51 protein-coding genes and 2 tRNA genes (1 of these 53 running past the window's edge) are annotated in these 55631 nt (G+C 66.3%); 32 read left to right on the top strand and 21 right to left on the bottom strand.

Annotated elements, in window-relative coordinates:
* From DBV10_RS13960 to DBV10_RS13950, 3 genes are all read left to right on the top strand, one after another.
* Positions 1–411, top strand: partial view of an ABC transporter ATP-binding protein gene (locus tag DBV10_RS13960; protein ID WP_124514222.1) — the 3' portion only. The gene continues 303 nt to the left of window position 1, outside the view; the window shows 411 of its 714 coding nt (coding positions 304–714); the start codon falls outside the window, past its left edge; it ends in the stop codon at positions 409–411.
* 112 nt (positions 412–523) lie between these two features.
* The gene (rlmB, locus tag DBV10_RS13955) at positions 524–1270 is read left to right on the top strand and encodes a 23S rRNA (guanosine(2251)-2'-O)-methyltransferase RlmB (RefSeq protein WP_124514221.1); all 747 of its coding nucleotides are present in this window, start codon (positions 524–526) and stop codon (positions 1268–1270) included.
* 177 nt (positions 1271–1447) lie between these two features.
* Positions 1448–2614, top strand: a complete 1167-nt coding sequence (locus DBV10_RS13950; protein WP_124514220.1) for an ABC transporter substrate-binding protein — start codon at positions 1448–1450, stop codon at positions 2612–2614.
* A gap of 21 nt (positions 2615–2635) precedes the next feature.
* On the opposite strand, the gene DBV10_RS13945 is transcribed toward DBV10_RS13950, so the two are convergent.
* Both DBV10_RS13945 and DBV10_RS13940 read right to left on the bottom strand, forming a co-directional pair.
* A complete protein-coding gene (locus DBV10_RS13945; protein WP_124514219.1) occupies positions 2636–3232 on the bottom strand; it encodes a chromate transporter in 597 nt (198 codons plus the stop codon).
* Positions 3229–3828, bottom strand: coding sequence for a chromate transporter (locus tag DBV10_RS13940; protein ID WP_124514218.1), 600 nt, complete (start codon positions 3826–3828; stop codon positions 3229–3231). Before DBV10_RS13940 ends, DBV10_RS13945 begins: the two co-directional genes overlap by 4 nt.
* 316 nt (positions 3829–4144) lie before the next feature.
* On the opposite strand from DBV10_RS13940, the gene DBV10_RS13935 reads away from it, so the two are divergent.
* Entirely contained in the window at positions 4145–4990 is an 846-nt protein-coding gene (locus DBV10_RS13935) for a fumarylacetoacetate hydrolase family protein (RefSeq protein ID WP_124514217.1), read from the top strand.
* A gap of 6 nt (positions 4991–4996) precedes the next feature.
* Here the strand turns inward: DBV10_RS13935 and DBV10_RS13930 are convergent, their stop codons facing one another.
* The 3 genes from DBV10_RS13930 to DBV10_RS13920 form a co-directional block, all read right to left on the bottom strand.
* Complete coding sequence (locus tag DBV10_RS13930) at positions 4997–5281, bottom strand: DUF6150 family protein (RefSeq protein WP_124514216.1); 285 nt, start codon at positions 5279–5281, stop codon at positions 4997–4999.
* Positions 5282–5478: 197 nt separating this feature from the next.
* Positions 5479–6099, bottom strand: a complete 621-nt coding sequence (locus tag DBV10_RS13925) for a hypothetical protein (RefSeq protein ID WP_124514215.1) — start codon at positions 6097–6099, stop codon at positions 5479–5481.
* A gap of 97 nt (positions 6100–6196) precedes the next feature.
* Positions 6197–7237 (bottom strand): aldo/keto reductase, encoded by a 1041-nt coding sequence (locus tag DBV10_RS13920; RefSeq protein WP_124514214.1) that lies wholly within the window; start codon positions 7235–7237, stop codon positions 6197–6199.
* Positions 7238–7404: 167 nt separating this feature from the next.
* Here DBV10_RS13920 and DBV10_RS13915 point away from each other — a divergent pair, with 167 nt between their 5' ends.
* Positions 7405–8307 (top strand): LysR family transcriptional regulator, encoded by a 903-nt coding sequence (locus DBV10_RS13915; RefSeq protein ID WP_124514213.1) that lies wholly within the window; start codon positions 7405–7407, stop codon positions 8305–8307.
* Here the strand turns inward: DBV10_RS13915 and DBV10_RS13910 are convergent.
* Positions 8258–9310 carry a LysR substrate-binding domain-containing protein gene (locus DBV10_RS13910; RefSeq protein ID WP_233589922.1) on the bottom strand — a complete coding sequence of 351 codons (1053 nt, stop codon included), beginning with the start codon at positions 9308–9310 and terminating at the stop codon, positions 8258–8260. The two genes, DBV10_RS13915 and DBV10_RS13910, sit on opposite strands and share 50 nt — an antisense overlap.
* 93 nt (positions 9311–9403) lie before the next feature.
* Between DBV10_RS13910 and DBV10_RS13905 the strand changes: the two genes are divergently transcribed.
* The 4 genes from DBV10_RS13905 to DBV10_RS13890 are packed head-to-tail and all read left to right on the top strand — an operon-like array spanning position 9404 to position 14545.
* On the top strand, positions 9404–10756 hold the full coding sequence (locus DBV10_RS13905) for a D-serine ammonia-lyase (protein ID WP_124514212.1): 1353 nt from the start codon (positions 9404–9406) through the stop codon (positions 10754–10756).
* Between the two features lie 46 nt (positions 10757–10802).
* A complete protein-coding gene (locus DBV10_RS13900) occupies positions 10803–11789 on the top strand; it encodes a tripartite tricarboxylate transporter substrate binding protein (protein ID WP_124514211.1) in 987 nt (328 codons plus the stop codon).
* A 37-nt stretch (positions 11790–11826) separates the two neighbouring features.
* Complete coding sequence (locus DBV10_RS13895; RefSeq protein WP_124514210.1) at positions 11827–13386, top strand: amidase; 1560 nt, start codon at positions 11827–11829, stop codon at positions 13384–13386.
* A 13-nt stretch (positions 13387–13399) separates the two neighbouring features.
* Complete coding sequence (locus DBV10_RS13890) at positions 13400–14545, top strand: FAD-binding oxidoreductase (RefSeq protein ID WP_124514209.1); 1146 nt, start codon at positions 13400–13402, stop codon at positions 14543–14545.
* A 32-nt stretch (positions 14546–14577) separates the two neighbouring features.
* Here DBV10_RS13890 and DBV10_RS13885 read toward each other — a convergent pair whose 3' ends face one another.
* Both DBV10_RS13885 and DBV10_RS13880 read right to left on the bottom strand, forming a co-directional pair.
* Complete coding sequence (locus DBV10_RS13885) at positions 14578–14793, bottom strand: YjfB family protein (protein ID WP_124514208.1); 216 nt, start codon at positions 14791–14793, stop codon at positions 14578–14580.
* A gap of 88 nt (positions 14794–14881) precedes the next feature.
* Positions 14882–15475, bottom strand: a complete 594-nt coding sequence (locus DBV10_RS13880) for a YigZ family protein (RefSeq protein WP_124514207.1) — start codon at positions 15473–15475, stop codon at positions 14882–14884.
* A 198-nt stretch (positions 15476–15673) separates the two neighbouring features.
* Between DBV10_RS13880 and DBV10_RS13875 the strand changes: the two genes are divergently transcribed.
* Entirely contained in the window at positions 15674–15865 is a 192-nt protein-coding gene (locus DBV10_RS13875) for a hypothetical protein (RefSeq protein ID WP_124514206.1), read from the top strand.
* A gap of 83 nt (positions 15866–15948) precedes the next feature.
* On the opposite strand, the gene DBV10_RS13870 is transcribed toward DBV10_RS13875, so the two are convergent.
* A complete protein-coding gene (locus DBV10_RS13870) occupies positions 15949–16494 on the bottom strand; it encodes a GNAT family N-acetyltransferase (protein ID WP_124514205.1) in 546 nt (181 codons plus the stop codon).
* Positions 16495–16541: 47 nt separating this feature from the next.
* Entirely contained in the window at positions 16542–17504 is a 963-nt protein-coding gene (locus tag DBV10_RS13865) for a helix-turn-helix domain-containing GNAT family N-acetyltransferase (protein ID WP_124514204.1), read from the bottom strand.
* Between the two features lie 191 nt (positions 17505–17695).
* On the opposite strand from DBV10_RS13865, the gene DBV10_RS13860 reads away from it, so the two are divergent.
* Positions 17696–20101, top strand: a complete 2406-nt coding sequence (locus DBV10_RS13860; protein ID WP_124514203.1) for a YgiQ family radical SAM protein — start codon at positions 17696–17698, stop codon at positions 20099–20101.
* A 30-nt stretch (positions 20102–20131) separates the two neighbouring features.
* Here DBV10_RS13860 and DBV10_RS13855 read toward each other — a convergent pair whose 3' ends face one another.
* The 3 genes from DBV10_RS13855 to DBV10_RS13845 form a co-directional block, all read right to left on the bottom strand.
* The gene (locus DBV10_RS13855) at positions 20132–22645 is read right to left on the bottom strand and encodes a bifunctional diguanylate cyclase/phosphodiesterase (protein WP_233589921.1); all 2514 of its coding nucleotides are present in this window, start codon (positions 22643–22645) and stop codon (positions 20132–20134) included.
* A 267-nt stretch (positions 22646–22912) separates the two neighbouring features.
* Positions 22913–23326 carry a DUF1294 domain-containing protein gene (locus tag DBV10_RS13850; RefSeq protein ID WP_233589920.1) on the bottom strand — a complete coding sequence of 138 codons (414 nt, stop codon included), beginning with the start codon at positions 23324–23326 and terminating at the stop codon, positions 22913–22915.
* A gap of 7 nt (positions 23327–23333) precedes the next feature.
* Complete coding sequence (locus DBV10_RS13845; RefSeq protein ID WP_124514201.1) at positions 23334–24224, bottom strand: CoA transferase; 891 nt, start codon at positions 24222–24224, stop codon at positions 23334–23336.
* Between the two features lie 178 nt (positions 24225–24402).
* Here DBV10_RS13845 and ygiD point away from each other — a divergent pair, with 178 nt between their 5' ends.
* On the top strand, positions 24403–25263 hold the full coding sequence (ygiD, locus tag DBV10_RS13840) for a 4,5-DOPA dioxygenase extradiol (RefSeq protein ID WP_233589919.1): 861 nt from the start codon (positions 24403–24405) through the stop codon (positions 25261–25263).
* Positions 25264–25312: 49 nt separating this feature from the next.
* On the opposite strand, the gene DBV10_RS13835 is transcribed toward ygiD, so the two are convergent.
* Complete coding sequence (locus tag DBV10_RS13835) at positions 25313–25927, bottom strand: nucleotidyltransferase family protein (RefSeq protein ID WP_233589918.1); 615 nt, start codon at positions 25925–25927, stop codon at positions 25313–25315.
* A 34-nt stretch (positions 25928–25961) separates the two neighbouring features.
* A complete protein-coding gene (locus DBV10_RS13830) occupies positions 25962–27158 on the bottom strand; it encodes an amino acid aminotransferase (protein WP_124514199.1) in 1197 nt (398 codons plus the stop codon).
* Positions 27159–27264: 106 nt separating this feature from the next.
* Here DBV10_RS13830 and uvrB point away from each other — a divergent pair, with 106 nt between their 5' ends.
* The 16 genes from uvrB to DBV10_RS13750 all read left to right on the top strand — a co-directional run bounded on the left by uvrB (position 27265) and on the right by DBV10_RS13750 (position 39797).
* Positions 27265–29355 (top strand): excinuclease ABC subunit UvrB, encoded by a 2091-nt coding sequence (gene uvrB, locus DBV10_RS13825; protein ID WP_124514198.1) that lies wholly within the window; start codon positions 27265–27267, stop codon positions 29353–29355.
* Positions 29356–29604: 249 nt separating this feature from the next.
* Positions 29605–30141, top strand: coding sequence for a Fe-S cluster assembly transcriptional regulator IscR (gene iscR / locus DBV10_RS13820; protein ID WP_015013980.1), 537 nt, complete (start codon positions 29605–29607; stop codon positions 30139–30141).
* 109 nt (positions 30142–30250) lie between these two features.
* On the top strand, positions 30251–31471 hold the full coding sequence (locus tag DBV10_RS13815) for an IscS subfamily cysteine desulfurase (protein ID WP_124514197.1): 1221 nt from the start codon (positions 30251–30253) through the stop codon (positions 31469–31471).
* Positions 31472–31510: 39 nt separating this feature from the next.
* Positions 31511–31915: a Fe-S cluster assembly scaffold IscU gene (iscU, locus tag DBV10_RS13810; RefSeq protein ID WP_124514196.1), complete on the top strand. Its 405-nt coding sequence runs from the start codon at positions 31511–31513 to the stop codon at positions 31913–31915.
* A 15-nt stretch (positions 31916–31930) separates the two neighbouring features.
* Entirely contained in the window at positions 31931–32254 is a 324-nt protein-coding gene (gene iscA, locus DBV10_RS13805) for an iron-sulfur cluster assembly protein IscA (protein WP_063459049.1), read from the top strand.
* An 87-nt stretch (positions 32255–32341) separates the two neighbouring features.
* Entirely contained in the window at positions 32342–32860 is a 519-nt protein-coding gene (gene hscB, locus DBV10_RS13800; protein WP_124514195.1) for a Fe-S protein assembly co-chaperone HscB, read from the top strand.
* Positions 32861–32941: 81 nt separating this feature from the next.
* Complete coding sequence (gene hscA, locus DBV10_RS13795; RefSeq protein ID WP_124514194.1) at positions 32942–34813, top strand: Fe-S protein assembly chaperone HscA; 1872 nt, start codon at positions 32942–32944, stop codon at positions 34811–34813.
* A gap of 41 nt (positions 34814–34854) precedes the next feature.
* A complete protein-coding gene (gene fdx, locus DBV10_RS13790) occupies positions 34855–35193 on the top strand; it encodes an ISC system 2Fe-2S type ferredoxin (protein WP_124514193.1) in 339 nt (112 codons plus the stop codon).
* Between the two features lie 86 nt (positions 35194–35279).
* Positions 35280–35993 (top strand): DNA polymerase III subunit epsilon, encoded by a 714-nt coding sequence (gene dnaQ, locus DBV10_RS13785; protein WP_124514192.1) that lies wholly within the window; start codon positions 35280–35282, stop codon positions 35991–35993.
* A gap of 38 nt (positions 35994–36031) precedes the next feature.
* Positions 36032–36106: transfer RNA gene (locus DBV10_RS13780), tRNA-Val, on the top strand.
* 50 nt (positions 36107–36156) lie between these two features.
* Positions 36157–36231 (top strand) — tRNA-Val (locus tag DBV10_RS13775).
* A gap of 171 nt (positions 36232–36402) precedes the next feature.
* A complete protein-coding gene (locus tag DBV10_RS13770; RefSeq protein ID WP_124514191.1) occupies positions 36403–37443 on the top strand; it encodes a histone deacetylase family protein in 1041 nt (346 codons plus the stop codon).
* Between the two features lie 60 nt (positions 37444–37503).
* Entirely contained in the window at positions 37504–38601 is a 1098-nt protein-coding gene (locus DBV10_RS13765) for an NAD(P)/FAD-dependent oxidoreductase (RefSeq protein ID WP_124514190.1), read from the top strand.
* Positions 38602–38748: 147 nt separating this feature from the next.
* Positions 38749–39048 (top strand): DUF883 domain-containing protein, encoded by a 300-nt coding sequence (locus DBV10_RS13760; protein ID WP_124514189.1) that lies wholly within the window; start codon positions 38749–38751, stop codon positions 39046–39048.
* A 12-nt stretch (positions 39049–39060) separates the two neighbouring features.
* Positions 39061–39456 (top strand): phage holin family protein, encoded by a 396-nt coding sequence (locus DBV10_RS13755; RefSeq protein ID WP_124514188.1) that lies wholly within the window; start codon positions 39061–39063, stop codon positions 39454–39456.
* A complete protein-coding gene (locus DBV10_RS13750) occupies positions 39453–39797 on the top strand; it encodes a hypothetical protein (protein ID WP_233589917.1) in 345 nt (114 codons plus the stop codon). The genes DBV10_RS13755 and DBV10_RS13750 overlap by 4 nt, the downstream gene beginning before the upstream one ends.
* A gap of 120 nt (positions 39798–39917) precedes the next feature.
* Here DBV10_RS13750 and DBV10_RS13745 read toward each other — a convergent pair whose 3' ends face one another.
* Positions 39918–40970 carry a quinone-dependent dihydroorotate dehydrogenase gene (locus tag DBV10_RS13745; protein WP_124514187.1) on the bottom strand — a complete coding sequence of 351 codons (1053 nt, stop codon included), beginning with the start codon at positions 40968–40970 and terminating at the stop codon, positions 39918–39920.
* 36 nt (positions 40971–41006) lie between these two features.
* Here DBV10_RS13745 and rpiA point away from each other — a divergent pair, with 36 nt between their 5' ends.
* Positions 41007–41702, top strand: coding sequence for a ribose-5-phosphate isomerase RpiA (gene rpiA / locus DBV10_RS13740; RefSeq protein ID WP_124514186.1), 696 nt, complete (start codon positions 41007–41009; stop codon positions 41700–41702).
* Positions 41703–41850: 148 nt separating this feature from the next.
* Here rpiA and DBV10_RS13735 read toward each other — a convergent pair whose 3' ends face one another.
* The 5 genes from DBV10_RS13735 to DBV10_RS13715 form a co-directional block, all read right to left on the bottom strand.
* Positions 41851–42507 carry a glutaredoxin family protein gene (locus DBV10_RS13735; RefSeq protein ID WP_124514185.1) on the bottom strand — a complete coding sequence of 219 codons (657 nt, stop codon included), beginning with the start codon at positions 42505–42507 and terminating at the stop codon, positions 41851–41853.
* A gap of 74 nt (positions 42508–42581) precedes the next feature.
* Positions 42582–44627 carry a M3 family metallopeptidase gene (locus DBV10_RS13730; RefSeq protein WP_124514184.1) on the bottom strand — a complete coding sequence of 682 codons (2046 nt, stop codon included), beginning with the start codon at positions 44625–44627 and terminating at the stop codon, positions 42582–42584.
* Between the two features lie 205 nt (positions 44628–44832).
* Positions 44833–45681, bottom strand: a complete 849-nt coding sequence (folD, locus tag DBV10_RS13725; protein ID WP_124514183.1) for a bifunctional methylenetetrahydrofolate dehydrogenase/methenyltetrahydrofolate cyclohydrolase FolD — start codon at positions 45679–45681, stop codon at positions 44833–44835.
* Between the two features lie 75 nt (positions 45682–45756).
* Positions 45757–46383, bottom strand: coding sequence for a response regulator transcription factor (locus DBV10_RS13720; RefSeq protein WP_015013997.1), 627 nt, complete (start codon positions 46381–46383; stop codon positions 45757–45759).
* The gene (locus DBV10_RS13715) at positions 46380–48941 is read right to left on the bottom strand and encodes a PAS domain S-box protein (protein WP_124514182.1); all 2562 of its coding nucleotides are present in this window, start codon (positions 48939–48941) and stop codon (positions 46380–46382) included. The genes DBV10_RS13720 and DBV10_RS13715 overlap by 4 nt, the downstream gene beginning before the upstream one ends.
* A gap of 168 nt (positions 48942–49109) precedes the next feature.
* Here DBV10_RS13715 and aceE point away from each other — a divergent pair, with 168 nt between their 5' ends.
* The 3 genes from aceE to lpdA are packed head-to-tail and all read left to right on the top strand — an operon-like array spanning position 49110 to position 55372.
* Positions 49110–51842 carry a pyruvate dehydrogenase (acetyl-transferring), homodimeric type gene (aceE, locus tag DBV10_RS13710; protein ID WP_124514181.1) on the top strand — a complete coding sequence of 911 codons (2733 nt, stop codon included), beginning with the start codon at positions 49110–49112 and terminating at the stop codon, positions 51840–51842.
* A gap of 19 nt (positions 51843–51861) precedes the next feature.
* Entirely contained in the window at positions 51862–53520 is a 1659-nt protein-coding gene (aceF, locus tag DBV10_RS13705) for a dihydrolipoyllysine-residue acetyltransferase (protein ID WP_124514180.1), read from the top strand.
* Positions 53521–53539: 19 nt separating this feature from the next.
* Entirely contained in the window at positions 53540–55372 is a 1833-nt protein-coding gene (gene lpdA / locus DBV10_RS13700; RefSeq protein WP_124514179.1) for a dihydrolipoyl dehydrogenase, read from the top strand.
* Positions 55373–55631: the final 259 nt, after the last annotated feature.

Raw genomic sequence — 55631 nt, 5'->3', positions numbered from 1 at the left:
TTTGTGTTCCAGAGCTTCCAGCTCATGGGCAACCTCACGGCGCTGGAGAACGTGATGCTGCCGCTGGAGCTGGCCAACCGTCCCGAGGTTCGCAAAAACGCGCGCAAGGCCGCCACCGAAATGCTGGCCCGTGTGGGTCTGGGCCAGCGCCTGTCGCATTACCCCAAGGTGCTGTCGGGCGGCGAGCAGCAGCGCGTGGCCCTGGCGCGGGCTTTTGTGGTGCAGCCTGCCGTGCTGCTGGCCGACGAGCCCACGGGCAGCCTGGACTTTGCAACGGGCGAGACCATCATGCGGCTCATGTTCGAACTGAACCGCGAGCAGGGCACGACCCTGGTGCTCGTCACGCACGACCGGGCCATTGCCGCGCAGTGCGAGCACCGCATCACCATCGACGCGGGGCGTGTCGTTTGAGCTGAATTTATTGGTGTTTTTTGGGCTGCTACGGCGCAACCGTATTGCCTTGATAGCTATTAAATCCATAGTGCGATGATGGGCAGCCCCATGGCCAGCGGATAATCCCCCCATGTCCAGCCCCAAAGTTCTCTTCGGCTTTCACGCCGTGGGCGTGCGTCTGAAGACCGCGCCAAAGTCCATCATCGAGATTTACTACGAAGCCACGCGGCGCGATGCGCGCATGCGCCAGTTTCTCGACCGCGCCCGCGAGGCCGGAGCCCGCCTCATCGAAGCCGACAGCGTGCGCATTGCCAAGCTGGCAGGCAGCCACGGCCACCAGGGCGTGGCTGCGCGGGTCGAGCCGGTGAAGGTTGCCACCTCGCTGGATGAGCTGCTGGAAGACCTGGAAGCCGCAGGCATCGAGCAGCCCCTGCTGCTGGTGCTGGACGGCGTGACCGACCCGCACAACCTGGGCGCCTGCCTGCGTGTGGCCGATGGTGCGGGCGCGCATGCCGTCATCGCCCCCAAGGACCACGCCGTGGGCATCAACGCCACCGTGGCCAAAGTGGCCAGCGGCGCGGCCGAGACCATGCCGTATTTCATGGTCACCAACCTCTCGCGCACCCTGAACGAACTCAAGGAGCGCAACATCTGGTGCATCGGCACCAGCGACGATGCGCCCAAGACCATCTACCAGGTGGACCTGAAAGGCCCTGTGGCCCTGGTGCTGGGCGCCGAGGGCGACGGCATGCGCCAGCTCACGCGCAAGACCTGCGATGAGCTGGTCAGCATCCCCATGAAGGGCGCCGTCGAGAGTTTGAATGTCTCGGTGGCCAGCGGCGTGTGCCTGTACGAGGCGCTGCGCCAGAGGACTTGAGGGGCGCGGCGGATGTGGTGGGCCTTCACAACCCCGTGCGGGCCGTGGCGCCCACCGTTCACTCGGTGAAAACCCCCGGTTTCAGGTCTCCACGGCGGCTTTTGTCGCGCAACGGACAGCTGGGGTGCACAGCGGCCGGTAGCCTGCGCCACCTTTGTTCTATCCGCCCTGCACACCATGAGCCGTCGTCAATTTCTGCTGCGCGCCACCCAGGCTGTCGCTGCCACTGGCCTGCCCGCCTGGGCCCACCACGCCCAGGCCGCTGAAGAGGCGCTGACCGCCCGCGCCATCACCCTGGGCTGTTCGATTGCGCTCACCGGCCCGCTGGGCCAGGCCGGCATCGAGCAGCTGGCCGGCATGAAGGCCGCGTTTGCCGAGGTGAATGCCGCAGGCGGCGTGCATGGCCGCGAGATCCGCGTGGAGGCCAAGGACGACGGCTATGTGGCCACGCGCACGCTCAAGAACGTGACCGAGATGGTCGAGGCGCAGTCGGTGTTTGCGCTGATCTCGCCACTGGGCACGGCCAACACCGCGGCCATCCTGCCGTTGGTGGAGTCCAAGGGCATTCCCACGGTGGGCCCCGTCACGGGCGCCACCTCGCTGCGAGCACCCGGCAACAAGCATGTGTTCTTCCTGCGCCCCACCTACCGCGAGGAAACCCAGCGCCTGGTCAAGCAGATCGTGGACATGGGTCTCAAGCGCATTGCCGTGGTGTACCTGGACAACGCCTTTGGCAAGGAAGTGCTCAAGGACATGTCCGCGGCGCTGGACGAGATCAAGGTCGAGCGGGCGGGCGAGTTCGCCCTGGCCGTGGACGGCAAGAACGGCACCGAGCTGGCCGACCACGTGGCCGCCGAGCGCCCTGGCGCCGTGCTGCTCGCCACCACGGGCACGGCCAACACCGCCTTTGTGCAGGCTTTCCGGGCCAAGGCCCAGGGCGTGCCGCTGGCGGGCCTGTCGGTCACGGTGATTGCCTCGGAACTGCCCAAGCTCGCGGCATCGACGCGTGGCCTGGCGCTGGTGCAGGTGTTCCCCGATGCCAATTCGCAGAAATCGGTGGCGGTGCGCAAGTTCCAGACCACGATGAAGGCCATGGGCGCGGAGGCCGCCTACCTCAACAGCGGCAGTGCGCTCGAAGGTTGGCTCAACGCCCAGATCATGATCGAAGGCCTGAAGAACGCGGGCAAGGAGCCCACGCGCGAACGCCTGCGGGCCGGCCTGGCCAGCATCCGGGCGCTGTCGTTTGGCGACTTCAACGTGGGCTTTGGCAACAAGGCGCCCTATATCGGCTCGGACGCGATCTACCTGGCCGTGTACGCCGAGAACGGCCGCCGGATCAGCTGAGCTGGCGGGGCTTTTTGCCGGCTACACCCAGCCGAAAGCCCCCAGCACTGCGCCCGCACCCAGCATCCACAGCAGGTGCAGCTTGGTGCGCCACACCAGCAGCACGGTGGCGGCGCTCAGCAGCCACAGGGGCCAGGCCGTGGCCGAGCTGCCGTGGGCGCGGGCCAGCACCCACGAGGTGGCCAGCAGCAGGCCGATCACCACTGGCGCCATGCCCTGCTTGAACGCGCGCACGCCCCGGCGTTCGCGGTTGCGGTGGCCCCAGCGCGTGGCCAGCCAGGTGAGCAGGCTGCTGGGCAGCATAACGCCCAGCATGCACACCGCCATGCCCAAAGTGCCCAGCAGCCAGCCGCCCATGCCAGGGCCGCCTGCGTTGATGCCCACGTTCCAGCCCAGCAGGGCGATGAACAGCACGTTGGGGCCGGGCGCGGCCTGGGCGATGGCGATGGAGGCGTTGAACTGCGGGTCGGTGAGCCAGGCCTGTCGCTCGACCAGAAAGCGGTGCATGTCGGGCGCGGTGGCAATGGCGCCGCCCACGGCCAGCAGCGACAGCGACATGTAGTAGAGGAACAGGTTCAGCCAGTCCATTGGGCTGAGCGCGAGGGCAATGCTGTTCATGGTGCGAGCTTCCTCCAGGTCAGCAGGCAGGCTGCGCCGCCGATCACCGGCAGGATCCACCAGAGCGGCCAGTGCAGCACCACCATGGCCACGATGGTCAGCGCCAGGAATGCCACGCACAGCGGGCGGCCCAGCGGGTGGCTTTTGATGGAGGTGAACAGTTTGATGGCCACCCCGGCGATCAGCCCCGCCGCCACCGCGCCCATGCCGCGCAGCGCGCCGGCCACGGCCGGGTGGCTGGAGAATTCGGCATAGACCACGGCCAGCGCCAGCACCAGGACCAGCGGAAAGGTCAGCATGCCCGCCAGCGCCGCGAACGCGCCGCGCAGGCCGAAGTAGCGGTCGCCGATCATGATGCTGAGGTTGACCACGTTCGGACCCGGCATGATCTGCGCCACGGCCCAGTCCTCGACGAACTCCTCGTTGGTCATCCAGCGCTTTTTCTCGACCAGCTCGCGCTGCACCACGGCCAGCACGCCGCCAAAACCCTGCAGGGCCAGCCAGGTGAAGGACCAGAACAGATCGGCCGGGCTGCGGGGCTGGGGCCTTGGGAGGGACTCGGGGGGCGGGGAGGGCAGATCGGCAGCGGCGGCCATGAAAATTTTGGTAAAAATGGCCGCTACCGCGCTTCTGTATTGCGGTGGCAGCTATTAAATCAGGAGTGGTGGGTGGAGCGGCCATGGACATGGCGCCCCGTGCGCCATGTTACGCGCGCTGCGCGGCGGGCGAGGGCTGCACGTGGGGCGCAGGCGTCGCGTTGTGGCAAGGCTGGGGCGGTGATTTGCGTCCGCGCACGGGCCCGCATGGGCCTGCGGGCCGCTATGCTGCGTGGTGGTCGCAGCTTGCAGCCAGCAGCCTGCTGGGTTCTTGCTGCCGCTGCGGCCCCCAATCGATCCACAAGGACTCCCCGCCATGAAACTCATCCGCTACGGCCAGCCCGGCGCCGAGCGCCCCGGTCTGCTGGACGCCACCGGCACGCTGCGCGACCTGTCGATGCTGCTGCCCGACATCGGCCCCGCCCAGCTCAGCCCGCGCACTCTGTCGGCCCTGGCCGCCATCGACGCCAGCCGCCTGCCGCCCGTCTATGGCACGCCACGCCTGGGCAGCCCGGTGGGGGGCGTGGGCAAGATCGTGTGCGTGGGGCTCAACTACGCCGACCACGCCCGCGAGGCAGGCCTGCAGCCGCCCGCCGAGCCCGTGCTCTTCATGAAGGCCGTGACGGCGCTGAGCGGCCCCCACGACGATGTGCGCATCCCCGCCGGTGCGGTCAAGACCGACTGGGAGGTGGAGCTGGGCATCGTCATCGGCACCCGCGCGTGCCGCGTGAGCCAGGCGCAGGCGCTGGAACATGTGGCGGGCTATGTGCTGGCCAACGATGTGTCCGAACGCGCCTGGCAGATGGAGCGCGGCGGCCAGTGGGACAAGGGCAAGAGCCACGACACCTTCGCCCCCATCGGCCCCTGGCTGGTGACGGCCGACGAGGTGGGCAACCCGCATGCCATCGACCTGTGGCTGGAAGTGAACGGCCAACGCGTGCAAAACGGCAGCACCCGCAATTTCATCTTTGATGTGCCCACGGTGGTGTCGTACATCAGCGAGTTCATGACGCTGGAGCCGGGCGACGTGATCCTGACCGGAACCCCGGCCGGCGTGGGCCTGGGCCAGAAACCCGCGCCCTGGTTCCTCAAGCCCGGCGATGTAATGCGCCTGGGCGCGACCGGCCTGGGCGAGCAGGTCCAGAAATGTGTGGGCGGCTGATACAGCCTAGCCCAGCTTGCCGCGCAGCAGATGGTCCTTGGTGCGCCAGCCGGCTTCCTCGGGCGTCGCTACCTTGAAGAGCTTGAGGTCGGCCTGGCTGGCGTGCTTGACGCGGTAGACCTTGAAACTGGCCTGGTTCGCATAGGCCACCATGAACCAGATTGCGTCCCCGCTGGCCTGCGTGGGGTAGTCCACCTGGTGCCAGCACAGGTCGGCCAGGCTTTTCTGGGCCACCTCGCACACGCGTGCGTCGGCCTGGTGCTCGTACTTCACTTCCAGGATCTTGGCCATGGCGTCCTCTCGCTGGGGTCGTTGTGCTGCAGTATCCAGGCTCGGCGGCCACGGCGGGGCTCTGACCGTACAGGCTGGTAGGGAATGCCAAAAAGTCCGGCAAAGCGCGCTATGGTGGTGCGCTGATTGCTATTGATCTGGAAGCACCTTGGGGGGATTGGCGTCGGCATCGGCGTTGGCATCCATGTCGGTCCGGCTCAGTCTTCAGTCTGCAGCGACTCCACAAACACCAGCTCGCAGGAGTTGGCGCCCGAATCCGTGCGGGTGAGCGAACTGGTCCAGCGCCAGCCGCTCGCGTGGCTCACCTCCACCAGCTTGCCGGTGATGCGCACCAACTGGCCCTGGCGGACCTTGGCCAGGGCGCGCTCCACCGCCGCGTCGGCCGCAATCATGTGCATGTTGGCCGACGACTCGATGATCTCCTGCACGGGGATGGGTGGCTGGTCGCGCCAGGAATAGCGGTACCAGCGGCCGCCCTGGGTGATGTTGAGCGGCCCGTACACCGCCGGGTCGGCCATGCGCTTCCAGCCCAGCGCCAGGTCGGTGCGCGACAGATCGGCCTCCCTGCCCAGCGAATAGTCCTCGCGCGACAGCACCCGCGCCCGCACCGCAAAGTTCGCCAGCGGCTTGATCTCATACCCCTGCCGCACAAACGGCGCATCGCGCGTGGCCGTTTGCACGGGGCTTTCGGCAAACGGCGGCTGCACAGCCACCGGGCCCTGCAGCTGCTGGCCCGCACGGTGCAGCCGCAGCTTCTCGACGGCAAAAAACGCGATCAACAGCGCGATGGCGATCTTGAAGACGGTGGAGAGGCTCATGGTGCGGCGGGCCGGGCAAAGGCGCGTGGTGGCACGATTGTGCACAGAAGCGGTGGGTGGGCCAATCCATCGCCAAAGGCGCACCATGAATGGGCCCTCAGGCCGTGGCAGAGGCCTCGATCCCCACCCAGCCCGCCTCCGTGTAGCGGGCACCTGCCACCTGGCCAGGCGCAAACAGGGCGTCAAGCGCATCCATCACCTCGGCGGGCAGCGTGGCCTGGGCTGCTGCCAGGTTCTGCTGCAGGTGCTGGCTGCGCCGGGTGCCGGGGATGGGCAGCACATGCGGATGGCGGTGGAGCATCCAGGCCAGCGCCAGCGTGGTCACCGGCAGGCCTGCGGATTGCGCCAGCCGCGCCAGGCCTTGCTGCAGGCTGCGGTTGGCCTGGCCCTCGGCACCATTGAAGCGCGGCAACGCCCGCCGGAAGTCGTCCTGTGTCAGCGCCTCCACCACGGGCGGCTGATCGGTGAGGAAGGCCCGGCCCAGCGGGCTGTAGGCCACAAACGCAATGCCCAGCGCCTGGGCGGTGGGCAGCACGGCCTGCTCGGCGCCGCGCTCCCACAGCGAATATTCGCTTTGCACAGCCGCCACCGGGTGCAGTGCGTGGGCGGCGCGCAGGCTCTCTGCACTCACCTCCGACAGGCCCACGGCCGCAATCTTGCCGGCGCGCACGAGGTCCCCCAGGGTGCCCATCAAGTCCTCCAGGGGTACGGCTGGGTCGCGGCGGTGGCAGTAGCACAGGTCGATGCGCTCCACCCCCAGGCGCTGCAGCGAGGCGTCGCAGGCCAGGCGAATGTAGGCGGGCGAGTTGTCGATGCGCCGCTCGTAGCGGCCAGGCTCGCGCACGATGCCGAACTTGGTGGCCACCGTGACCTGATTGCGCTGGCTGGGGGAGAGTTCGTGCAGAAAGCGACCCAGCAGGGATTCGTTGTGGCCAAACCCATAGGCGTCGGCAGTGTCGAAATGGTTCACGCCCAGGCCGTGCGCCATGTGCAGCGTGGCCAGCGATTGCGCATCGTCGGTCTGCCCGTAGAACTCGCTCATGCCCATGCAGCCCAGCCCCAGGGGGTGGACCTGGCGCTGCCCCAGCGGGCGCGGCAACGGGAGGATATTGTTGGAGGGATTGTTCGGTTCATCCATATGATTCCTTTGGGTAGTGGCAGGTACCTGCAGCAAAGAGGTGGATGTTCTGCCTGCGAGCATCCTCCCGCAAGCGCTTCTGGTCTGAATGCACTGTCCGGCCAGGCCGCACAATGGCCGCGCCATCCCGCCCTTTGCAGGCCGGTGGGTGTGGAACAATCCGCCCCATGCCCGCACCCCCCGACCTCCAGCACCTGCGTGCCTTCATGGCCGTGGCCGAGTGGCGCAGCTTTCGGCGCGCGGCCCGGGCGTTGAACCTGTCGCCATCGTCGGTAAGCCAGGCCGTGCGCACGCTGGAAGAGCGGCTGGGCGTGCCCCTGCTGCAGCGCAGCACGCGCAGCGTGTCCATGACCCAGGCGGGCACCCAGCTGCGGGCCCAGCTCATGCCGGTGATGCAGGGGCTGGACGGCGCGCTGGCCGAGGCGGCCCAGTGGGGCCAGGAGGTGCGTGGGCATCTGCGGCTCAATGTGCCGCGCAGCGCCGCCGACCTGCTGCTCGGCCCTTTGCTGGGCGGATTTTTGAAGGCCCACCCCGGCGTGGCGCTGGAGGTGTGCACCCAGGACGGGCTGGTGGACATCGTGCGTGAGGGGTTTGATGCGGGCGTCCGCTTCCCCGAAGCCCTGCCGCAGGACATGGTGGCCGTGCCCATCGGGCCACCACAGCGGTTTGCCGTGGTAGCCGCCCCCACATTGGCCACCGCCCTGGGCGTGCCCGAAACCCCGCACGACCTGCTGCAGCGGCCCTGCGTGCGCCAGCGCTTCCCCAGCGGGGCGCTGTACCGCTGGCAATTTGTGCCCCCGGGTGAAGGCGCCCAGGCCTTTGACCTGGCCGTGGAAGGCCCGCTCACCGTGGACGACCAGCGCCTGGCCCTGCGTGCCGCGCTGGGGGGCGCAGGCTGGGCCTATGTGTACGAAGCGATGGCTCTACCGCACCTGCGCGCGGGCCAATTGGTGCAGGCCCTGGCCGACTGGTGCCCGGCCGAGCCCGGCTTTGCGCTGTATTACCCCGGGCGCAAGCAGGTCAGCCCGGCGCTGCGCGCCTTGATCGACTGGCTGCGGGGGCAGGCGTAGGGGTTGAGAGCTGGGCTGCGCCGGGCTCCATCGAGCGGCTTGTCCCCAGAGGCCGGGGCAGGGGCAGAATCTGCGCCCGCTCTTCGCAAAATCGCCGCGCCTCTTCCATTAGCCAGTCCCGCACCGTTTGCATGGCGGGGCTGGGGTGGCTGGTGGTCACAAACGAATACGCCGCGCGCGATGGCACGCTGCGCCCCAGCAGCGGCACCAGGCGCCCGGCTTTCATGTCCTGCAGCACCAGCGCCGCGCGGCCCATGGCAATGCCCTGGCCGGCCAGCGCGGCGCCCAAGGCCAGTTGCGACAGGTTGAACTGCTGGCCACCGGTCCAGGGCGGTGGCGTGGCGCCCATCTGCGCAAACCAGTGTTGCCATTCCTCGTACGTGTCTGCGCCATCCCAGGCGCTGCCGTCGTGCAGCAGCCAGTCGCCGTGCAGGTCTTGCGTGGTGGTAATGGGCGGGTGGCGGGCCAGGAACTCGGGGCTGGCCACGGGGATGAGCCATTCGTCGAGGAACACGGTGGCGTTCAGGTCGCGGTAGCCGCCCAGGTCAAAACGCACGGCGGCTTCCACGCCGTCGCGCACCATGCGGGTGCGGTCCAGGGTGTGGAACTCGCCAAACACGCGCAGCCCGGTGTGGGGGTGCTGGCGAAAGAAGTCGCCCAGCCGGGGGGTGAGCCAGCTCATGGCAAACGAGGGCGAGCAGCTCAGCGTGGCGGTGGCGGCCTCTGCTGGCTGGCGCATCTGGGCCAGGGTGCTTTCGATGGCGTCAAAGCTCTCGCGCAGCACCACGGCCAGCCATTTGCCCTCGGGCGTAGGCACCAGGGCGCGTGGCGTGCGCAAGAACAGCGGGCGGCGCAGCCAGTCTTCGAGCTGCTTGACCTGCTGGCTCACGGCGCCCTGGGTGATGCACAGCTCGGCCGCCGCCTTGGTAAAGCTGCCGTGGCGGGCGGCTGCATCAAAACTGCGCAGCCAGGCCAGCAGGGAGGGGGAGAGGCGAATATCCATTATTAATACTAATGCTGCGCTCAATATAAATGGTTTGTGACGGGGGCGTGACCGGCGAAGAATGGGGGCAAGACTTTTCGAGATGAACGCGCCATGACGATTGCCGAATCCCAACCTCTCATCGATGCCCTGCTGGCCACCCGCCTGCGCAACGCCCAGCCTGCGTTGTGGACCAATGTAGCCCGGCAGGCACAACCCGCCGCCGCGCTGCCTGCACTGGGCAGAACCATTAGTCTGGATGATACGCACGCAGCGGCTGCCCGCCTGGCCCGTTTTGCCGGGCTGCTGGCGCAGGTGTTCCCCGAGCTCGCCGCCACCGGAGGCGTGGTGGAGTCGCCCCTGCTGCCTGCTGCGGCGCTGGCGCCTGCACTGGGCATGGCCGACGCGCAAGGCCGCCTGTTCATCAAGGCCGACCACAGCCTGCCCGTGGCGGGCTCCATCAAGGCCCGGGGCGGCATGCACGAGGTGCTGGAGTTTGCCGAGGGGCTGGCGCTGCAGCATGGGCTGGTGCAGCCCGGGGGCGACTACCGAGCGCTGGCGACGCCGCAGGCGCGCGAGGTGCTGGGCCGCTACCAGGTGGCGGTGGGCTCCACCGGCAACCTGGGCATGGGCATTGGTGTGGTGGCATCGGCCCTGGGCTTTCAGGCCACGGTGCACATGTCGGCCGATGCCAAGGAATGGAAAAAAGACCGCTTGCGCCAGCGTGGTGTGCAGGTGGTGGAGCACACGGGCGACTACGAACGCGCCGTGGCCGCAGGCCGTGCCGAGGCGGCCAGCAACCCGCTGTGCCACTTTGTGGACGACGAGCAATCGTTCTCGCTGCTGCTGGGCTACAGCGCAGCCGCGCTGCACCTCCAAAAGCAGCTGGCCGAGCAGGGCGTGGCGGTGGATGCCGAGCACCCCCTCATCGTTTACCTGCCCTGCGGTGTGGGCGGTGCGCCGGCGGGCATCACCTTTGGCCTGCGGCAGGTGCTGGGGCCGCATGTGCACTGCTTTTTTGCCGAGCCGGTGCAGTCGCCGTGCTTCATGGTGCAAATGATGGCCGGGCAGGGGGAGCACCCCTCGGTCTACGACTGGGGCCTGACCAACCGCACCGAGGCCGACGGCCTGGCCGTGCCGCGGGCCTCGCTGCTGGCGGCCGAGCTGATGCGGCCGCTGCTGTCGGGTGTGTTCACGGTGGCCGACGACACCTTGTTTGCGCAGCTGGTGCAGGTGCTCGATGCCCTGGGCGAGCGCATTGAGCCTTCGGCCGCTGCAGGCTTCAGCGGCCCGACCCTGCTGACGGGCACCACGGCCGGGCAGGCCTGGCTGCGCAACTCGGGCATCGACGCCGTGCTGCACAACGCCACCCACCTGGTGTGGACCACGGGCGGCCTGCTGGTGCCCGATGCGCAATACCAGGGCTTTGTGCAGCGCGGGCGGGCCGTGCTTGCGGCGCAAGGCTGACCCGTTCCCGGCTTCATCAACCTTTGTGACCTTTGGAGAGAACCCCATGAACCGCAAGCAACTGCTTTTGTCTGCCGCCCTCTTTGCCGCCCTGGGGACCACCGCGTGGGCGCCTGCCATGGCACAGGAGGCGGCCTTTCCCACCAAGCCGATCACGCTGGTGATCCCGTTCCCGCCGGGTGGCGCCACCGATGTGCTGGGCCGCCTGATCGGCAAGAAGCTGGGCGACAAGCTGGGCCAGAGCGTGGTGATCGACAACCGCGCGGGGGCGGGCACGGTGATTGGTGCCACCTCGGTGGCGCGGGCGGCGCCCGATGGCTACACGCTGCTCATGAGTTCGGGCACCACCTTCACCGTGAACCCGGCGGTGCGCGCCAAGCTGCCGTATGACCCGGTCAAGAGCTTTGAGCCCATTGGCATTGCCGGGCGCACGGGCCTGATCCTGCTGGCCAACAAGGATGTGCCCGTGGCCGATGTGAAGCAGTTCGTGGCCCTGGTGAAGGCCGGGCCGGACAAATATTCGTATGGCTCGTTTGGTGCGGGCACCACCTCGCAGTTTGCGGGCGAGATGTTCTTTCATGCCGCGGGCCTCAAGATCCAGCATGTGCCCTACAAGGGCAGCGCACCTGCGATGACCGACCTGCTGGGCGGGCAGATTCCGTTCACCGTCGATACCGTGTCGGCCGCGCTGCCGCAGCTCAAGGACGGCAAGATCAAGGCCATTGCGGTGACATCCGGCAAACGCTCGGCCCTGTTGCCCAAGGTGCCCACGCTGGCCGAAAGCGGCTACCCGGGCCTGGAGATGGACACCTGGCTGGCCATGGTGGCGCCGCGTGGTTTGCCACCGGCCGTGAAGGCGCGGTTGGAGCTGGCGCTGGCCCAGGTGGTGGCCGACCCGGAAACGCGTGACAAGCTCATCGCCACGGGGTTTGAACCCGCCTATGCTTCGTCCAAAGCCGTGACCGAGCTGATCGACAAGGAACTGCCCCTGATGCGCGCCATTGCCCAGCGGGCGGGCATCACGGCCGACTGAATGCATGAACCCACGCGAACAAGGAGACAAGCCCGAGATGACAGCAAGCCCCCAAGCCCTGGTCGAGCTGACGGCCAACGAACTGCGCCACCGCATCGGCACGCGCGAGATTTCCCCGGTGGAGCTGCTTGACGCCTGCATCGCGCGCATCGAGGCGGTGAACCCGCATGTGAATGCCGTCACGGCCACTTGCTATGACCGCGCCCGCACCGAGGCCAAAGCGGCCGAGCAGGCCGTGTTGCGTGGCGAGCCGCTGGGCCTGCTGCATGGCCTGCCCATGGGCGTGAAGGATCTGGAGGCCACAGCGGGGCTGCTGACCACCTATGGTTCGCAGATTTACCGCAGCAACATCCCCGCCGAGGACAACGTGCTGGTGGCGCGCCTGCGTGCGGCGGGCGCCATCGTGGCGGGCAAGACCAACATCCCCGAAATGGGGGCGGGTGCCAATTCGCGCAACACGGTATGGGGCGCCACGGGCAACCCGTTCAACCCCAACCTGAACGCCGGGGGCTCGTCGGGCGGCTCGGCCGCTGCGCTGGCCTGCGACATGCTGCCGGTGTGCACTGGGTCGGACACGGGCGGGTCGCTGCGCATCCCGGCGTCCATCTGCGGCGTGGTGGGCTTCCGGCCCTCGCCCGGTGTGGTGCCCAGCTCGCGCAAGCTGCTGGGCTGGACGCCGATCTCGGTGGTGGGCCCCATGGGCCGCACGGTGGAAGAAGCCTGCCTGCAGCTGGCGGCCTCGGCGGGCATGTCGGCGGGCGACCCGCTGAGTTACCCGCTGGACCCGACGAGCTTCCTTTTGCCCGAAACCGTGGACCTGAGCCGCCTGCGCGTGGCCTACACCGAAGACTTTGGCGCCTGCGCGGTGGACAACGGCATCCGCGCCGTGTTCCGCAACAAGGTGCAGGCCATGAAGCACCTGTTTGCGCGTTGCGACGCCATCGACATCGACCTGGGCGATGTGCACCGCTGCTTCGACGTGCTGCGCGCCGAGGCCTTCGTGGCCAGCACGCGCGAGGCCTATGAGCGCGACCCCGCCAGCCTGGGCCCCAACACCCGCGCCAACTACGAAATGGGCGCCGCCATGACGCTGCTGGACAGCGCCTGGGCCCAGGCCGAGCAGACGCGCATCCTGGCGCGGTTCCAGAAGCTGTACGAGGAGTACGACGTGATCCTGGCGCCCACCACGCCCGTGTCGCCCTTTGCGTGGACCGAGCTGTTTGCCAGCCACATCAACGGCGAGCCGCAGGCCAACTACTACCGCTGGCTGGCGCTGACCTATGTGAGCACGCTCACCACCCATCCGGCGCTGAGCCTGCCTTGTGGGTTGGACGATGCAGGGATGCCGTTTGGCCTGCAGATCGTGGGGCGCTTCCGAGCCGATCGCCACACGCTGGGCGTGGGGCATGCGCTGGAGCAGGCGTTCAAGGGCATTGCGGGGCTGGCGCGGCCCCGGCCGGACATTGCCAAGCTGATGCAAACGCGGGCCGAGCCCGCGCTGACCTCCATCGTGACCGGCGCCCCCGACCCCCGCGATGCCCGCAGCCTGCCGCGCGACGACCGTGCGGCATCGGCCGCTCAGGTATCCGCTGTTTGAGCAGGAGACGTAGATGCAATCCGTGGACACCATCGTGATCGGCGCAGGCATTGCTGGCGCCTCTGTGGCGTGGCAACTGGTGCAGGAAAGCGGCGCAGCCCAGTCGGCCAGTGTGTTGCTGCTGGAACGCGAATCGCAGCCCGGCTACCACACCACCGGCCGCTCGGCCGCGCTGTACATGGCCACCTATGGCACGCCCAACATCCAGGCGCTGACCCGGGCCAGCCGCGCGTTTTACGATGCGCCGCCGCCTGAGTTTGGCGCCGACCCCATCCTCTCGCCCCGGGGCGTGGTCTATGTGGCGGGGGCGGACCAGCTGGATCTGCTCAAGCAGACCTACGACGAAGCGCATGCCACTTCGCCCAATGTGCAGTGGGTGGACAAGGCCGAGCTGCTGGCAATGTTGCCTTGCCTCAAACCCGAGGCCGTGGCTGCAGGCATGAGCGAGCCCGAGGCGGCGGACATTGATGTGAATGCCCTGCACCAGGGCTACCTGCGCGGCCTGCGCCAGCGCGGTGGCCAGGTGCTGACGAACGCCGAGGTCACGGCCCTGCAGCGCCAGGGCGATGGCTGGTTGGTGACCTTGGCCGATGGCCGGGTGCTGCAGGCCAAATCAATAGTCAACGCAGCCGGTGCCTGGGCCGACGTGGTGGCAGGCCTGGCGGGCGTTCCGCCCGTTGGCCTGGAGCCGCGCCGGCGCACCGCCTTCACCTTTGCCGTGCCCGAGGGCATGGACGCGACCCACTGGCCTGCGGTGATCGGGGTTGACGAGAGCTTTTACTTCAAGCCCGATGCGGGCCAGTTGCTGGGCTCACCCGCCAACGCCGACCCGACGCACCCGCACGACGTGGTGCCCGAAGAGCTGGACGTGGCTACGGGCATCTATCACATCGAGGAAATGACTCGGTTCCAGATCCGCCGCCCGTCACACACCTGGGCGGGGCTGCGCTCGTTTGTGCCGGATGGCGACATGGTGATTGGCTGGGACAACCACGTGCCCGGCTTTTTCTGGCTCGCCGGGCAGGGCGGGTATGGGATTCAGAGCGCGGCGGGTGCCTCGTTGCTGGCGCGGCAGCTGTTGCGGGGCGAGCCGCTGGCCGAAGAACTGGTGCGCGAGGGCGTGGGGGTGGAAGGGCTGTCGCCTGCGCGGTTGCGCTGACCAGCCAGCGCAAACGGAGGGGGCTCAAGCTCTCAGGCGAAGGTATTGACGTTGGTGCCCAGCGTGCCGCTGGTGGCCAGCTGGGGCTGGGGCATGGACTGCTGCATGGCGTCGATCATGGTGGCGGCCGACACGGCCTGCATGTCCAGCGCCTTTTTCAGCACCACCATGTTCAGCGCGTCCGATGTCTTGGCACTGGCCAGGTTGGTGGCGGTGCTGACGATGCTGTTGGCGAGGGCGACGTCCATGGCGATTCCTTGCGGTAATGGCGGTTTATCGGCATCCCGGCGGCGGGCTTGAGGGGTGTTACATCTGCCGCAGGGGGTGGGCCTGGGGTCAGGGCCGGTTGTCTGTCCAGCCCACCCGGCCCTGGCCGCCATCGTTGATGCGCTGCACAAAAGCGCCCGCTTGCGCCTCGGGCAGGCGGATCTGCAACTGCACCAGCGTGCCATGCTGCACCGCCACCAGCTCGGCACCGGCCGATTCGACCTCGCGCCGCACAAAGCCCTCCAGCGCATAGGGCACCTGGCACTGCAGCGTGGCCATGCGCTGCAGCGTGACCTTGGGGGCGGTGAGCAAAGCCTGGGCAATGGTGTCGGTGTAGGCGCGCACCAGGCCGCCCGCCCCCAGCTTCACACCACCAAAGTAGCGCACCACGGTGGCCAGCACGCCTTCCAGGTCCTGGTGGCGCAGCACATCCAGCATGGGGCGCCCGGCCGTGCCGCCGGGCTCGCCGTCATCCACCGCTGCCGACTGCCCGCCTGCCAGCAGCGCCCAGCAAATGTGGGCGGCCCCGGGGTGCTGCTTCCACAAGGCATCGACAGCGGCCTGGGCGCTGGCGCGGTCGGCCATGGGCTGCACGCAGCCGATAAAGCGGCTTTTCTTGATGATGAGTTCGCTGTGGGTGGGCGCGGCCAGGGTGTGGGGCATGGGGCAGCGAGTGTACGGCGTGTGATGAATGTCACGCCGGGCGCACTGATCAGATAGTGGGAGTGGCTTGGCGGCCTGGAATGTGCGTTCTGTCACACGCCAGAGCGGCATGCATTCCTACACTGCCCAGCGGTTGTGGTGGCCTACGCTGGCGCTGCGTTTTTGAAAGCACCAGGCCCACCGAAAAAAGGAACTGCCATGTTTGCCGCCCCGTTCTCTGCCCCCGTGCCCTCCAGCGATGCCAGCCAGGTGTTTGGCCGGTTCGTGTCCCGGTCTGCCCCGGCCGCCACCCACAAGCCCACGGTGGCACCCATGGTGAGCGACCTGATGGAGGAAGAGGACGACCTGCCCGACCTGGCCCAGCGCGTGCGGGAAGTCGGTGAGTGGTAAGCGGTGCGGGGCCCGATCCCGGCTTTGCCACCGATGGCCCTCTTGGGGCCATTGTCGTTTTGGAGCGAGGTTTGTCCGAGCCGTCAGCAGCCCGTGCTGCCACCGCCCGGCATGTCTTCCAGGCTGCGCGCCATGAGCACGCTGGCGTAGTTGGTCAGTGGCCGCCAGTCGCACTCACCCACCACCCGGTAGCCCCAGGATGCGTACATCGCAATCAAGGCCGCCGCAGGCTGGGCCGTGTCCAGCGCCAGGGTCCGGGCACCTGCCTGTCGGGCAAACGCGGTGGCATGGGCGTGCAGTTCTTTGCCGTAGCCCCGGCCCTTGGCCTGGGGGGAGATGCAGAACTGGCACAGCGACCAGACCGTGGGGTCGCGGTACAGCGGCACGGGGGAATCCGGCTGGGGTGGCCGCAAGGTGGCCGTGCCCACATAGTCGCCTGCATCCACCATCACCAGGCCGGTGCCCGACGCAAAGCGCTTGGCTGTGTCTTCCACCGACTGGTGGGTGCCCCAGTAGCGCAGGCCCAGGCGGGCGTGGGGCGCGTAGGCCGCATGGATGAGCGCCGTGAGGCGCGCCAGGTCGTCCTCGGGCGTGACCTGGCGGATCGTGGGGCGGGGGCTGTCGGTCATGGTGGTGGCCTTGTATGGCGTGCGGTGCCAGCAGGTGTTTGTTGCAGCTACAGCTTCAGCTCCCAGGTCTCTCCTACCAGCTGCTGGCCAAAGCCGTCATAGGGCTCCGACTTGGTCAGGCGAAAGCCGCGCTGGGCATAAATGCCCCGGGCGGCGGCCAGGCAGCTGTTGGTCCACAGCACCATCTTCTTGTAGCCCTTGGCGCGCGCAAAGGCAAGGCATTCGTCGGTCAGCCGCGCGCCCAGGCCCAGCCCGCGCGCCTTGGGGGCCAGGATCAGCATGCGCAACTGGGCCGTGTTGGGGGATTTGCGCACCACAAACACCGCGCCCACCCGCTCGCCGTCCAGCTCGGCGATCCAGGCCTTTTCCCCGTCGGGCTGGAACTTGCGCAAAAACTGCGCGGCAATGTCGGCCACCAGGGCCTCGAAGCGGCTGTCCCAGCCATATTCGCGCCAATAGATCTCGCCATGCTGCTGCACCACCCAGCCCATGTCGCCGGGCACGGGGTCGCGCAGCACGGCCATGCGGGGGGCGGCATTGGTGCCTGGGGCCGGGTCCAGCAGGGTTTCGATGCGTTTCATGGCATCCACCACCTCTTGCTGGCGTGCCGGGGGCAGGGGGGCGAGCAGGGCGGTGGCCTCGTCGCGCGAGCGCTGCTGCAGCGGCTCGAACACCGCGCGCCCGGCCGCAGTCAGGGCCAGCACGCTTTGCCGGGCGTCCAGCGTGCTAGTGCTGCGGCTGATCCAGCCCGCCTGCTCGAAGCGGCGCAGGATGCGGCTAATGTAGCCACCGTCCAGGCCCAGCTCCCGCGCCAGTTCACTGGCCACGGGGTCTTCGCGGTGGGCCAGCTCATAGAGCACGCGCACGTCGGTGAGTGACAGGTCGCTGCCCAGGTACGGGTCCAGCACGCCAATGCGGCGGGTGAAGAAGCGGTTGAAGTGGCGCACCGCCTTCACGGCGCCTGGAGAGACGGGGGTGGTGGCTGTGGGGGCTGCCGTGGTGCTGCTCATAAATGCCTTTGTCAGTTAATTAATTGACAAAAGCAAGTATATGCTTGATGGTCATCAAGCCTGCAACGGTGAGGGGCAAGCACGCCCAAGGCGACAAAAACCGCCTGCCAACGTAAAATCGCGGGTTATCCACCACAGACGCGCCCCACGAAGGCCCCCATCGCCCAGGGGGCGGCCGCGACCCCCTTTGCATGAACGCCCCCGTTGACGTCTCCTTTTTTGCGCGCGCCGCAAAGCCTTTGACCAGTTACCGTCCGTACTGGGCCAAGCGCTTTGGCACGGCCCCGTTCCTGCCGATGAGCCGCGCCGAGATGGAGAAACTGGGCTGGGACAGCTGCGACATCGTCCTGGTGACGGGTGACGCGTATGTGGACCACCCGAGCTTCGGCATGGCTGTGATCGGCCGCACGCTGGAGGCCCAGGGTTTCCGCGTGGGCATCATCGCCCAGCCCGACTGGCAAAGCGCCGAGCCCTTCAAGGCGCTGGGCAAGCCCAACCTGTTCTGGGGCGTGACAGCGGGCAACATGGACTCGATGATCAACCGGTACACCGCCGACCGCAAGATCCGCAGCGACGACGCCTACACCCCCGGCGACATCGGCGGCAAGCGCCCCGACCGCGCGGCCATCGTCTACAGCCAGCGCTGCCGCGAGGCCTACAAGGACGTGCCCATCATCCTGGGCGGCATCGAAGGCAGCCTGCGCCGCATCGCGCACTACGACTACTGGAGCGACAAGGTGCGCCGCTCCATCGTGGTGGATGCCAAGTGCGACCTGCTGCTGTACGGCAACGCCGAGCGCGCCCTGGTCGAGGTGGCGCACCGCATTGCGGCGCGCGAGCCGGTCGAAAAGATTACCGACGTGCGCGGCACCGCCTTTGTGCGCCGTCCTGACGACGAAAGCGGCAAGGGCTGGTTCGAGATCGACTCTTCCAGCGTGGACGAGCCCGGCCGTGTGGACGCACACATCAACCCCTACCTGACCACCAGCGAGCAGGCCGCCGCGCAAGGCAGCACCTGCAGCAAAGAGGACGGTGCTCCCGAATCAGGAGCGGCAAGCGCTTGTGGGACGGGCGCTAGCAGCCAAAACAATCCAAACCCCGCCATTGCACCCATCCAGTTCGTGGCCAACCCAGCGGTCAAGCTCAAGGCGCCCCCGCGCGACAGGAGCGTGATCCGCCTGCCCAGCTACGAGCAGGTGAAAAGCGACCCCGTGCTGTATGCCCACGCCAACCGCGTGCTGCACCTGGAGACCAACCCCGGCAATGCACGTGCGCTGGTGCAGGCGCACGGTGAGGGCGTGACCGCGCGCGACGTGTGGATCAACCCGCCCCCCATCCCGCTCACCACGGCCGAGATGGACCATGTGTTCGACCTGACCTACGCTCGTGGCCCGCACCCGAGCTACGCCGACGAGAGCGGCGGCCACGACGGCGCGACCAAGATCCCCGCGTGGGAGATGATCCGCTTTTCGATCAACATCATGCGCGGCTGTTTTGGCGGCTGCACCTTCTGCTCCATCACCGAGCACGAAGGCCGCATCATCCAGAGCCGCTCCGAGGATTCCATCATCCAGGAGATCGAGGACATCCGCGACAAGGTGAAAGGCTTCACCGGCACCATCAGCGACCTGGGCGGCCCCACGGCCAACATGTACCGCCTGGGCTGCCGGAGCCCCGAGATCGAGGCCGCCTGCCGCAAACCGAGCTGCGTGTACCCCGGCATCTGCCAGAACCTCACCACCGACCACGGCCCGCTGATCAAGATCTACCGCCGTGGCCGCGCGCTCAAGGGCATCAAGAAGATCCTGATCGGCTCGGGCCTGCGCTACGACCTGGCCGTGAAGTCGCCCGAGTACGTGAAGGAGCTGGTGCAGCACCACGTGGGCGGCTACCTCAAGATCGCGCCCGAGCACACCGAGCAAGGGCCGCTGACCAAGATGATGAAGCCGGGCATCGGCAGCTATGACCGCTTCAAGCAGATGTTCGAGAAGTTCAGCGAAGAGGCGGGCAAGAAGCAGTTCCTGATCCCGTACTTCATCGCCGCGCACCCGGGCACCAGCGACGAGGATATGATGAACCTCGCCATCTGGCTCAAGAAGAACGGTTTCCGCGCCGACCAGGTGCAGACCTTCTACCCCAGCCCCATGGCCACCGCCACGGCCATGTACCACTCGGGCCGCAACACGCTCACCAAGGTGCGGCGCCAGATGCGCGACGTGGACGAAGAGTCGGTGGACATCGTGCGCGGCGAAAAGCGCCGCCGCCTGCACAAGGCCTTTTTGCGCTACCACGACCCGAACAACTGGCCGTTGCTGCGCGACGCGCTCAAGGCCATGGGCCGCGCGGACCTGATCGGCAACGGCAAGCACCACCTGATCCCCACCTTCCAGCCGCTGACCGACGGCGGCTACCAGAGCGCGCGGCGCAAGAACTCGACCCCGGTGGGCAAGCCCGCTGCGGGTGTGCAGCCCAAGCCCAGCCAGCCGCAGAAGGGCCGCATGCTGACGCAGCACACGGGCCTGCCGCCCCGGGTGACGGGCGCTGCCGCGGCTCCCAAGCCCGCGGGTGGCGGCAAGGGTTTCAAGAAAGCGCGCTGACGGCGCGTGCCGCAGGCCAGGCCGGGCTCGTCAGGCCTGGCGCTGCTGGGGGAATGGTGAGGTCGGCGGCAGTGGTGCATGTCCCTGCGCCGGGCCTGCGCTCCATGCGGGCACTGGTTTGGCGGCGCTGCCGAGGGCAAGATAGTCCTGCAGCGGCACTGGCCGCGCCAGCGCATAGCCCTGTGCGTAGTCCACGCCAATGCCCCGCAAGGCCTCCACGATGGCTGGCGATTCGGCAAATTCTGCAATCGTCTGCTTACCCATCACATGGCCGATGTGGTGGATCATCTCCACCATCGCCCGGTTGCCTGGGTCGTGCAGCATGTCTTTGACGAAGCTGCCATCGATCTTGAGGTAATCGACCGGCAGGTGCTTGAGGTAGTTGAAGGACGACATCCCCGCGCCAAAGTCGTCGAGCGCAAAGCGGCAGCCCAGTTGCTGCAGCTCTTTCATCAGCCGCACGGCGTTGGGCAGGTGCGATATGGCGCTGGTTTCCGTGATCTCGAAGCACAGCATGTGCGGGTCCACCCCCGACTCGGCCAGTGCGCTGCGGATGAGCTTGAGCAGGCCGTCGTCTCCCAGGCTGGTGCCCGAGAGGTTGATGGCACAGGTGTGCACCGGCGGCAGGCCCGGCAGGTGCTGGCGCCGGGCCAGAAGCTCCAGCGTGTGGCGGATGACCCACCGGTCGATGGAAGTCATCATGCCGTAGTGCTCGGCCGCAGGGATGAAGCAGCCGGGCGCAATCAGCTGGCCGTCGTTTTCGCGCAGGCGCAGCAGCACCTCCATGTGCAGGCCGGTTTCGCCGCTGGGCTGCAGCGGGGCAATGGCCTGGGCGTGCAGCTGGAACTGGTTGTGCTCCAGCGCCAGGCGCAGCCGCCGCACCCAGTCCATCTCGCCTTCGCGGCGGCTCATTTCGATGTCTTCCGTCTGGTAGATGAAGACGCGGTTGCGCCCGCCTTCCTTGGCACGGTAGCAGGCCATGTCGGCCACACGCATGGCCTCCTGGATGGAGGTGAGCGCGGGGATGAGCTGCACCATGCCGATGGACAGGCCGGTGCGCAGCTGCTGGCCACCCCAGGTCAGCCGCAGCTCCTGTCCGGCCTGGCGCAACTGCTCGGCGATGCGGGCCGAGGGGCCGGCTGGGCAGTCCTTGAGCAGGATGCCAAACTCGTCGCCACCCAGGCGGGCCAGGGTGTCGCCCTCGCGCAGGTGGCTTTGCAGCATGCGGCAGACCTCGCGCAGCATCTCGTCGCCCGCCTGGTGGCCGCAGGTGTCGTTGATGAGCTTGAACTGGTCCATGTCCACGTACAGCAGCGAGCCCTCGCGCCCCACGGGGCGGGGCTGGGCCAGCAGGGCTTCGAGCCGGTGCTCGAACTCGCGCCGGTTGACCAGGCCCGTCAGCGCATCGTGGCTGGCCTGCCAGGACAGCTGCTCCACATAGTGCTGCTCGCGGGTCACGTCGTGCAGCACCAGCACGGCCCCGGTGAGCAGGCCCCGGTGGCGGATGGGTGAGCCCACCAGCTTGACCGGCACGATGGTCTGGTCCGGTCGCACCAGGGTGGTGTGGATGTTGCTCAAGGCCGTGCCGTCGCTGCGCAGGATGTTCTGCACCAGGCTGTCTGCCGACAAGGAGGGGGTTTCGCCATCAAACACCAGCAGCTGCGCCAGCGGCAGGCCCGTGGCCGGGCCGGCTGCGCGGGCCAGCAGTGCCTCGGCGGCGGGGTTCATGTACAGGACCTCGCCCAGGGTGTTGGTCGTGACCACGCCATCACCAATGGCGGTCAGGGTGGTGTGCGCCTGTTCGCGTTCGGCCTCCAGGGCCTGCTCGGCGTTGCGGCGCTGCACCAGCAGGCCATGGGTGTGCCACAGGGTCAGCAGGATCAGCACCACGGCCATGCCTAGGTTGGTCCACATCAGCAGCAGCACGATCTGGCGCGAGCTTTCGCCCAGGGACTCGCTGAAGTTGCGGGCGGCGGGGGTCACGCCGGCATTGATCTCGCGGATGCTGTCTTGCCACTGCTGCCGCGTGGGGGCGTCTGCCGTCCCATCGGTGTTGCGCTGGTGGATTTCGTGCGACAGCTCGCGCAGCGCGTCGATGTATTCGTCGCCGATGAGCCAATGGCTCACGGGTTTTTTCACCAGGTCCAGGTGGTCGAAGTGGCGCAGCAGCCAGATCAGGCCGGCGATGTCATCCGGGTGGTTGCCGCCGCGCAGAAAACCGTCACGCGCCACATCGGTCTGCACCTGGCCGGGCTGCAGGGCCAGGCGCGCAGCCCGGTCGCCCAGGGGAATCTCCATGGCGCGGGTGAACCCGTCAAACGCCTGGGGCGAGCCATGGAGGGCGTATTGGTTGAGGAAGTAGATGGCGTCCTTCTGGCCCTTGGTCCACAGGCTTTCGCCCGCCACAAAGGCGCGCACGCTGGACAAGACCTGCAGGCTGGCCGTGGCGCAGGCGGCCAGCAGCAGCACCATCACGATGAAAGGCCAGGTCACCCGCAGCGTCAACGGCACCGGTTTTCGCTCGACTGGCTGCAACACATCCATGGATTGGTCCCCCGCCTCATGCCAAGCTGTCCGACGCCGGTGATGCCTGGTGGCCTCGCCCAGCGCGCCCTCATTGCCCATTGGTGTGCCCGCGCCTTGTTGGTGTGAGGGCCCCGTCCTTGGGGGCTTCTGGAATCGGAGGCCGATTCGGCGGTGCGGTGCGCCCGGCCCACTATATAGCGATCAATTCGCGCATGCATGCAAAGTTTGGCAGCCCCCGGTGCCATAGGGGCTTGGCGGGCCCGGGCGCGTCAGCATTCCATTCCTTCATGCCAAGGCCAGCCAGGCCGCAAGCGCGGCGCAGTGCAGCAGCGCGGTGAGCCAGTACACCCAGCGGAATGTGCGCTTGCTGGATTTGTGCCGCAGGGTGCGCTGGGCCCACCAGGCGGCAGGCCAGCCGCCGGCCAGGCTCAGCAGGTGCAGGTGGCTCTCCGGCGTGCGCCAGCGGCCCTGGATGGCGGCGTTCTTGTCAGCCGCATAGGCCCAGAAGGTGAGCAGGTTGACCAGCACGGCGGCGGACAGCGTCCAGCCCGGTGGCCATTGCCGCATCCAGATGCCCCAGCCCAGCAGGCCGGCCCAGCCCGTGGTGAGCAGCAGGGCCCCGTAGGCAGAGGCGGGTGGGCTACCGCCGTGCGGGCGGCGCACGCGCCGCGTGGCAGGGCGCTTGGGCGGTGATGTCACTCCGCCATCAGGCCAGGGTGTGCAGGGGGATGTCCTGGGCAATGGCCAGCGCATCCAACTGCGCGCGGGTCTGCGTGCGCACAAAGGCCTCCACGGCCTGGTGTGTGGCAGGGGCGCGCAGCTGGGCGGCATCACCCGTGGCGGGCAGGCCTGCGGCGGCACACAGGCGGGCGGCAAAGTGGGGTTCCAGCGCGGCCACGGCCACGCGGCCGTCGGCGCAGGGGTAGATGCGGTAGCCCGCGTGGTGGCCGCCCACGTCGCCTTCGGGCGTGGTCAGGCCCCAGTCGCGCGGCTGGGCCAGCCAGGCGGCAGCGTCGGCCAGCGCCACTTCGATGCATACGCCGCTGCCCGTGCGGGCGCGCTCCAGCAGGGCCTGCAGCACGGCTTCGCTGGCCATCAGCGCGCCGCCCATGTCGGCGTACAGCGTGGGGGGCATCTCAGTGCCGGTCACCAGGCCTGCGTCGGCCAGGTAGGTGAGGTCGTGGCCGGGCTCTTCGGCGCGCTCGGCCGCCGCGCCCACAATGCGCACCAGCGACAGGCGGGGATACTTTGATTGCAACACCTCCCAGGAGAGGCCCAGTTTGGTGAGCGCCGAGGGGCGGAACGAGGTGATCAGCACATCGGTGCGGGCCAACTCTTCATGCAGCGCTGCCTGGCCTTCGGGTGTCTTGAGGTGGGCAAGCACCACGCGCACCCCCTGGTGCAGCGTGGCGTAGGCGGCGGGGCTGTAGATGCCCATGGGGTCGGCGCTGGGCATGCCCGTGGCTGGGGGGGGTTCGAGCTTGGTGCACTCGGCGCCCAGGCGTGCGCAGCGCATCAGGGCGGCGGGGCCGGGCAGGTTGAGCGCAAGGCTCAGGACACGGGTGTTGCGCAGGGGCTGGGGCAGGGCGGTGGTCATGGGCGGGTGCTTGTCTCGCAGTGTTGTTGTTGGGGGAGAGCTGTGGCGCTGGAACTTCATGGCGCAGGTGGGCTCACTCCTGGCGTTATACATAATTTGTTACGCTCCCCTGTCTACCATGCAACGCAGAACTTCTTTGGCCGCCCTGGCGGGTCTGGCCGCCACTCCGGGAGCTTTCATGACTTCATTGGGCCAGGCCGCCAGTCTGCCGGTGTTGCAGGCGCTCAAGCCGTCTCCGCGCATGCCGGTGCTGTTTGTGGGCCACGGCAGCCCCATGAACGCCATCGAGGACAACGCCTGGCGCCGCAGCTGGCAGGCCGTGGGGGCCGAGCTGCTGGCGCGCACCGTGCAGCCGCAGCTCATCCTGTGCGTGTCGGCCCACTGGCTCACGCGGGGCGGCTGGCAGCTCACGGGCATGGCGCAGCCCAAAACCATTCACGACTTTGGCGGTTTTCCGCAGGCGCTGTTTGACCAGCAGTACCCCGCCCCGGGCGCACCGGCCGTGGCGCGCAGCCTGGCCAAGGAGCTGAAGTCCCCTGCCACGGGTGCGGCGCTCGGTGTGGACGAGGGCGAGTGGGGCCTGGACCACGGCACCTGGTCGGTGCTCAAGCCCATGTTCCCGCAGGCCCGGATCCCGGTGCTGCAGCTCAGCATGGACTACAGCCGCGCCCCGGCCGAGCACTATGCGCTGGGTCAGCAGCTCAAGGCCCTGCGCGAGCGGGGCGTGCTGATCGTGGGCAGCGGCAACATCGTGCACAACCTGCGTGCCACGCGCCGGGGCACGGCGGCCAACGAAGCCTACGATTGGGCCGCCGAGTTCGACACCGTGGTGCAGGAGCAGATCAAGAAGGGCCAGCTGGGCGCCCTGCAGGACTTCCAGAAGCTGGGCCCCGTGGCCCAGCAGGCGCACCCCACGCACGAGCACTACCTGCCGCTGCTGTACGCCGCCGGTGCGGTGGAGGCCAGCGAAATGCCGCGTTTTTTCAATACCGGCTACCAGTCCGCATCCATCTCGATGCGGTCGGTGCTGTGGGGGTGATGGAGATTTGCTCTGATTTTGATAGCTTCTTGCGCGCGTCCATCATGCGCTAGAGGCCGAAAAGCCTTGAGTCATCGGGGGCGCTGGCGTCTGCCCGGCTGGGCGAGCAGGCCGTCTCCCGGATCTCCAGCCAATCCCATCGCTCGCGGTAGCTGTGGGCCTTGGCCTTGAACAGCGGCAAATGCGGGCATGCTGGGTTGGGCTTGAGCAGCCCGGCATACAGTTCTTCAAGCCCGTAGGGCGCGTACAGCGTGGGCTCCCCGCCGCCGGGGGCGCCGGGTTGCAGACCCACGCAGGTGCAGGGCACCAGAAAGCGCTCGATGCCGTTGCGGGCCGATTGCAGCGGCGCATAGGGGTAGCCAAACCAGCGCTCGTACCAGAGGTGCACACGGGCCTGGTTCTTGGCTTCCACGGTGATCGGCTGGTCGGCAAAGAGGGCGGTGACGCGGGCTTGCACGGCCTGTTCGGTGGCTTCGGACAGGTCCGACGCGTCGAAATAGAACAGGTCGTAGTCCTTGATGTTCGCCGTGGGCTCCAGACCAGATCGCAGGTTCCACACCGTCTGGAACAAGCAGCCCGCGACCAGCCACGCATCCGGCAGCCCCAAAAGCGGCAAACGCTCCAGAACAGCCGCGTTGTGCGGGTTCTGGAGCGTTTCGCTCACAAAGCGGCGCGCGAGCGCCGCTTTCTCACCGTGCTCAGACGACCTTGGCAATGGCCTGGCAGACGTAGTCGATGTTCTTGCTGTTCAGGGCAGCCACGCACATGCGGCCGGTGTCGGTGCCGTACACGCCGAACTCATTGCGCAGGCGCACCATCTGGTCCTTGGACAGGCCCGAGTAGCTGAACATGCCGATCTGGGTGGTGATGAAGGACATGTCCTGCTTCACGCCGGCGGCCTTCAGGCCATCGACCAGCTTCTGGCGCATGGCCTTGATGCGCACGCGCATTTCGGCCAGTTCCTTTTCCCACATCGCGCGCAGCTCGGGGTTGTTCAGCACCGCCGCCACCACTGCACCGCCGTGAATGGGTGGGTTGGAGTAGTTGGTGCGGATGACGATCTTGAGCTGGCTCAGCACGCGGCCGGCTTCTTCCTTGTCGGCACACAGCACCGACAGGCCGCCCACGCGCTCGCCGTACAGGCTGAAGCTCTTGGAGAACGAGGTGGAAACGAAGAAGTTCAGGCCAGCGGCCACAAACTTGCCGATCACGGCGCCGTCTTCGGCGATGCCGTGGCCAAAGCCTTGGTAGGCCATGTCGAGGAAGGGCGTCAGGCCCTTGGCCTTGACGGCGGCGATGACCTGGTCCCATTGGGCGGCCGTGATGTCGTAGCCGGTGGGGTTGTGGCAGCAGGCGTGCAGCACAACGATGGTGCCGGCAGCGGCGGCGTTCAGGCTGGCCAGAAAGCCTTCGAAGTTCACGCCGCGCTTGTCGGCGTCGTAGTAGGCGTAGGTATCGACTTCAAAACCGGCGTTGGTGAACAGCGCGCGGTGGTTTTCCCAGCTCGGGTCGGAGATCAGCACCTTGGCGCTAGGGCTGACCTTCTTCAAGAAGTCGGCGCCGATCTTGAGGCCGCCGGTGCCGCCGATGGCTTGCACGGTGGCCACGCGGCCGGAGGTGACGGGTTCGCTGTCGGCACCGAACACCAGGCTTTTGACGGCGTTGTCATAGGCCACGATGCCGTCGATGGGCAGGTAGCCACGGGCCGTGGGGGTGGACATCATGGTCTTTTCTGCGGCCTGCACGCATTGCAGCAGGGGCAGCTTGCCGTTGTCGTCGAAATAAACACCGACGCCCAGGTTGACCTTGTTGGGGTTGGTGTCGGCGTTGAATTGCTCGTTGAGGCCCAGGATGGGGTCGCGGGGGGCCATTTCGACGGCGGTAAACAGAGACATGAAAATCCTTGAAAGGTTGTCAGTAGCGAAGATTCCGGGCGTGGTGTACTGTGCCGGGTTCCGCCGATTTTAACGGCCCGCCCGCCCGACCCGTTGACCACACCCCATGCCGGATATCACCGAAGTCATAACTGAAAAGCAAGACGGCGAGTTCGTCCATTTCCCCGACTCTCCCTTTGAGCTGTTCCAGCCGTACCCACCGGCGGGCGACCAGCCCGAGGCCATTGCCAAGCTGGTGGAGGGCTTGAACGATGGCGAGACCTTCCAGACGCTGCTGGGCGTGACGGGCTCGGGCAAGACCTTCACCATGGCCAATGTGATTGCGCGCATGGGCCGCCCGGCGATCATCTTTGCGCCCAACAAAACGCTGGCTGCGCAGCTCTACAGCGAGTTCCGCGAGTTCTTCCCCAAGAACGCCGTGGAGTACTTCGTGAGCTACTACGACTATTACCAGCCCGAGGCCTATGTGCCGCAGCGCGACCTGTTCATCGAGAAGGACTCGGCGATCAACGAGCACATCGAGCAGATGCGCCTGTCGTGCACCAAGAGCCTGATGGAGCGCAAGGACGTGGTCATCGTGGCCACCGTGTCGGCCATCTATGGCATTGGCGAGCCCGAGAGCTACCACCGCATGGTGATGACGCTTCGCACGGGCGACAAGCTGGGCCAGCGCGATGTGATTGCCCAGCTGATCCGCATGCAGTACCAGCGCAACGAAGCCGACTTCAGCCGGGGCAAGTTCCGCGTGCGGGGCGACACCATCGATGTGTTTCCGGCCGAACATTCCGAGCTGGCGATCCGCATCGAGCTGTTCGATGACGAGGTGGAGAGCCTGCAGCTGTTCGACCCGCTCACGGGGCGCATCAAGCAGAAGATTCCGCGCTTCACGGTGTACCCCAGCAGCCACTACGTGACGCCGCGCGACAAGGTGCTGGCCGCCGTGGAAACGATCAAGATCGAGCTGGCCGACCGCCTCAAGCAATTGCTGGCCGACGGCAAGCTGGTCGAGGCCCAGCGGCTGGAGCAGCGCACGCGGTTTGACCTGGAAATGCTCAGCGAGGTGGGGCACTGCAAGGGCATCGAGAACTACACGCGCCACCTGTCGGGCGCGGCGCCGGGCGACCCGCCGAGCACGCTGACCGATTACATGCCCAAGGACGCGCTGATGTTCCTGGACGAGAGCCACCAGATGATCGGGCAGCTCAACGCCATGTACAGCGGCGATCGCTCGCGCAAGACCACGCTGGTCGAATATGGCTTTCGGCTGCCTTCGGCGCTGGACAACCGGCCGCTTCAGTTTGCGGAGTTTGAGCAGCGCATGCGCCAGGTGATCTTTGTGACCGCCACGCCGGCGGACTACGAGCGCACCCACTCCGGCCAGATCGTGGACCAGGTGGTGCGCCCCACCGGCCTGGTGGACCCGGTGGTGGAGGTGCGCCCCGCCACCCACCAGGTGGACGATGTGCTGCAAGAGATTCGCATCCGCGTCGAAAAGCACGAGCGCGTGCTCATCACCACGCTCACCAAGCGCATGGCCGAGCAGCTGACCGACTACCTCACCGACAACGGCGTGAAGGTGCGCTATCTGCACAGCGACGTGGACACCGTGGAGCGCGTGGAAATCATCCGTGACCTGCGCCTGGGGGCGTTTGACGTGCTGGTGGGCATCAACCTGCTGCGCGAGGGGCTGGACATCCCCGAGGTGTCGCTGGTGGCGATTCTGGACGCTGACAAGGAAGGCTTCTTGCGGGCCGAGCGCAGCCTGATCCAGACCATTGGCCGTGCGGCGCGCAATCTCAACGGCCGGGCCATCCTGTACGCCGACCGCATCACCGAGTCGATGAAAAAGGCCATGGGCGAGACGGAGCGCCGCCGCATCAAGCAGATTGCGCACAACGAAGCGCACGGAATCACGCCGCGCAGCATTGTCAAGCGGGTAAGAGACCTGATTGACGGGGTTTACAGCGAAAAGGCGGGCAAGGATGCCGAGCGGCTGGAGCAGGAAGCCTTGCAGCGCGCCAAGGTCGAGGACATGTCTGAGAAGGATGTGGCGCGCGAGATCAAGCGCCTGGAAAAGCTCATGCTGGAGCACGCGCGCAACCTGGAGTTCGAGCAGGCTGCCCGCGTGCGCGACCAGCTTTCACGGCTAAAGGACCAGGCTTTTGGCGCGCATGGGGGCGATTCAGTGGCGGTGTGATGTTGGGGTGAACATTCCCCGAAAAATACAATAAAGGCTAAATTGCGACTTGTTGGTTTTTTATCCCGACAAATTCGATAGGGATTTGTGTTATACTCACACAAAACACTCAAGAACAAAGCCCAACGATGAAGGGCTCCGCGCAGCCTGGTGCTGGGTGGAGTAAGGGGCGGAGACGGTGCCCGTGCTGGCCACTAGCCAGTGCAGGCAGTTTCTTTAACGAACGAGCCTCAGCACAAGGAGCTTGCAATGCGTCTCACCACCAAAGGCCGTTTTGCGGTCACTGCCATGATCGACCTGGCCCTGCGTCAGAACAATGGCCCCGTCACCTTGGCTGCGATCAGCCAGCGCCAGCAGATTTCGCTGTCCTACCTCGAACAGCTTTTTGGCAAGCTGCGCCGCCATGAACTGGTGGAATCCACCCGTGGCCCCGGGGGCGGTTACACCCTGGCCCGCAAGGCGGGTGACATCACGGTGGCCGACATCATCGTGTCGGTGGATGAGCCCATTGACGCCACGCAATGCGGTGGCAAGGAAAACTGCCTGGGTGAAGCCGGCCGCTGCATGACGCACGAACTGTGGGCCTCGCTCAACCAGCGCATGGTGGAGTTCCTCGACTCCGTGACTCTGCAGAAACTCGTGGACGAGCAACTCGCCAAGGGCGTGCAAATCGAAGACAAGCCCGTGGTGCGCCGTGCGATTTCCACGACGCCCGTGGTCAAGCCCATCCGCGTGAACGCCCCCAACTCGGTGTTCGCCCTGGGCAACGTTTTCGCAAAATCCTGACGCTGAGGGCGTCGGTACCGGCCCTGGGGTCGGCACCGCCCTGAACGCGTTTTTTGAGCACTGACTTTTTTCGTAAATCTGCCAGCCAGAAACCTTTACTGAGCCAGCCATGGACATGACCCCGCACTTCCCCATCTATCTCGACTACGGCGCCACCACTCCTGTGGACCCCCGCGTGGTGGATGCCATGATCCCCTGGCTGCGTGAGCATTTCGGCAACGCGGCATCGCGCAGCCATGCCTGGGGTTGGGAGGCCGAGGAGGCCGTGGAAAAGGCCCGCGTGCAGGTGGCAGAGCTGATTGGTGCAGACCCCCGCGAGATCGTATGGACCAGCGGCGCCACCGAGTCGATCAACCTGGCGCTGAAAGGCGCGGCCCAGTTCTACAAGGGCAAGGGCAAGCACCTCATCACGCTCAAGACCGAGCACAAGGCCGTGCTGGACACCGTGCGCGAGCTGGAGCGCCAGGGCTTTGACGCCACCTACCTCGACGTGCAGGAAGACGGGCTGGTCAACATGGATGCGCTCAAGGCCGCCATTCGCCCCGATACCGTGCTGATCAGCATCCTGTTCGTGAACAACGAAATTGGCGTCATTCAAGACATTCCCGCCATCGGCGCGCTGTGCCGCGAAAAGGGCATCTTGCTGCATGTGGATGCGGCGCAGGCCACGGGCCGGGTCGCCATCGACATGGCCACCTTGCCTGTCGATCTGATGAGCATGACGGCCCACAAAACCTATGGCCCCAAGGGCGTCGGCGCCCTGTATGTGCGCCGCAAGCCCCGCGTGCGCCTGGAGGCGCAGATGCACGGCGGCGGCCACGAGCGCGGCATGCGTTCGGGCACCTTGCCCACGCACCAGATCGTGGGCATGGGCGAGGCTTTCCGCATCGCCAAGGAAGAAATGGCCGAGTCCAACGCCAAGGCCCACGCGCTGCAGCAGCGCCTGCTCGACGGCCTGAAGGACATCGAGCAGGTGTTCATCAACGGCAGCATGGAGCGCCGCGTGCCGCAGAACCTGAACATGAGCTTCAACTTCGTCGAAGGCGAATCGCTCATCATGGGGATCAAGGGCCTGGCGGTGTCGTCGGGTTCGGCTTGCACCTCGGCCAGCCTGGAGCCCAGCTATGTGCTGCGCGCCCTGGGCCGCAGCGATGAGCTGGCCCACAGCAGCCTGCGCATGACCATCGGCCGTTTCACGACCGAGGAAGAGATCGACTACGCCATTGCCACCATCCGCGAGAACGTGGCCCGCCTGCGCGAGCTGAGCCCTTTGTGGGAGATGTACCAGGACGGCATCGACATCAGCACCATTCAGTGGGCTGCGCACTGAATCCCGGAAGATTTTTGAAGCATTGAAGAGGTACACATCATGGCTTACTCAGACAAAGTGGTTGACCATTACGAAAACCCCCGCAACGTGGGTTCGTTCGACAAGGGTGACGATTCGGTGGGCACCGGCATGGTGGGCGCACCGGCCTGTGGTGACGTGATGAAGCTGCAGATCAAGGTGAACCCCACCACGGGCGTGATCGAAGACGCGCGCTTCAAGACCTACGGCTGTGGTTCGGCCATCGCCTCGTCGTCGCTCGTGACCGAGTGGGTCAAGGGCAAAACCCTGGACGAAGCGGCGGCCCTCAAGAACAGCGAGATCGCCGAAGAGCTGGCCCTGCCGCCCGTCAAGATCCACTGCTCCATCCTGGCCGAAGACGCCATCAAGGCGGCCGTGCTCGACTACAAGACCAAGCACGCAGCCACTGCAACTGCCGCTGCCTGAGCGACCGAGAGCGATATGGCCATCACGCTGACAGAAGCCGCTGCACGGCACGTCAACCGCTACCTTGCCCGCCGAGGCAAGGGCCTGGGCGTGCGCCTGGGAGTCAAGACGACCGGCTGCTCGGGGCTTGCCTACAAGCTCGAATATGTGGATGACAGCGAGCCCGAAGACATCGTGTTTGAAAACCACGGCGTCAAGGTGCTGATCGATCCCAAAAGCCTGGCCTACATTGATGGCACCGAGCTGGACTTCGTGCGCGAAGGCCTGAACGAAGGCTTCAAGTTCAACAACCCCAACGAGCGTGACCGCTGCGGTTGTGGGGAGAGCTTTCGCGTCTGAGCGCCTGCCGCCCTCGCGCCGTCAAACCGCCATCGCGCTGCGTGCTGGCGGTTTTTTCTTGGATGTTTCTCCCCCGTTGCCCCGCGCATGAACCTGCAATCTGACGACTTTGAACTTTTTGGCCTGGCTCGCCGTTTTGCGCAGGAGCGCAGCGCCATCGACGCGCGCTGGAAAGAGCTGCAGCGCGAAGCCCACCCTGACAAGTTTGCGGCGCAGGGTGCGGCCGCGCAGCGCGTGGCCATGCAGTGGTCGGTGCGCATCAACGAGGCCTACCAGCGCCTGAAAGACCCCATGCGCCGCGCGGCCTACCTGTGCGAGCTGCACGGTGCCCCCATCCGCGCCGAGGACAACACGGCCATGCCCGCTGCATTTTTGATGCAGCAGATGGAGTGGCGCGAGGCGCTGGAAGATGCCCGCGCCGAGGGCGAACTCGATGCGCTGGACGATGGTGTCGCCCAGGCCCGCCGCGCCGCGCTGGCGCAGTGCGAGCAATTCATCGACCAGCAGCAGGACTACGCGGGCGCAGCCCGCCAGGTGAGAGCCCTCATGTTCATTGCGCGATTTGCCGACGACATTGAACGTCGCCGAGAGCAACTGGGACAATAGAGCGGTTTTGCTTTCCTTCTGGGGCCTCCTATCGCTTGCTGATGTGAGGGTGTGCCCCGCCACGTTGAGACACGAAATTTCATGGCGCTTCTGCAGATTTCCGAACCCGGCCAATCCCCCGACCCGCACCAGCGGCGCATCGCCGTGGGCATCGACCTGGGCACCACCCACTCGTTAGTGGCCGCCGTGCGCAATGGCGTGTCCGAATGCCTGCCCGATGCGCAGGGCAGGGTGCTGCTGCCTTCGGTGGTGCGCTACCTCGAAAACGGCGGGCGCCAGATCGGATTCGACGCCGTGGCCGCACAGGCCCAGGACGCGCGCAACACCATTGCCTCGGCCAAGCGTTTCATGGGACGGGGCCTGAAAGATGTGGCAGAGGCCGGCAAGCTGCCCTACGACTTTGTTCCTGCCTGCGACGCAGATGCAGGGGGCATGGTCAGTCTCGCGACGGTGGGCGGCAACAAGTCGCCCGTCGAAGTCAGCGCCGAGATCCTGGCCACGCTGCGCTACCGGGCTGAGGACACCTTCAACGACGATCTGTATGGCGCGGTGATCACCGTGCCCGCCTACTTCGACGATGCCCAGCGCCAGGCCACCAAGGATGCCGCCAAGCTCGCGGGCATCCACCTGCTGCGCCTCATCAACGAGCCCACGGCGGCGGCCATTGCCTATGGCCTGGACAACGCCAGCGAAGGTGTCTATGCCGTGTACGACCTGGGCGGGGGCACCTTCGACATCTCCATCCTGCGCCTCACGCAGGGTGTGTTCGAGGTGATCGCCACCGGCGGCGATTCGGCCCTGGGGGGCGATGACTACGACGCAGCTCTGGCCGACTGGGTGCTGCAGCAATTGGGGTTGCAGGCGGTGAGTGCCGCCGACAAGTCGGCCGTGCGCATCGCAGCACGCGCCTGCAAGGAGGCGTTGACTGCTATTGATTCAGTAGCTTTTAGCGCAATGCTGTCAGGCGCTGAGGCCCGTTTTGATGTCAAGCGGACAGACTTCGAAGCCGTGACCGCTGAGCTGACGGCCCGCTCCATGGCCGCCGTGCGCCGCGCGCTGCGCGATGCCCATCTGGCGCGCGACGAGGTGCAGGGCGTGGTGATGGTGGGCGGCTCCACCCGCATGCCACAGGTGCAGCGCGCGGTGGCCGATTTCTTTGGCAAGGCGCCCCTGACCAACCTCAACCCCGATGAGGTAGTGGCGCTGGGCGCTGCCATCCAGGCCAACCAGCTCGCGGGCAACAACACGGCGGGCGACCTGCTGCTGCTGGATGTGATTCCGCTGTCGCTGGGCATCGAAACCATGGGTGGGCTGGTGGAGCGCATCGTGGCGCGCAACGAGACCATCCCCACCGCCAAGGCGCAGGATTTCACCACCTACAAGGACGGCCAGACGGCGCTTGCGATCCATGTTGTGCAGGGCGAGCGTGACCTGGTGCAGGACTGCCGCAGCCTGGTGCGCTTTGAGCTGCGCGGTATCCCTCCCATGGCCGCGGGGGCCGCGCGCATCCGTGTGACCTTCACCGTCGATGCCGATGGCCTGCTGAGCGTGAGTGCGAAGGAGCAGGGCAGTGGCGTAGAGGCGCGCGTCGATGTGAAGCCGTCGTATGGCCTCTCGGATGAGCAGATCGCACGCATGCTGCAGGAAGGCTTTGCCACGGCCGCGCAGGACATGAAGGCCCGCGCCGTGGTCGAGGCCCGCGTGGACGCGGACCGCATGCTGATCGCCACCCAGAGCGCGCTCGACGCCGATGGCGATGTGCTGAGCGCACAGGAGCGCGCCGCCATCGATGCCCTGATGGTGGCCCTGCGCCACCAGCGCGATGCCGACGATGCTGCCGTCATCGAAGCCGCCACCGATGCCCTGGCCAAGGGCACCGAAGCCTTTGCGGCCCAGCGCATGAACCGGGGCATCCAGCAAGCGCTGGCCGGCAAGAACGTGCAGGCCCTCTGAGCGCGCTATACGCATCTCTCCGAAAAGAAAAAGACCACCCCATGCCCGTCATCAAGATCCTTCCCCACCCTGAATACTGCCCCGCAGGCACCGAAATCACGGCCCCTGCGGGCACGTCGATCTGCGAGGCGCTGCTCGAAAACCACATCAACATCGAGCACGCCTGCGACATGAGCTGCGCCTGCACCACCTGCCACGTGATCGTGCGCCAGGGGCTGAACTCGCTCAACGAGGCCGAGGAAGAAGAAGAAGACCTGCTGGACCGCGCCTGGGGCCTGGAGCCACAGTCGCGCCTGTCGTGCCAGGCCATCCTGGCGCAGACCGATGTGACCGTGGAAATCCCCAAGTACACGATCAACCACGCCAAGGAGAACCACTAGATGAGCGCAACGCCGGGCCGCCCCAAGCAAGCTCGCGCCCCCTTGGGGGGCAGCGAGGACACGAAGTGCCGAGCCTGGGGGCACGTATGACCCGCCAGATCGTTCTCGACACGGAAACCACGGGCCTCTCGGCCGACAACGGGGACCGCATCATTGAACTGGGTTGCGTGGAGCTGCTCAATCGCAAGCTCACCGGCAACAACCTGCACCTGTACTTCAACCCGGGCCGCGACAGCCACGAAGACGCGCTGAAGGTGCACGGCATCAGCAACGAGTTCCTGAAGGACAAGCCCAAGTTTGCCGAGGTGGTGGACGAGATCGTGCAGTACCTGCAGGGCGCCGAGATCATCATCCATAACGCCGCGTTCGACGTGGGCTTCCTCAACAAGGAGCTGGAGTTGACGGGGCGCCCCGCATTCCGCACCTATGTGGAGAGCGTGACCGACACGCTGGCCATGGCCAAGGAGATGTACCCCGGCAAGCGCAATTCGCTCGATGCGCTGTGCGATCGCCTGGGCGTGGACAACTCCGGCCGAACCCTGCACGGCGCCTTGCTGGATGCCGAGCTGCTGGCCGATGTGTACATCAACCTCACGCGCGGGCAGGATGCGTTGCTCATGGCCGATGACGCGCAAGACGGTGCCGATGGCGTGAAGGTGGCGGCCATTGATCTGAGCGGCCTGGTGCTGCCTGTGCTCAGCGCCAGCGAGCAGGAACTGGTCGCGCACGGCGAGGTGCTCACACAGATCGACAAAGCCAGCGGAGGCAAAACAATTTGGCGAACTTCCCAGGAAGCCTGAAAAGCTGTGCCATAATCTAAGGCTTGTCACAGCGACACGGGTGATTAGCTCAGCGGTAGAGCACTGCCTTCACACGGCAGGGGTCACATGTTCGATCCATGTATCACCCACCACGCTTTTTGACAGACTTTCGTGCAGTACCTTGTTTCAAGGTGTGCGCGACGGGTGATTAGCTCAGCGGTAGAGCACTGCCTTCACACGGCAGGGGTCACATGTTCGATCCATGTATCACCCACCAATTTGAAAACCCCTGCAGACTTCTGGTCTGCAGGGGTTTTTTCTTGGCCGCGTGGATGTTGGCAAGGTTGGGCTGCGGCGCCTTGCCAAGCCGCTACAGTGTTGGGCTTGGTTTCCTGCGGCGGCGCATGCCCGCTGTGCCTTTCTCCCACCGCTTGCTGGCGTTGTACCCATGATCACTTTCCACAATCCCCTGCACCAGGGGCATGCCCCTGTCCATGAATTCTTCCGGGGCGAGCGGGTGCCCTGTTTCGAGAAACCCGCGCGGGTGGACTATGTGGAAGAGGCGCTGCGCGCGCGCGGCCATGGCATGGTGGCCCCGGATGTGGACAGCAGCCCGGTGCTGGCACAGGTGCACGCACCGCGGTACCTGGCCTTTTTGCAGACGGCCTGGCAGCAATGGCTGGCGCTCGACCCTGTTGCCAATGCAACGGTTCAGCCGTTTCCCTCGGTCTGGCCGGTGCGCACGCTGCGCAGCGATGTGGAGCCCGACAACTTCGTGGCGCGCCTGGGGCTGTATTCCATGGACAACGGCACGCCCATGGCCGCAGGCACCTGGGCGGCCGCCAAGGCCGGGGCCGATGCCGCGGTGAGCGCGGCAGCGCGCGTAGCGCAAGGGGCGCGCGCAGCGTTTTGCTGCACACGCCCGCCCGGCCACCATGCGGGGCCCGACTTCATGGGCGGCTATTGCTTCTTGAACAACGCCGCCGTGGCTGCGCAGGCGCTGCGCAACCAGGGCGCCCGGCGCGTGGCCTTGCTGGATGTGGACTACCACCACGGCAATGGCACCCAGAGCATCTTCTACCACCGGGACGATGTGCTGTTCATCAGCCTCCATGGCGACCCCCGCACCGAATACCCGTTCTACCTGGGCCATGTGGATGAAGTGGGCGAAGGGCCGGGGGCTGGCTACAACCTGAATTTGCCCCTGCCAGCGGGCACCAGCGCTGCCACCTGGTTTGCGGCCCTGGAGCAGGCCTGCAGCCGCATTGCGGGCTACCAGGCCGATGCGCTGGTGATCTCGCTGGGCCTCGATGCCTTCGAGGGCGACCCCATTTCCCGCTTTGCCCTCGCGTCGGCCGACTTCACCCGCCTGGGCGAACGCCTGGCCCGGCTGGGGCTGCCCACGGTGTTTGTGCTGGAGGGCGGGTATGCCGCGGCCGAGCTGGGGACCAATGCGGTCAATGTGCTGGATGGTTTTGAGCAGGTTTAAGACCAGCTCCGTGGGTGCGCAGTATCTGAAGGGGAAGTCCGTTTTGAAATGGATGCATGAATGACCGAGATGGTGGATTGCGTGGTGGTGGGTGCTGGCGTGGTGGGCTTGGCCGTGGCCCGTGCGCTGGCGTTGCAGGGGCGCGAGGTGCTGGTGCTGGAGGCGGCCGATGCCATCGGCACCGGCACCAGCTCGCGCAACAGCGAGGTGATCCATGCCGGGCTGTACTACCCCACCGGCTCGCTCAAGGCGCGGTTGTGTGTGCAGGGCAAGGCGCTGCTGTATGCCTATTGCACTGAGCGTGGGGTGCCGCACCGGCGCTGCGGCAAGCTGCTGGTGGCCACATCGGCCGCGCAGCTGGCCAGCGTGGAGTCGATCCAGGCGCGTGCACAGGCCAATGGCGTGCTGGACCTGCAGTGGCTCAGCCGGAACGAGGCCCAGGCGTTGGAGCCTGCGCTGGAATGTGTGGGCGCCTTGCATTCGCCCAGCACGGGCATTGTGGACAGCCATGCGTTCATGCTGGCACTGCAGGGCGACCTGGAGCATGCGGGTGGGCTGGTTGCATTGAATTCGCCCCTTGCGCGCGCCCAGTGCGCGCAAGGGGCTATCTATTTGGAAGCATCTGATGGCACGCGCCTGCAGGCCCGTACCGTCGTGAACGCGGCCGGCCTGCACGCACCGGCCTTGGCCGCCCGCTTTGCGGGGCTGGACCCGGCCCATGTCCCTACGGCCCACTTTGCCAAGGGCAGCTATTTCACGCTGACCGGCAAGGCCCCGTTCAGCCGCCTGATCTACCCGGTGCCCGAGGCCGCAGGGCTCGGGGTGCACCTCACGCTCGACCTGGGCGGGCAGGCCAAGTTCGGGCCGGATGTGCAATGGGTGGCATCGGCCGATGACCTGCTGGTGGATCCTGCGCGGGGCGAGGCCTTTTATGCCGAGGTGCGCAAATACTGGCCCGGCCTGCAAGACGGCGCACTGGCCCCCGGGTATGCCGGCATCCGCCCCAAGATCCACGATGCGGGTGCGCCGGCAGCAGACTTCGTCATCCAGGGCCCCAAGGCCCATGGCGTCCCCGGGCTGGTGAACCTGTTCGGCATCGAGTCGCCGGGCCTGACAAGCGCCCTGGCCATTGCCGAGCATGTGGCTGCATTGGTCTGATCTTTGATGTGGGGCAAGTCTGTTGCAATCGGTAACCTCTTGCGCCCCCGTCCTGCGAGGGGTCTCTGGGTGGGTGGCTAAGATGAACCGAGGTCCCCGCTCTGGGGTTTTCCAAACCGCTTGTTGATTGAACGAAAGGCTGCTTGTATGACTGCTTCCGACACCACCACCCAAGGCGAACTGGAAAAACTGGTTTCCGACCTGCGCGGCCTGCTGGCCAACAAGGACCTGGACACGGTTCCAGAGATCAGGCTGCTGCGCCAGCGCCTGGACGATGGCATGCACAACGTGCGTGAGTCCGCCGTGCGCGCCGCACAGGATGCGGCCCGCCAGGCCAAGGACGCAGCGCTGGCGGCCGATCGCTATGCCCACGACGAACCCTGGCGCGTGGCGGGTGCCGCGTTGGCCGTGGGGGCCCTGGTCGGGTTTCTGCTGGCGCGCCGCTGAGCGCTGCCCTGCATGAACTGGCTTTCGCTTCTGGGCCTGGAAGGCTTGTTCGCGCGCTGGCAGGCCCATGTGATCGAGGGGGCCATCGCCGCCGAGGACCGCATGGACCTAGCCCGCCTGGAATGGGCCGACCTCAAGCAGCGGCTTCAGCAATTGCTGGTGCTGACCATCGTGGTCGGCGGGCTCACGGTGGTGGCGTTGATCATGCTGTCGCTGGCGGTGCTGGTGCAGTTCTGGGATTCGCCGCAACGCGTGCTGGTGGCCTGGCTGGTTGCTGGACTGTGGGGCCTGGGGTGGGTCGGCGCCTTGGCAGCCCTGGTGTCCGTGGCGCAGCGTGCGGGCAATGGCTTTGCCCTCACGCGCCATGAATTGGCCCAGGACTGGCGCGACATCAAGGAGCGCCTGTGAGCAAATCGCCTACCCATCCTTCCCTGCCGGCCTCTTCCGAGCGCCCCGTGCTGCCGGTGCCCACGGCGGAGCAGCAGCGCATTCTGGACCGCATCGCCCTGCAGCGTGAGCGCCTGCGCGCACGCCGCGTGGCAAGGGCCCAGGCGCTGGCCTTGGCCGAGAGCAACCGCGCTGCCGCAGGTGGGGTGGAGGAGTCACTGGCATGGCGCGCCGCAGGATTCGCGCGTGAACATCCTTGGGCCGTGGCCGCCATGGCGGGGGCTGCCGTGGTGGCCGGGCCGCGCCGGTTGATCCGTTGGGCCGGGGTGCTTTTGCCCATGCTGCTGCGCCTGCGGCGATGAAGCGTGGGGTGGGGCCGCCGCATAGCGGCGGGCCCTGTCCATGAGTCCATGAAAAAAAGGAGCCACTGGCCACAGTGGCTCCTTTTTTCAAGGGGCACGGGCCGCAAAGCCCGGTTTTTTTCAGGCCATGGCCTTGATGGCCTTGGCCGCCTTGACGACCAGGGCAGGCCCTTCATAGATCAGGCCGGTGTAGATCTGCACCACATCCGCGCCCGCGCGGACCTTGCTCACTGCGTCTTCGGCGCTCATGACGCCGCCCACGCCGATGATGGGGAATTGGCTGCCCAGTGCGGCACGCAGTTGCCGGATGACCTGGTTGCTGGCCTCCAGCACCGGTGCACCGCTGAGTCCGCCGGTTTCTTCTGCGTGGCGCATGCCTTGCACGGCGGCACGGCTGATGGTGGTGTTGGTGGCAATCACGCCGTCCATGCCATGGCGCTGCAGCGTGGCGGCAATCACCGCAACCTGGGCTTCATCCAGGTCGGGGGCGATCTTCACGAACACCGGCACGCGCTTGGCATGCCGGGTGGCCAGGGCCTCGCGGCGCTCGGCAATGGCGGAGAGCAGGGCGTCCAGCGCTGCGTCGCTTTGCAGCGCGCGCAGGTTCTGCGTGTTGGGCGAGCTGATGTTGACCGTCACGTAGTCTGCATGCGGGTACACGCCCTCCAGGCAGGTGAGGTAGTCGCTGGTGGCGTTCTCGATGGGGGTGGTGGCGTTCTTGCCGATGTTCAGGCCCAGCAGCATGGGATGGCGGCGCGCCTGGGTGCGAAAACGCGCCTGCTGCACGTTGCGCAGAAAGGCGTCCAGCCCTTCGTTGTTGAAGCCCAGGCGGTTGATGAGCGCGCGGGCCTCGGGCAGGCGGAACATGCGCGGCTTGGGGTTGCCGGGCTGCGCCTTGGGGGTGACGGTGCCCACCTCCACAAAGCCGAAGCCCATGGCGCCCAGCGCGTCGATGCAGCGTGCGTTCTTGTCCAGGCCCGCCGCCATGCCCACCCGGTTGGGGAAGGTCAGGCCGGCCAGCGTGACGGGATCATGGACCGTTTCGTTGCACCAGGCCCACTGCAGCGGCGTGCGTTGCCCGCGTGCCAGCATGTCCATGGTGAGTTCGTGGGCGGCTTCGGCGTCCATGCCGAAGAGAAAGGGGCGGGTGAGGGCGTAGGGGATCAGGGACATGGGGGGATAATTCAGGATTACCCCTGATTTTCTCCCATGACGACGATGACTCCCCTGACCCAAGACGAACTCAAGACCCTGGTTGGCCAAGCCGCACTGCAGTATGTGGTGCCTGGCGAGATTGTGGGGGTGGGCACAGGCTCCACGGTCAACAAGTTCATCGACGCGCTGGCGGGCATGAAAGACCAGATCAAAGGTGCTGTGTCCAGCTCCGTGGCAAGCACCGAGCGCCTGAAGGCGCTGGGCATTGCGGTGTTCGATGCCAACGAAGTGGCGTCGCTCTCCGTCTACATCGACGGTGCCGACGAGATCGACGGCCAGGGCCATATGGTCAAGGGCGGCGGCGCGGCGCTGACGCGCGAGAAGATCGTGGCGGCCCTGGCCGAGCGGTTTGTCTGCATCGCCGACGAGTCCAAGCTGGTTCAGGCGCTGGGGCAGTTTCCCTTGCCGGTCGAGGTGATTCCCATGGCGGCCAACCACATTGCACGCCGTTTTGAAGCCATGGGCGGCCAGGCCAGCCTGCGGCTCAAGGACGGCCAACCGCTGGTCACCGACAACGGGCAGCACATCCTGGATGTGAAGGGCCTGTCGATCACTGACCCGCTGGCGTTCGAGTCGCAAATCAACCAGTGGCCGGGCGTGGTGACGGTGGGGGTGTTTGCGCACCAGAAGGCCTCGGTGTGCCTGCTGGGGACGGCCCAGGGGGTCAAGACGCTGGACTACGTCAGCTAACGCAGTGGGGGGGGCAGCGCGCCCAGCGCTTGTACCGCCTGCCATCGCGCATTCCGGCGCCGGAAAGACAAAGGGGTCCCATGGACCCCTTTGTCTTTTTTTCCCCAGAGCAACCCGCGCCGGACGGCGCCGGATGCCGGTTCAGCCGTCAGAAACGGATACCCGCCGGGTTGCTGGGGGTGCGGCCGTCGGTGGGAGGGGCGACAGGGGTTGGGCGCGTGGGTGCGTTGACCTTGGGTTGCTGCTCGGGGGCGGCGGGTGCAACGTCCACAGACTTGACCGCAACCAGCGGGGTGGCCGGGGTCTGGCGGTAGCTGCTTGGCAGCTGAGACTGCTTGGGATAGCCCGCCGCATCCAGATACTGCGTCCAGTCGGCATCAGAGTAGCCCACCAGTTGTTGGCCTCCAATGGTGCCAAAGGGCAGGCTGGTGGATCCGCTCAGGCGCTGCAGCGCAGCGGCATCCTCGCTGGTGGATACGGTGCGCTCGGTGAAGGGCACGCCCCGCGATGTGAGGGCATTGCGCAGACTCACGCAGGGTGCGCAGTCATTGCCTGTGTAGATCGTGACCGGAAAGCGGTTGGCGATCTGCCGCAGTTCATAGGGCAGGGCCGCGCCGCTGGCGGCCGCAGGCGCAGTGCCGGTGCTGCGTGCCGCTTGTGCGGGTGCGTCTGCGGGGGGGCGGTCGGAGAAAGTCACCTTGCCGTCTGGTCCGACGACGCGGTATACCCCCTGCGCCTGGGCACTGGTGCCGGCCAGCGCCATCAGCAACGAGGCCAACAGGGGGGCAAACAAGGGTTTCTGCATGGTTGTTCTCCTTATTCCAGTGTGTTGTGGGCAGGGAGCGGGCGTGGGGTCCGTCCCGGTGTCTGCGGCCGGGCTCAGGCGGCCAGTTCCTCGGCCATGCCCTGGTGGCGCAACAGGGCGTCCAGGTTGGGCTCGCGGCCCCGGAAGGCCTTGAAGGATTCCATGGCTGGGCGGCTGCCGCCCGCTTCCAAGATCGCTTCGCGGTAGCGGCGCCCGGTCTCGGTGCTGGGTAGGCCATCGCTGCCCGCTGTTTCTTCAAACGCCGCATAGGCATCGGCGCTCAGTACCTCGGCCCATTTGTAGCTGTAGTACCCGGCCGCGTAGCCCCCGGCAAAAATGTGGCTGAACGTGTGCGCGGTGCGGCTGAAGGCCGGGGGCGCGAGCACGGACACCTCGGTACGTACCTGCTGGAGCAGAGGCATGAAGTCCTGCGCCGGGTCGTGTTCGGTGTGCAGCAGCATATCGAACAGCGCGAACTCGATCTGGCGCAGCGTGCCCATGCCGCTTTGGAAATTCTTGGCCGCAATCATCTTGTCGAACAAGGCGCGGGGCAGCGGTTCACCCGTGTCCACATGGGCCGTCATGTGCTTGAGCACGTCCCATTCCCAGCAGAAGTTCTCCATGAACTGGCTGGGCAGCTCCACCGCATCCCATTCCACGCCACCAATGCCGGAGACATCGCGCTCGTTCACCTGCGTGAGCATGTGGTGCAGGCCATGGCCGAATTCGTGGAACAGCGTGATCACATCGTCGTGCGTCAGCAGCGGGGGCTTGCCATCCACGCCATCGGCAAAGTTGCAGACCAGGTGGGCCACGGGCATCTGCAGTGCACCGGTGTCGGGGCGCTGCCAGCGGGTGCGCACGTCGTCCATCCAGGCACCGCCGCGCTTGCCCGTGCGGGCGGGCTGGTCGAGGTAGAACTGGCCGACCAGGGCGCCGTTGCGTTCGATGCGGTAAAACTCGACCGCCGGGTTCCACACAGGTGCGGAGTCGCGGCGGATGGAGACCTCGAACAGCGTCTCGATGATCTTGAACAGCCCCGCCAGCACCTTGGGCGCGGTGAAGTATTCCTTGAGCTCCTGCTCGCTGAAGGCGTAGCGGGCTTCCTTGAGTTTTTCGGAGATGTAGGGCCAGTCCCAGGCCTGTGGGTCGGCAAGGCCCAGGTGCTCGGCGGCAAAGGCGCGCAGGTCGGCCACGTCTTTCTCTGCATACGGGCGGGCACGGCGGCCCAGGTCGCGCAGGAAGCGGATGACCTCGGCGGGCGACTGCGCCATCTTGGGCACCACGGAGACTTCGCCGAAGTTGGCGTAACCCAGCAACTGGGCCTCTTCGCGGCGCAGCGCCAAGATCTCGCCGATCAGTGAGGAGTTGTCGAATTTGCGGGCGTCGCCTTCGGCCTGGTCGGAGGCGCGGGTGACATATGCGCGGTAGAGCTTGGCGCGCAAGTCGCTTTGGGCGGCAAACTGCATGACCGGCAGGTAGCAGGGCATTTTGAGCGTGAGCTTGTAGCCCGCCTTGCCCTCGGCCTGCGCGGCGGCCAGGGCGGCCTGCTGCACGTCAGAAGGGATGCCTTCCAGCTCTTCGGCCGTGGCGTAGTAGGCATAGGCGTCGGTCGCGTCCAGCGCGTTTTCGCTGAACTTCTGGCTCAGCTCGGCCTGGCGTTCCTGGATCTGCGCGAAACGCTCTTTGGCGGCGCCGGTCAGCTCGGCACCGCTGAGCACGAAGTTACGCACGGCGTTGCGGTGGGCCTGGTTCTGTTCCGGTGTGAGCGTGGCGGGGTCAATGGCCTTGTACTTGGCATACAGGCGTTCGTCGGCGCCCAGGCGGGTCCAGAACTCGGTGACACGGGGCAGGGCCGCGTTGTAGGCGGCCCGCAACTCGGGCGTGTCGGCCACGCTGTTGAGGTGGCTCACCGCGCCCCAGGCGCGGCCCAGCTCCTCGGTGGCCACGTCCAGCACCTTGGCAATGGCGTCCCAGCGGGCCGGAAAGTCCGGGGCGGTGACGGTCTCCAGCGCCTGGTTGGCCCGCTCCAGCAGCACATCCATCGCCGGGGCGACGTCCGGCGGCGTGATGCGGTCGAACAGGGGGAGGTCGGAGAAGTCGAGAAGGGCGTTGCTCATGCGAAGTTAGATGGCGCCAGGTGGCGCGGGTTCAAGTTGCAAGCGGCCGACGCAGACCTCTGTACACATACGGATTTGCATTCGATCAATGAAAACCGTTCGGGCTGAGCCTGTCGAAGCCTCACGCGGCGCTTCGACCCTTCGACGAGCTCGGGACAGGCAAGCTCAGCGTGAACGGACTGATATTTCTGAACGCATATCCATATCAGGCGGTGCGCTCGGCGGCTTCGATGGTGTTGACCAGCAGCATGGTAATGGTCATGGGGCCAACCCCGCCAGGCACGGGGGTGATCCAGGCGGCCACTTCCTTGACGCCGTCAAAGTCTACGTCGCCGCAGAGCTTGCCTTCGTCGTTGCGGTTCATGCCCACGTCGATCACCACGGCGCCGGGCTTGACCATGTCGGCGGTCAGCACATTGCGCTTGCCCACGGCGGCCACGATCACGTCGGCCTGCAGCGTCTGGGCCTTCAGGTCCTGGGTGGCGCTGTGGCAGACGGTGACGGTGGCGTTCTGGCCCAGCAGCATCAGCGCCATGGGCTTGCCCACGATGTTGCTGCGGCCAATGACCACGGCGTGTTTGCCCTTGAGGTTGTAGCCAATGCTCTCCAGCATCTTCATGCAGCCGTAGGGCGTGCAGGGCCAGAAGCCGGGCATGCCGGTCATCAGCGCACCTGCGCTGGCGATGTGGAAGCCGTCCACGTCCTTGGCGGGCGAGATGGCTTCGATCACCTTTTGCGCATCAATGTGCTTGGGCAGGGGCAGCTGCACCAGGATGCCGTGGATGGCCGGGTCGTTGTTGAGGGCGTCCACGCGGGCCAGCAGTGCGGCCTCGGTCATGTCGGCGTCGTATTTTTCGAGCACCGAGTGCAGGCCGCTGTCTTCGCAGGCCTTGACCTTGTTGCGCACATAGACCTGGCTGGCCGGGTTGTCGCCCACCAGCACCACGGCCAGCCCGGGCGTGACGCCACGGGTTTTCAGGGCCGCAGCGCGCTGCGCCACGTCGGCGCGCAGTTGGCGGGAAAGGGCGTTGCCGTCGATGAGTTGGGCTGTCATATCAGAAATACAGATCAAAAATGCCGCTACCGCGCGATGGATAAGCGCAAGCAGCTATCAAAAAATGAGTAACGCTCAGCCCTTGGGCGCGTTCTGCCCCAGGGCGATCTTGAGCAGGTCGGCCACGGTGTTGGCGTTGAGCTTTTCCATGATGTTGGCGCGGTGCGCCTCCACGGTCTTGATGCTGATGCCCAGGTCGTCGGCGATCTGCTTGTTCAGGCGGCCGGCGACGATGCGTTCGAGCACCTGGGCCTCGCGGCTGGTGAGCTTGGAGAGCAGGGCATCACGGCTGGCGGCCTGCTGGTAGCCGGCGAAGCTCTCGCGGGCGTGGTCCAGCATGCGCTCGACCAGGCCGACCAGCTCTTCTTCGTCAAAAGGCTTCTGGATGAAGTCGAGCGCGCCCTTCTTCATGGTGTTCACGGCCATGGGCACGTCGCCATGGCCGGTGATGAACACGATGGGCAGGGGGGACTTGCGCTCGATCAGGCGGTCCTGCAGTTCCAGGCCCGTCATGCCACCCATGCGGATGTCCACGATCAGGCAGGCGACTTCGCGGGGGTCGTAGCGTGAGAGAAAGGTTTCGGCCGAATCAAAGCAACGTACCCGGTAGTCCTTGCCTTCCAGCAGCCACTGCAGGGAATCGCGGACGGCTTCGTCGTCGTCTACGACGTAAACAGTGCCTTTTTTCGGGATCAAGCTCATGCAACAGTCCTTGGGTTTTGTACGTTTGCTACAGAATTTGTAGTGCCATCAGCAGGCTTGGCGAGCGGCAGCCAGAAGGAGAACCTGCAGCCTGTGACCTCCGGGCCATTGTAGAGGTTCTCCGCCTGCATCCGGCCCTGGTGCGACTCGACGATGCTGCGGCACAGATTGAGGCCCATGCCCATGCCTTCGGCCTTGGTGGAGAAGAAGGCTTCGAACAGGCGTTCGAGCACCTCGGGGGCCAGGCCCTTGCCGGTGTCCTGCACCGAAAACTCCACCACCTGCCGGTCTTCGATTTGCTTGGGCACCACGCGCAGCTCCACGCTGCGGCCGGCAGCGGGGCGGTTGGCGTGCTGGATGGCTTCGGCGCCGTTCTTCATCAGGTTGACCAGCACCTGCTCGATCAGGATGGTGTCGGCCATCACGGGCGGCAGGCGGGCAGCCACATAGTGGGTCAGGCGCACGTTGTGGCGGCGCAGTTCGATGTCGGCCAGTTCCACGGCCTCATTCACCATGGAGTGCACGTCGGCCAGCGCCCGGTTGGGCTCGCTCTTTTTCACGAATGAGCGGATGCGCTGGATGATCTGGCCCGCGCGCTGGGCCTGGTGGGCCGTCTTCTGCAGGGCGGTGAGCAAGGCCTCTTCGGTCAGCTGGCCGCTCTGGATGCGCGAGACCATGCCGCTGCAGTAGTTGTTGATGGCGGTGAGCGGCTGGTTCAGCTCATGCGCCACGCTCGATGCCATCTCGCCCATGGTGATGAGGCGGCTCACCGATTGGGCGCGCTCGGCCTGGCGCTCGGCCTGCTCTTCGGCCAGGCGGCGGGGCGTGATGTCGGTGGCGATCACCATCTGTGCCAGGCGGCCGTCCACCCAGTTGAGGTAGCGCGAGCGCACCTCCAGCCATTTTCCCAGGTCGGGCAGGTAGATCTCGGCGTTTTCGGTGCGGGCGCTGGTCAGGGTGTCAGTGGGCAGCCCCATCAGGCCGTCCTCGTCGTCCATGACGGCCTGGTCCTTGCTGGCCACGGGCACGACGCCCGCCTGCGCCACCAGTTGCAGGTGCCCGCCGGTCTGCGAGCCGAACCACTGGCGGTAGAGCTTGTTGGCGAACAGCAGCTCCTCGCTGCCCAGCGGCGCCACCGACACCGAGGCGTCCAGCGACTCCAGCACGATGGTGAAGCGTTCGTGCGAAGCCGACAGCTGCTCGCGGATGCGGTTGGGCTCGGTGATGTCGGTCATCGAGGTCATCCAGCCGGTCTGCTGGCCATGGGCGTCAATCAGTGGCGACACATACAGGCGGGCGTCAAACAGCGTGCCGCTCTTGCGCTTGACGCGCACCTGGAAGCCGCCGGCCATGGTGTTGCCGCGCAGTTCGTCGCGCAGCTTGGCCTGCAGGGTCTCGTGGTCGGCTTCGGGCCAGTAGGGGAAGGGCGCTTTCAGGCCCACCAGTTCCTCGGCGCTCCAGCCCGTCATCTGGCAGAAGGCGGCGTTCACGTAGCTGATGCGGCCCTCCATGTCCAAGGCGCGCATGCCGGTCAGGATGGAGTTCTCCATCGCGCGGCGGAAGTTGGTCTCGGCCACCAGGGCCTCTTGTGCCTGCATGCGGCGCCGGGTGTGGCGCCAGGTGGCGATCAGCATCCAGGCCGTCATGGCCGAGAGCGTGCCCACCAGCCAGAACAGGCCGCTGCCCACCACCCCCAGGGAGGTGCGGTAGGCCTGCGCCCGCAACACCAGGCCGTTGCCGACCGGGGAGACGGGGATCTCGTACTCGTTGGCCTTGGGTGTCCAGGGCAGCAGCTGGGTGGCCTTGTTGCGCGGCCCCAGCGGCGTGCCGGCCAGCACCTGGCTCTTGCTGTCCAGCAGCGTCACGGCGTAGCGCGCCAGCACCTCGGTGGGGGTGCCATAGCGCAGCAGGCTGTCGATGGAGTATTCGCCCAGCACCACGCCGCTGAACTTGCCCTGGTTGTTGAGCGGCACCTGCAGCTGCAGCAGCGGGGTGGCATCGCCCGAGGTGGCGGCGGGCTGCGCGTACACGGGCTGCTGCAGGTCGCGCGCCAGGCCATAGGTGTCGGCGGTGTCGCCGGGTTTGAGCACCTCGCCGGCAATGCGCAGCTCGCTGCTGGCCAGGGTGGGGGCCGCATGGCTGGCGCGGATGCGGCGGCGGTCGTCGATCCAGGTGATGGCCTGCAGCTCGGGGTACTGGCTGATCAGCGCCTCGGCGCGGACCACGAATTCAGCACGGCCCAGGTCCTGGTTGGACAGGTCGCGTGCAATGCGCATGAGCTGCTCCTGGCGTTCTAGCAGGCGCAGGCGCACGCGCTGCTGGGCGTATTCCACATCGCGCCGCAGGGCTTCCTGCTCGCGCTCGGCCTCTTCGGCGCGCAGGTACCAGAAGGCCGCCACGATGGCCGCCAGAAACATCAGCACGGCCGCCAGGGGGGCCAGGGCGGCAAAGCGGTCCTGGCGGGTGGGCGACAGACCGCGCCACCACTTGCGCCACCAGCGTATCGGCGCAGCCACGGTCACGGCCGTGGGGGAGGGGGCAGGGGGCATCGAGTCCATCCTGCAAGTGTAGGGGAGCTGCGCTTTGTATACCCCCGCCCTGTGGATGTGCGCATGCAGCAAAATATTGCAATGTGAAATGCATGGGCACCATTTGAAATTTTGTAAAAATGTGCGAAACTAGAGCCAACGTACTAAATTTGCTGCCACATCTACAGGAGACAAAGCATGTCAGCTCAGCCCGACCCTCAGGCCGGTTTCGGCATCGGCACGGACGCCGATCAACAGGAAACCCGTGAATGGATGGACGCTTTGTCCGCCGTGATCGACAAGGAGGGCCCTGAGCGTGCCCATTTCCTGCTGGAGCAACTCCTCGAACACGCCCGCCAGAGCAGCATCGACATGCCGTTCTCGGCCAACACCGGCTACGTGAACACCATCGAGGCTGACAAGGAAGCCCATTGCCCCGGCAACATCGCGATTGAAAAGCGCCTGCGCGCCTACATGCGCTGGAACGCCATGGCCATGGTGGTGCGTGCCAACCGGCTGGACCCGGCCGATGGCGGCGACCTGGGCGGCCACATCGGCTCGTTCGCTTCGGTGGCCAGCATGTTCGGCGCCGGCTTCAACCATTTTTGGCATGCCGAGAGCGAAGGCCACGGCGGTGACCTGCTCTACATCCAGGGCCACAGCGCGCCCGGCATCTATGCCCGCGCCTACCTCGAAGGCCGCCTGACCGAAGAGCAGCTCGACAGCTTCCGCCAGGAAGTGGACGGCAAGGGCCTGTCCAGCTACCCGCACCCCAAGCTGATGCCCGAGTTCTGGCAGTTCCCCACCGTCTCGATGGGCCTGGGCCCGCTGATGGCCATCTACCAGGCCCGCTTCCTCAAGTACTTGCATGCCCGTGGCATTGCCGACACCGCTAACCGCAAGGTCTGGGTGTTCTGCGGCGACGGCGAAATGGACGAGCCGGAATCGCTGGGCGCTATCGGCCTGGCCGCGCGCGAGAACCTCGACAACCTGGTCTTCGTCATCAACTGCAACCTGCAGCGCCTGGACGGCCCGGTGCGCGGCAACGGCAAGATCGTGCAGGAGCTCGAAGGCGAGTTCCGTGGCGCGGGCTGGAACGTCATCAAGCTGCTGTGGGGCAATGGCTGGGACGCGCTGCTGGCGCGCGACAAGACCGGTAAGCTCAAGCAGCTGATGATGGAAACCCTGGACGGCGACTACCAGGCCATGAAGGCCAACGACGGCGCCTTTGTGCGCAAGAACTTCTTCGGCAAGTACCCCGAGACGCTCAAGCTCGTCGAGCACATGACCGACGAAGAGGTGTTCGAGCTGCGCCGTGGTGGCCACGAGCCCGCCAAGGTGTACGCGGCCTTCCACGCTGCCAACGCGCACAAGAACCAGCCCACCGTGCTGCTGGTCAAGACCGTCAAGGGCTATGGCATGGGCAAGGCCGGTGAAGGCAAGAACACCGTGCACCAGACCAAGAAGCTGTCGGACGAAGACATCAAGTACATCCGCGACCGCTTCAGCATCCCGATCCCGGACAGCCAACTGGCTGACATTCCGTACTACAAGCCGGCCGACGACACGCCCGAAATGCGCTACCTGCACGAGCGCCGCCAGGCCCTGGGCGGCTACCTGCCGCACCGCCGCGTGAAGGCCGACGAGAGCTTCACCGTGCCCGCGATCGACACCTTCAAGGCGATCCTGGAGCCCACGGCCGAGGGCCGCGAAATCAGCACCACACAAGCCTACGTACGCTTCATCACCCAGCTGCTGCGCGACCAGGCCCTGGGCCCGCGCGTGGTGCCCATCCTGGTGGATGAGGCCCGCACCTTCGGCATGGAAGGCCTGTTCCGCCAGATCGGCATCTACAACCCCAAGGGCCAGCTCTACACCCCGGTCGACCGCGACCAGGTGATGTACTACAAGGAAGACAAGGCTGGCCAGATCCTGCAAGAGGGCATCAACGAAGCCGGTGGCATGGCCAGCTGGATCGCTGCCGCCACCAGCTACAGCACCAACAACCGCATCATGGTGCCGTTCTACGTGTACTACTCGATGTTCGGCTTCCAGCGCATTGGCGACCTGGCCTGGGCAGCGGGCGACATGCAGGCGCGTGGCTTCCTGCTGGGCGGCACCTCGGGCCGCACCACGCTCAACGGCGAAGGCCTGCAGCACGAAGATGGCCACAGCCACATCCTGGCCAACACCATCCCCAACTGCGTGAGTTACGACCCGACCTTCGCCCACGAAGTCGCGGTGATCATGCACCGGGGCATGAAGCGCATGGTTGAGCAGCAGGAAAACGTCTTCTACTACATCACGCTGCTCAACGAAAACTACCCCATGCCGGGCCTCGTGGAGGGCACGGAAGAGCAGATCATCAAGGGCATGTACCTGTGCAAGCCCGGCGCCGTGCCACCGCAGGGCACCTCCGATGCCAGCGACAAGCGCGTGCAACTGCTGGGTTCGGGCACCATCCTGCGCGAGTCGCTGGCTGCGCAAACCCTGCTGGCCGCCGACTGGGGCGTGCAGGCCGATGTGTGGAGCTGCCCGAGCTTCAACGAACTCACCCGCGAAGGCCAGGACGCCGACCGCTGGAACCTGCTGCACCCGCTGGAAGCGCCGCGCGTGCCTTTCGTGGCGCAGCAACTCTCCACCAGCACCGGCCCCGTGGTCGCATCCACCGACTACATGAAGGCCTATGCCGAGCAGATCCGCCCCTTCGTCCCCAAGGGCCGCAACTACAAGGTGTTGGGCACCGACGGTTTTGGCCGCAGCGACTTCCGCAGCAAGCTGCGCGAGCACTTCGAGGTGAACCGCCACTACATCGTCGTGGCCGCACTCAAGGCGTTGAGCGAAGACGGCGTGCTGCCCGCCACCAAGGTGGCCGAGGCGATCGCCAAGTACGGCATCAATGCGGACAAGATCAACCCGCTCTACGCATAAACCGAACGGAGACAGAACAATGGCATTGGTCAATATTCAAGTCCCGGACATCGGGGACTTCGACGAAGTGGGCGTGATCGAGTTGCTGGTCAAAGTGGGCGACACCGTGAAAGCCGAGCAGTCGCTCATTACGGTCGAATCCGACAAGGCATCGATGGAGATCCCCTCCAGCCACGCAGGTGTGGTCAAAGAGCTGAAGATTGCGTTGGGCGACAAGGTCAAGCAGGGATCGGTGATTGCCGTGGTGGAGTCTGCTGACGCAGGCGCTGCAGCAGCACCGGCTGCCGTGGCTGCTCCTGCTCCTGCTCCCGCGCCCGTGGCGGCTGCGGCACCAGCACCCGCTGCGGCGCCTGTTGCGTCGGGCCCGGTGGAAGTGCGCGTGCCCGACATCGGCGACTTCAAGGACGTGGCCGTGATCGAGATGCTGGTCAAGGTCGGCGACACGATCAAGGTCGAACAGTCGCTGTTCACTGTCGAATCCGACAAGGCATCGATGGAGATCCCATCGCCTGCCGCAGGCGTGCTGAAGGAACTCAAAGTCAAGATTGGCGACACCGTCAACATCGGCGATCTGATCGCCGTGCTGGAAGGCACCACCGCTGCTGCTGCGCCTGTGGCCGCTGCACCCGCACCAGCCCCTGTGGCCGTATCCGCTCCAGCAGTGTCTGCCGCAGCCGCAGCACCCGCTGCTGCCGTGGCCTCGGTGCCTGTCCCCGCCCACCAGCCCGGCACCCCCACCGCAGGCCTGCCCCATGCATCGCCTTCGGTGCGCAAGTTCGCCCGCGAACTGGGTGTGCCCATCGACGAAGTCAAGGGGACCGGCCCCAAGGGCCGCATCACCCAGGACGACGTGGCCGCCTTCACCAAGCAGGTGATGACAGGCGCCGTGCAGACCAAGGCCCAGGCGGCCAAGGCACCCGCAGGCGGCGGTGGCTCCGGCGTCGGCCTCGATCTGCTGCCCTGGCCCAAGGTGGACTTCACCAAGTTCGGCCCGGTGGAGCGCAAGGACCTCTCGCGCATCAAGAAGATAAGCGGCGCCAACCTGCACCGCAACTGGGTCGTCATCCCGCACGTCACCAACCACGACGACGCGGACATCACCGACCTCGAAGCCTTCCGCGTGCAGTTCAACAAGGAAAACGAGAAGAGTGGCGTCAAGGTCACCATGCTCGCCTTCATGATCAAGGCCGCCGTGGCTGCGCTCAAGAAGTTCCCCGAGTTCAACAGCTCGCTCGACGGCGACCAGCTGGTGCTGAAGAACTACTTCCACATCGGCTTTGCGGCCGACACGCCCAACGGCCTCGTCGTGCCGGTCATCCGCGACGCCGACAAGAAGGGCATCGTCCAGATCTCGCAAGAGATGGGCGACCTGGCCAAGAAGGCGCGCGACGGCAAGCTCGGCCCGGCCGACATGACTGGCGGCTGCTTCTCCATCAGCTCGCTGGGTGGCATTGGTGGGCGTTACTTCACGCCCATCATCAACGCCCCCGAAGTCGCCATCATGGGCGTGTGCAAGAGCAGCCTGGAGCCCAAGTGGGACGGCAAGCAGTTCGCACCGCGCCTGGTGCTGCCCCTCTCCCTGAGCTGGGACCACCGCGTGATCGACGGCGCCGCCGCCGCACGCTTCAACGTGTACTTTGCCTCGCTGCTGGCGGACTTCCGCCGCATCGTGATGTAACGGAAGGGCAAGACACACCATGGCAATCATCGACATCAAGGTGCCCGACATCGGCGACTTCGCCGAAGTGGCCATCATCGAACTGCTGGTCCAACCCGGCGACACCATCAAGGCCGAGCAAAGCCTGATCACCGTGGAGTCCGACAAGGCCTCCATGGAGATCCCGTCCAGCCACGCTGGGGTTGTGAAAGAGCTGAAAGTGAAGCTGGGCGACAAGATCGCTGAAGGCGCTGTAGTGCTCACGCTGGAAGTGCAGGGCGCAGCCGCTGCGCCCCCTGTGGCTGCAGAATCTGCGCCAAAACCGGCCCCAGCGCCCATTCAACAAGCGCAAGCAGCTATGAATCCAGTAGCATTCAGCTTTGCTGGCACAGCCGATCTAGAGTGCGACGTGCTCGTGCTCGGCGGCGGCCCCGGCGGCTACAGCGCTGCCTTCCGCGCGGCCGATCTGGGCCTCAAGGTCGTCATTGTCGAGCGCTACGCCACCCTGGGCGGCGTGTGCCTGAACGTGGGCTGCATCCCCTCCAAGGCACTGCTGCACGTGGCCGCCGTGATGGACGAGGTCAGCCACATGGCCGACCTGGGCGTGGACTTTGGCGCGCCCGCCGTCAACATCGACAAGCTGCGCGGCCACAAGGAAAAGGTCATCGGCAAGCTCACCGGCGGCCTGGCCGCCATGGCCAAGATGCGCAAGGTGACCACCGTGCGCGGCTACGGTGCGTTTGTCGGAGCCAACCACCTGGAAGTGGAAGAAACCACCGGCACCGCGCAGGAGAAGACGGGCACCAAGAAGGTCATCGCCTTCAAGAAAGCCATCATCGCCGCCGGCAGCCAGGCCGTGCGCCTGCCCTTCATGCCCGACGACCCGCGCGTGGTCGACTCCACCGGCGCCCTGGCGCTCAAGGAAGTCCCCAAGCGCATGTTGATTTTGGGCGGCGGCATCATCGGCCTGGAAATGGGCACGGTGTACAGCACGCTGGGCGCGCGGCTGGATGTGGTCGAGATGATGGACGGCCTGATGCAGGGCGCCGACCGCGACCTCGTCAAGATCTGGCAGAAGATGAACGCCAAGCGCTTCGACAACATCATGCTCAAGACCAAGACGGTGGGGGCCAAGGCCACACCCGAAGGCATTGAGGTGACGTTTGCCGCCGCGGAAGAGGGCGGCACCGCCCCCGCCCCCCAGGTCTATGACCTGGTCCTGCAGGCTGTGGGCCGCACGCCCAACGGCAAGAAGATCGCCGCCGACAAGGCGGGCGTGGCCGTCACGGACCGTGGCTTCATCAACGTCGATATCCAGATGCGCACCAACGTGCCGCACATCTTCGCCATCGGCGACATCGTGGGCCAGCCCATGCTGGCGCACAAGGCGGTGCACGAGGCGCATGTGGCCGCCGAAGTGATCGCCGGGGAGCTGCAAGGCAACAAGGAACTGGCAGCCGCCGCCTTCAACGCCCGCGTGATCCCGAGCGTGGCCTACACCGACCCCGAAGTGGCATGGGTCGGCCTGACCGAGGACCAGGCCAAGGCCCAGGGCATCAAGGTCAAGAAGGGCCTGTTCCCCTGGACGGCCTCCGGCCGAGCCATCGCCAACGGCCGCGACGAAGGCGTGACCAAGCTGCTGTTCGACGACTCGCCCGAGGCCCATGGACACGGCAAGATCCTGGGCGGCGGCATGGTCGGCACGCATGCGGGCGACATGATCGGCGAGATCGCGCTGGCCATCGAGATGGGCGCCGACGCCGTGGACATCGGCAAGACCATTCACCCGCATCCCACGCTGGGCGAAAGCATCGGCATGGCGGCGGAGATTGCGCATGGCAGCTGCACGGATGTGCCGCCCAGTAAGAAGTAACTGACTCACGTTCAATGCAAAAAACCTGGACCGGCGACGGTTCGGGTTTTTTGACTGAACGGACAGTCTGGTATTCGGTGGGTGTGCCAAATCGGCACTAACCCACACTAGTGTTTGATTAGCGCGTGACTGGGGCCAAGAAATTTTGGTTCGTAGGTATTTCCCTTTCGAACTCCGTGTGCAAAGCCGCCACGCTACGTCCGAGTCGGATGGCAGTATCTGGGATCAATAGGTAATGCCAGGGTGTTAGCGCCAGTGC

The sequence above is a fragment of the Acidovorax sp. FJL06 genome (assembly GCF_003852545.1).
In the GTDB taxonomy this organism is placed as follows: domain Bacteria; phylum Pseudomonadota; class Gammaproteobacteria; order Burkholderiales; family Burkholderiaceae_C; genus Acidovorax.
The sequence above is the reverse complement of the archived record's forward strand: the minus strand, read 5'-3'. Positions and strand labels throughout refer to the sequence as shown.

What these genes read in the sequence shown, in the direction of transcription:
- DBV10_RS13890 (WP_124514209.1), top strand. Translation starts at nt 13,400, where the DNA reads ATGCAATCCGTGGACACCATCGTGATCGGCGCAGGCATTGCTGGCGCC.
- hscA (WP_124514194.1), top strand. Translation starts at nt 32,942, where the DNA reads ATGGCGCTTCTGCAGATTTCCGAACCCGGCCAATCCCCCGACCCGCAC.
- DBV10_RS13900 (WP_124514211.1), top strand. Translation starts at nt 10,803, where the DNA reads ATGAACCGCAAGCAACTGCTTTTGTCTGCCGCCCTCTTTGCCGCCCTG.
- DBV10_RS13720 (WP_015013997.1), bottom strand. Translation starts at nt 46,383, where the DNA reads ATGAGCTTGATCCCGAAAAAAGGCACTGTTTACGTCGTAGACGACGAC.
- DBV10_RS13765 (WP_124514190.1), top strand. Translation starts at nt 37,504, where the DNA reads ATGACCGAGATGGTGGATTGCGTGGTGGTGGGTGCTGGCGTGGTGGGC.
- DBV10_RS13935 (WP_124514217.1), top strand. Translation starts at nt 4,145, where the DNA reads ATGAAACTCATCCGCTACGGCCAGCCCGGCGCCGAGCGCCCCGGTCTG.
- DBV10_RS13860 (WP_124514203.1), top strand. Translation starts at nt 17,696, where the DNA reads ATGAACGCCCCCGTTGACGTCTCCTTTTTTGCGCGCGCCGCAAAGCCT.
- DBV10_RS13905 (WP_124514212.1), top strand. Translation starts at nt 9,404, where the DNA reads ATGACGATTGCCGAATCCCAACCTCTCATCGATGCCCTGCTGGCCACC.
- aceF (WP_124514180.1), top strand. Translation starts at nt 51,862, where the DNA reads ATGGCATTGGTCAATATTCAAGTCCCGGACATCGGGGACTTCGACGAA.
- DBV10_RS13925 (WP_124514215.1), bottom strand. Translation starts at nt 6,099, where the DNA reads ATGAGCCTCTCCACCGTCTTCAAGATCGCCATCGCGCTGTTGATCGCG.
- DBV10_RS13910 (WP_233589922.1), bottom strand. Translation starts at nt 9,310, where the DNA reads ATGGATATTCGCCTCTCCCCCTCCCTGCTGGCCTGGCTGCGCAGTTTT.
- DBV10_RS13940 (WP_124514218.1), bottom strand. Translation starts at nt 3,828, where the DNA reads ATGGCCGCCGCTGCCGATCTGCCCTCCCCGCCCCCCGAGTCCCTCCCA.
- DBV10_RS13715 (WP_124514182.1), bottom strand. Translation starts at nt 48,941, where the DNA reads ATGGACTCGATGCCCCCTGCCCCCTCCCCCACGGCCGTGACCGTGGCT.
- DBV10_RS13815 (WP_124514197.1), top strand. Translation starts at nt 30,251, where the DNA reads ATGGACATGACCCCGCACTTCCCCATCTATCTCGACTACGGCGCCACC.
- dnaQ (WP_124514192.1), top strand. Translation starts at nt 35,280, where the DNA reads ATGACCCGCCAGATCGTTCTCGACACGGAAACCACGGGCCTCTCGGCC.
- DBV10_RS13930 (WP_124514216.1), bottom strand. Translation starts at nt 5,281, where the DNA reads ATGGCCAAGATCCTGGAAGTGAAGTACGAGCACCAGGCCGACGCACGC.
- aceE (WP_124514181.1), top strand. Translation starts at nt 49,110, where the DNA reads ATGTCAGCTCAGCCCGACCCTCAGGCCGGTTTCGGCATCGGCACGGAC.
- uvrB (WP_124514198.1), top strand. Translation starts at nt 27,265, where the DNA reads ATGCCGGATATCACCGAAGTCATAACTGAAAAGCAAGACGGCGAGTTC.
- ygiD (WP_233589919.1), top strand. Translation starts at nt 24,403, where the DNA reads ATGACTTCATTGGGCCAGGCCGCCAGTCTGCCGGTGTTGCAGGCGCTC.
- DBV10_RS13830 (WP_124514199.1), bottom strand. Translation starts at nt 27,158, where the DNA reads ATGTCTCTGTTTACCGCCGTCGAAATGGCCCCCCGCGACCCCATCCTG.
- DBV10_RS13885 (WP_124514208.1), bottom strand. Translation starts at nt 14,793, where the DNA reads ATGGACGTCGCCCTCGCCAACAGCATCGTCAGCACCGCCACCAACCTG.
- DBV10_RS13755 (WP_124514188.1), top strand. Translation starts at nt 39,061, where the DNA reads ATGAACTGGCTTTCGCTTCTGGGCCTGGAAGGCTTGTTCGCGCGCTGG.
- DBV10_RS13945 (WP_124514219.1), bottom strand. Translation starts at nt 3,232, where the DNA reads ATGAACAGCATTGCCCTCGCGCTCAGCCCAATGGACTGGCTGAACCTG.
- DBV10_RS13730 (WP_124514184.1), bottom strand. Translation starts at nt 44,627, where the DNA reads ATGAGCAACGCCCTTCTCGACTTCTCCGACCTCCCCCTGTTCGACCGC.
- folD (WP_124514183.1), bottom strand. Translation starts at nt 45,681, where the DNA reads ATGACAGCCCAACTCATCGACGGCAACGCCCTTTCCCGCCAACTGCGC.
- hscB (WP_124514195.1), top strand. Translation starts at nt 32,342, where the DNA reads ATGAACCTGCAATCTGACGACTTTGAACTTTTTGGCCTGGCTCGCCGT.
- DBV10_RS13875 (WP_124514206.1), top strand. Translation starts at nt 15,674, where the DNA reads ATGTTTGCCGCCCCGTTCTCTGCCCCCGTGCCCTCCAGCGATGCCAGC.
- iscU (WP_124514196.1), top strand. Translation starts at nt 31,511, where the DNA reads ATGGCTTACTCAGACAAAGTGGTTGACCATTACGAAAACCCCCGCAAC.
- DBV10_RS13760 (WP_124514189.1), top strand. Translation starts at nt 38,749, where the DNA reads ATGACTGCTTCCGACACCACCACCCAAGGCGAACTGGAAAAACTGGTT.
- rlmB (WP_124514221.1), top strand. Translation starts at nt 524, where the DNA reads ATGTCCAGCCCCAAAGTTCTCTTCGGCTTTCACGCCGTGGGCGTGCGT.
- DBV10_RS13895 (WP_124514210.1), top strand. Translation starts at nt 11,827, where the DNA reads ATGACAGCAAGCCCCCAAGCCCTGGTCGAGCTGACGGCCAACGAACTG.
- DBV10_RS13920 (WP_124514214.1), bottom strand. Translation starts at nt 7,237, where the DNA reads ATGGATGAACCGAACAATCCCTCCAACAATATCCTCCCGTTGCCGCGC.
- iscA (WP_063459049.1), top strand. Translation starts at nt 31,931, where the DNA reads ATGGCCATCACGCTGACAGAAGCCGCTGCACGGCACGTCAACCGCTAC.
- DBV10_RS13915 (WP_124514213.1), top strand. Translation starts at nt 7,405, where the DNA reads ATGCCCGCACCCCCCGACCTCCAGCACCTGCGTGCCTTCATGGCCGTG.
- DBV10_RS13865 (WP_124514204.1), bottom strand. Translation starts at nt 17,504, where the DNA reads ATGAGCAGCACCACGGCAGCCCCCACAGCCACCACCCCCGTCTCTCCA.
- DBV10_RS13855 (WP_233589921.1), bottom strand. Translation starts at nt 22,645, where the DNA reads ATGGATGTGTTGCAGCCAGTCGAGCGAAAACCGGTGCCGTTGACGCTG.
- DBV10_RS13735 (WP_124514185.1), bottom strand. Translation starts at nt 42,507, where the DNA reads ATGCAGAAACCCTTGTTTGCCCCCCTGTTGGCCTCGTTGCTGATGGCG.
- DBV10_RS13770 (WP_124514191.1), top strand. Translation starts at nt 36,403, where the DNA reads ATGATCACTTTCCACAATCCCCTGCACCAGGGGCATGCCCCTGTCCAT.
- fdx (WP_124514193.1), top strand. Translation starts at nt 34,855, where the DNA reads ATGCCCGTCATCAAGATCCTTCCCCACCCTGAATACTGCCCCGCAGGC.
- DBV10_RS13950 (WP_124514220.1), top strand. Translation starts at nt 1,448, where the DNA reads ATGAGCCGTCGTCAATTTCTGCTGCGCGCCACCCAGGCTGTCGCTGCC.
- rpiA (WP_124514186.1), top strand. Translation starts at nt 41,007, where the DNA reads ATGACGACGATGACTCCCCTGACCCAAGACGAACTCAAGACCCTGGTT.
- DBV10_RS13745 (WP_124514187.1), bottom strand. Translation starts at nt 40,970, where the DNA reads ATGTCCCTGATCCCCTACGCCCTCACCCGCCCCTTTCTCTTCGGCATG.
- iscR (WP_015013980.1), top strand. Translation starts at nt 29,605, where the DNA reads ATGCGTCTCACCACCAAAGGCCGTTTTGCGGTCACTGCCATGATCGAC.
- DBV10_RS13845 (WP_124514201.1), bottom strand. Translation starts at nt 24,224, where the DNA reads ATGACCACCGCCCTGCCCCAGCCCCTGCGCAACACCCGTGTCCTGAGC.
- DBV10_RS13880 (WP_124514207.1), bottom strand. Translation starts at nt 15,475, where the DNA reads ATGCCCCACACCCTGGCCGCGCCCACCCACAGCGAACTCATCATCAAG.
- DBV10_RS13870 (WP_124514205.1), bottom strand. Translation starts at nt 16,494, where the DNA reads ATGACCGACAGCCCCCGCCCCACGATCCGCCAGGTCACGCCCGAGGAC.
- lpdA (WP_124514179.1), top strand. Translation starts at nt 53,540, where the DNA reads ATGGCAATCATCGACATCAAGGTGCCCGACATCGGCGACTTCGCCGAA.